Origin of the sequence: Rheinheimera sp. A13L, assembly GCF_000217935.1 — a bacterium.
Lineage (GTDB): Bacteria > Pseudomonadota > Gammaproteobacteria > Enterobacterales > Alteromonadaceae > Pararheinheimera.
The window spans coordinates 1-57,671 of sequence record NZ_AFHI01000001.1 but is presented as its reverse complement, the minus strand read 5'-3'; the positions used below and the strand labels follow the sequence as shown (position 1 = coordinate 57,671).

Annotated in this window: 45 protein-coding genes (1 of these 45 running past the window's edge); 26 read left to right on the top strand and 19 right to left on the bottom strand. The window is 45.4% G+C overall.

Going from position 1 to position 57,671, the window contains the following annotated elements; translation table 11 throughout:
- The 6 genes in view from cysG to cysQ are tightly spaced (at most 35 nt apart) and all read left to right on the top strand, a layout consistent with a single transcriptional unit that may run on beyond the window.
- Positions 1-859, top strand: partial view of a siroheme synthase CysG gene (gene cysG, locus RHEIN_RS00240; protein ID WP_040554203.1) — the 3' portion only. The gene continues 560 nt to the left of window position 1, outside the view; the window shows 859 of its 1,419 coding nt (coding positions 561-1,419); the start codon falls outside the window, past its left edge; the stop codon is at positions 857-859.
- Positions 860-894: 35 nt separating this feature from the next.
- Positions 895-1,809: a sulfate adenylyltransferase subunit CysD gene (gene cysD / locus RHEIN_RS00235; RefSeq protein WP_008896947.1), complete on the top strand. Its 915-nt coding sequence runs from the start codon at positions 895-897 to the stop codon at positions 1,807-1,809.
- On the top strand, positions 1,809-3,227 hold the full coding sequence (cysN, locus tag RHEIN_RS00230) for a sulfate adenylyltransferase subunit CysN (protein ID WP_008896946.1): 1,419 nt from the start codon (positions 1,809-1,811) through the stop codon (positions 3,225-3,227). Before cysD ends, cysN begins: the two co-directional genes overlap by 1 nt.
- Before the next feature lie 2 nt (positions 3,228-3,229).
- The gene (locus tag RHEIN_RS00225; RefSeq protein WP_008896945.1) at positions 3,230-4,966 is read left to right on the top strand and encodes an SLC13 family permease; all 1,737 of its coding nucleotides are present in this window, start codon (positions 3,230-3,232) and stop codon (positions 4,964-4,966) included.
- Positions 4,967-4,975: 9 nt separating this feature from the next.
- Positions 4,976-5,569: an adenylyl-sulfate kinase gene (gene cysC, locus RHEIN_RS00220; protein WP_008896944.1), complete on the top strand. Its 594-nt coding sequence runs from the start codon at positions 4,976-4,978 to the stop codon at positions 5,567-5,569.
- Positions 5,569-6,336 (top strand): 3'(2'),5'-bisphosphate nucleotidase CysQ, encoded by a 768-nt coding sequence (cysQ, locus tag RHEIN_RS00215; RefSeq protein WP_008896943.1) that lies wholly within the window; start codon positions 5,569-5,571, stop codon positions 6,334-6,336. The genes cysC and cysQ overlap by 1 nt, the downstream gene beginning before the upstream one ends.
- 75 nt (positions 6,337-6,411) lie before the next feature.
- On the opposite strand, the gene RHEIN_RS00210 is transcribed toward cysQ, so the two are convergent.
- The 6 genes from RHEIN_RS00210 to RHEIN_RS00170 all read right to left on the bottom strand — a co-directional run bounded on the left by RHEIN_RS00210 (position 6,412) and on the right by RHEIN_RS00170 (position 16,675).
- Positions 6,412-7,512 carry an energy transducer TonB gene (locus RHEIN_RS00210; protein ID WP_008896942.1) on the bottom strand — a complete coding sequence of 367 codons (1,101 nt, stop codon included), beginning with the start codon at positions 7,510-7,512 and terminating at the stop codon, positions 6,412-6,414.
- A gap of 838 nt (positions 7,513-8,350) precedes the next feature.
- Positions 8,351-9,448: an RHS repeat domain-containing protein gene (locus tag RHEIN_RS00200; RefSeq protein WP_008896940.1), complete on the bottom strand. Its 1,098-nt coding sequence runs from the start codon at positions 9,446-9,448 to the stop codon at positions 8,351-8,353.
- A gap of 908 nt (positions 9,449-10,356) precedes the next feature.
- Complete coding sequence (locus tag RHEIN_RS00185; protein ID WP_008896939.1) at positions 10,357-10,761, bottom strand: DUF4279 domain-containing protein; 405 nt, start codon at positions 10,759-10,761, stop codon at positions 10,357-10,359.
- On the bottom strand, positions 10,761-12,092 hold the full coding sequence (locus RHEIN_RS00180) for an RHS repeat domain-containing protein (protein WP_008896938.1): 1,332 nt from the start codon (positions 12,090-12,092) through the stop codon (positions 10,761-10,763). Before RHEIN_RS00180 ends, RHEIN_RS00185 begins: the two co-directional genes overlap by 1 nt.
- A gap of 88 nt (positions 12,093-12,180) precedes the next feature.
- On the bottom strand, positions 12,181-12,558 hold the full coding sequence (locus tag RHEIN_RS00175; RefSeq protein WP_040554151.1) for a hypothetical protein: 378 nt from the start codon (positions 12,556-12,558) through the stop codon (positions 12,181-12,183).
- 4 nt (positions 12,559-12,562) lie between these two features.
- Entirely contained in the window at positions 12,563-16,675 is a 4,113-nt protein-coding gene (locus tag RHEIN_RS00170; RefSeq protein WP_008896937.1) for an RHS repeat-associated core domain-containing protein, read from the bottom strand.
- Between the two features lie 272 nt (positions 16,676-16,947).
- Between RHEIN_RS00170 and RHEIN_RS00165 the strand changes: the two genes are divergently transcribed.
- Positions 16,948-17,322: a hypothetical protein gene (locus RHEIN_RS00165; protein ID WP_008896936.1), complete on the top strand. Its 375-nt coding sequence runs from the start codon at positions 16,948-16,950 to the stop codon at positions 17,320-17,322.
- Here the strand turns inward: RHEIN_RS00165 and RHEIN_RS00160 are convergent.
- The 3 genes from RHEIN_RS00160 to RHEIN_RS00150 form a co-directional block, all read right to left on the bottom strand.
- Positions 17,319-18,719 (bottom strand): hypothetical protein, encoded by a 1,401-nt coding sequence (locus RHEIN_RS00160; RefSeq protein ID WP_008896935.1) that lies wholly within the window; start codon positions 18,717-18,719, stop codon positions 17,319-17,321. The two genes, RHEIN_RS00165 and RHEIN_RS00160, sit on opposite strands and share 4 nt — an antisense overlap.
- 44 nt (positions 18,720-18,763) lie before the next feature.
- Positions 18,764-19,714: a lysylphosphatidylglycerol synthase domain-containing protein gene (locus RHEIN_RS00155; RefSeq protein WP_008896934.1), complete on the bottom strand. Its 951-nt coding sequence runs from the start codon at positions 19,712-19,714 to the stop codon at positions 18,764-18,766.
- A gap of 132 nt (positions 19,715-19,846) precedes the next feature.
- A complete protein-coding gene (locus RHEIN_RS00150; protein ID WP_008896933.1) occupies positions 19,847-21,193 on the bottom strand; it encodes a sodium-dependent transporter in 1,347 nt (448 codons plus the stop codon).
- A 274-nt stretch (positions 21,194-21,467) separates the two neighbouring features.
- Here RHEIN_RS00150 and RHEIN_RS00145 point away from each other — a divergent pair, with 274 nt between their 5' ends.
- Positions 21,468-22,964 carry a thioredoxin-like domain-containing protein gene (locus RHEIN_RS00145; RefSeq protein ID WP_008896932.1) on the top strand — a complete coding sequence of 499 codons (1,497 nt, stop codon included), beginning with the start codon at positions 21,468-21,470 and terminating at the stop codon, positions 22,962-22,964.
- 59 nt (positions 22,965-23,023) lie between these two features.
- The gene (rsuA, locus tag RHEIN_RS00140) at positions 23,024-23,716 is read left to right on the top strand and encodes a 16S rRNA pseudouridine(516) synthase RsuA (RefSeq protein ID WP_008896931.1); all 693 of its coding nucleotides are present in this window, start codon (positions 23,024-23,026) and stop codon (positions 23,714-23,716) included.
- Between the two features lie 77 nt (positions 23,717-23,793).
- Here the strand turns inward: rsuA and RHEIN_RS00135 are convergent, their stop codons facing one another.
- The gene (locus RHEIN_RS00135; RefSeq protein WP_040554148.1) at positions 23,794-26,721 is read right to left on the bottom strand and encodes a TonB-dependent receptor; all 2,928 of its coding nucleotides are present in this window, start codon (positions 26,719-26,721) and stop codon (positions 23,794-23,796) included.
- Between the two features lie 517 nt (positions 26,722-27,238).
- Here RHEIN_RS00135 and RHEIN_RS00130 point away from each other — a divergent pair.
- The 3 genes from RHEIN_RS00130 to RHEIN_RS00120 all read left to right on the top strand — a co-directional run bounded on the left by RHEIN_RS00130 (position 27,239) and on the right by RHEIN_RS00120 (position 31,058).
- Positions 27,239-27,967 carry a complement resistance protein TraT gene (locus RHEIN_RS00130; RefSeq protein WP_008896929.1) on the top strand — a complete coding sequence of 243 codons (729 nt, stop codon included), beginning with the start codon at positions 27,239-27,241 and terminating at the stop codon, positions 27,965-27,967.
- Positions 27,968-28,278: 311 nt separating this feature from the next.
- The gene (locus tag RHEIN_RS00125) at positions 28,279-29,250 is read left to right on the top strand and encodes a catalase family peroxidase (protein WP_008896928.1); all 972 of its coding nucleotides are present in this window, start codon (positions 28,279-28,281) and stop codon (positions 29,248-29,250) included.
- A gap of 110 nt (positions 29,251-29,360) precedes the next feature.
- A complete protein-coding gene (locus tag RHEIN_RS00120) occupies positions 29,361-31,058 on the top strand; it encodes an alpha-amylase family glycosyl hydrolase (RefSeq protein WP_008896927.1) in 1,698 nt (565 codons plus the stop codon).
- A gap of 3 nt (positions 31,059-31,061) precedes the next feature.
- On the opposite strand, the gene RHEIN_RS20175 is transcribed toward RHEIN_RS00120, so the two are convergent.
- On the bottom strand, positions 31,062-32,699 hold the full coding sequence (locus tag RHEIN_RS20175) for a PAS domain-containing sensor histidine kinase (protein ID WP_008896926.1): 1,638 nt from the start codon (positions 32,697-32,699) through the stop codon (positions 31,062-31,064).
- A 128-nt stretch (positions 32,700-32,827) separates the two neighbouring features.
- A complete protein-coding gene (locus RHEIN_RS00110) occupies positions 32,828-33,586 on the bottom strand; it encodes an SDR family NAD(P)-dependent oxidoreductase (RefSeq protein WP_008896925.1) in 759 nt (252 codons plus the stop codon).
- A gap of 140 nt (positions 33,587-33,726) precedes the next feature.
- On the opposite strand from RHEIN_RS00110, the gene RHEIN_RS00105 reads away from it, so the two are divergent.
- A complete protein-coding gene (locus tag RHEIN_RS00105; RefSeq protein WP_008896924.1) occupies positions 33,727-34,626 on the top strand; it encodes a LysR family transcriptional regulator in 900 nt (299 codons plus the stop codon).
- Positions 34,627-34,705: 79 nt separating this feature from the next.
- Complete coding sequence (locus tag RHEIN_RS00100; protein WP_008896923.1) at positions 34,706-35,254, top strand: hypothetical protein; 549 nt, start codon at positions 34,706-34,708, stop codon at positions 35,252-35,254.
- A gap of 13 nt (positions 35,255-35,267) precedes the next feature.
- Here RHEIN_RS00100 and RHEIN_RS00095 read toward each other — a convergent pair whose 3' ends face one another.
- Entirely contained in the window at positions 35,268-35,528 is a 261-nt protein-coding gene (locus tag RHEIN_RS00095) for a DUF1289 domain-containing protein (protein WP_008896922.1), read from the bottom strand.
- 566 nt (positions 35,529-36,094) lie between these two features.
- Here RHEIN_RS00095 and ilvG point away from each other — a divergent pair.
- The 4 genes from ilvG to ilvA all read left to right on the top strand — a co-directional run bounded on the left by ilvG (position 36,095) and on the right by ilvA (position 41,689).
- Complete coding sequence (gene ilvG, locus RHEIN_RS00090) at positions 36,095-37,753, top strand: acetolactate synthase 2 catalytic subunit (RefSeq protein WP_008896921.1); 1,659 nt, start codon at positions 36,095-36,097, stop codon at positions 37,751-37,753.
- The gene (gene ilvM / locus RHEIN_RS00085; RefSeq protein ID WP_008896920.1) at positions 37,750-38,034 is read left to right on the top strand and encodes an acetolactate synthase 2 small subunit; all 285 of its coding nucleotides are present in this window, start codon (positions 37,750-37,752) and stop codon (positions 38,032-38,034) included. The genes ilvG and ilvM overlap by 4 nt, the downstream gene beginning before the upstream one ends.
- A 227-nt stretch (positions 38,035-38,261) precedes the next feature.
- Complete coding sequence (gene ilvD, locus RHEIN_RS00080) at positions 38,262-40,115, top strand: dihydroxy-acid dehydratase (RefSeq protein WP_008896919.1); 1,854 nt, start codon at positions 38,262-38,264, stop codon at positions 40,113-40,115.
- A 65-nt stretch (positions 40,116-40,180) separates the two neighbouring features.
- Positions 40,181-41,689, top strand: coding sequence for a threonine ammonia-lyase, biosynthetic (ilvA, locus tag RHEIN_RS00075; RefSeq protein ID WP_202797757.1), 1,509 nt, complete (start codon positions 40,181-40,183; stop codon positions 41,687-41,689).
- 15 nt (positions 41,690-41,704) lie between these two features.
- On the opposite strand, the gene RHEIN_RS00070 is transcribed toward ilvA, so the two are convergent.
- From RHEIN_RS00070 to RHEIN_RS00060, 3 genes are all read right to left on the bottom strand, one after another.
- Positions 41,705-44,413 carry an NACHT domain-containing protein gene (locus RHEIN_RS00070; protein ID WP_008896917.1) on the bottom strand — a complete coding sequence of 903 codons (2,709 nt, stop codon included), beginning with the start codon at positions 44,411-44,413 and terminating at the stop codon, positions 41,705-41,707.
- 550 nt (positions 44,414-44,963) lie between these two features.
- Positions 44,964-46,475 (bottom strand): dGTPase, encoded by a 1,512-nt coding sequence (gene dgt / locus RHEIN_RS00065; RefSeq protein ID WP_008896916.1) that lies wholly within the window; start codon positions 46,473-46,475, stop codon positions 44,964-44,966.
- A 214-nt stretch (positions 46,476-46,689) separates the two neighbouring features.
- Positions 46,690-47,079, bottom strand: coding sequence for a DUF3037 domain-containing protein (locus RHEIN_RS00060; protein ID WP_008896915.1), 390 nt, complete (start codon positions 47,077-47,079; stop codon positions 46,690-46,692).
- A gap of 224 nt (positions 47,080-47,303) precedes the next feature.
- Here RHEIN_RS00060 and RHEIN_RS00055 point away from each other — a divergent pair, with 224 nt between their 5' ends.
- From RHEIN_RS00055 to RHEIN_RS20170, 3 genes are all read left to right on the top strand, one after another.
- Positions 47,304-47,915 carry a nucleotidyltransferase domain-containing protein gene (locus tag RHEIN_RS00055; RefSeq protein ID WP_008896914.1) on the top strand — a complete coding sequence of 204 codons (612 nt, stop codon included), beginning with the start codon at positions 47,304-47,306 and terminating at the stop codon, positions 47,913-47,915.
- A complete protein-coding gene (locus RHEIN_RS00050) occupies positions 47,872-48,294 on the top strand; it encodes a HEPN domain-containing protein (RefSeq protein WP_008896913.1) in 423 nt (140 codons plus the stop codon). The genes RHEIN_RS00055 and RHEIN_RS00050 overlap by 44 nt, the downstream gene beginning before the upstream one ends.
- Positions 48,295-48,628: 334 nt before the next feature.
- Positions 48,629-50,515: an endonuclease/exonuclease/phosphatase family protein gene (locus tag RHEIN_RS20170; protein ID WP_008896912.1), complete on the top strand. Its 1,887-nt coding sequence runs from the start codon at positions 48,629-48,631 to the stop codon at positions 50,513-50,515.
- A gap of 106 nt (positions 50,516-50,621) precedes the next feature.
- Here the strand turns inward: RHEIN_RS20170 and RHEIN_RS21170 are convergent, their stop codons facing one another.
- Together RHEIN_RS21170 and RHEIN_RS00035 are read right to left on the bottom strand one after the other, a co-directional pair.
- Positions 50,622-50,870, bottom strand: a complete 249-nt coding sequence (locus tag RHEIN_RS21170; RefSeq protein WP_040554147.1) for a hypothetical protein — start codon at positions 50,868-50,870, stop codon at positions 50,622-50,624.
- A gap of 188 nt (positions 50,871-51,058) precedes the next feature.
- Positions 51,059-52,051: a branched-chain amino acid aminotransferase gene (locus RHEIN_RS00035; protein ID WP_008896911.1), complete on the bottom strand. Its 993-nt coding sequence runs from the start codon at positions 52,049-52,051 to the stop codon at positions 51,059-51,061.
- 371 nt (positions 52,052-52,422) lie between these two features.
- Here RHEIN_RS00035 and RHEIN_RS00030 point away from each other — a divergent pair, with 371 nt between their 5' ends.
- From RHEIN_RS00030 to RHEIN_RS00015, 4 genes are all read left to right on the top strand, one after another.
- Positions 52,423-52,836: a hypothetical protein gene (locus RHEIN_RS00030; RefSeq protein WP_008896910.1), complete on the top strand. Its 414-nt coding sequence runs from the start codon at positions 52,423-52,425 to the stop codon at positions 52,834-52,836.
- Between the two features lie 47 nt (positions 52,837-52,883).
- Positions 52,884-53,843, top strand: a complete 960-nt coding sequence (locus tag RHEIN_RS20165; RefSeq protein WP_008896909.1) for a S41 family peptidase — start codon at positions 52,884-52,886, stop codon at positions 53,841-53,843.
- A 128-nt stretch (positions 53,844-53,971) separates the two neighbouring features.
- Positions 53,972-54,463, top strand: coding sequence for a hypothetical protein (locus tag RHEIN_RS00020; RefSeq protein ID WP_040554146.1), 492 nt, complete (start codon positions 53,972-53,974; stop codon positions 54,461-54,463).
- Positions 54,463-54,678, top strand: a complete 216-nt coding sequence (locus RHEIN_RS00015) for a helix-turn-helix transcriptional regulator (protein ID WP_008896907.1) — start codon at positions 54,463-54,465, stop codon at positions 54,676-54,678. The genes RHEIN_RS00020 and RHEIN_RS00015 overlap by 1 nt, the downstream gene beginning before the upstream one ends.
- Positions 54,679-54,703: 25 nt before the next feature.
- On the opposite strand, the gene RHEIN_RS00010 is transcribed toward RHEIN_RS00015, so the two are convergent.
- Positions 54,704-55,183 (bottom strand): hypothetical protein, encoded by a 480-nt coding sequence (locus tag RHEIN_RS00010; protein WP_008896906.1) that lies wholly within the window; start codon positions 55,181-55,183, stop codon positions 54,704-54,706.
- Positions 55,184-55,678: 495 nt separating this feature from the next.
- Between RHEIN_RS00010 and RHEIN_RS00005 the strand changes: the two genes are divergently transcribed.
- Positions 55,679-57,532 (top strand): hypothetical protein, encoded by a 1,854-nt coding sequence (locus RHEIN_RS00005; RefSeq protein WP_008896905.1) that lies wholly within the window; start codon positions 55,679-55,681, stop codon positions 57,530-57,532.
- The last annotated feature ends 139 nt before the right edge of the window (positions 57,533-57,671 follow it).

Genomic DNA, 57,671 nt, shown 5'->3' with positions numbered 1-57,671 from the left:
AGTGCGTGAAGTGCAGGCCAACAGATTGGATCTGGCGCAGCAGCACTTAGAAGATTTATTAGAGCGGGAAATTCCTACTCAGGGTGAAGTGTATTTAGTCGGTTCTGGCCCTGGTGATCCAGAGCTTCTGACCTTAAAAGCTTTGCAACTGATGCAGCAAGCTGATGTGGTGGTGTACGACTATTTAGTTTCAGACCCTATTATGCAGCTGGTGCGCCGTGATGCTGAGCTGGTCTGTGTAGGGAAAAAAGCCGGTGCTCATTCGGTAGCGCAGGAAGAAACAAATAACTTGTTGGTTTCTTTAGCTTTATCAGGTAAAAAAGTATGCAGACTCAAAGGCGGCGACCCTTTTATTTTTGGCCGTGGTGCTGAAGAAATTGAAGTCTTGTTACCTCATGGCATTCCGTTTCAGGTGGTGCCAGGTATTACCGCTGCCGCAGGTTGCGCCGCTTATGCAGGTATAGCTTTAACTCATAGGGATTATGCGCAGGCTGTGCAGTTTGTCACAGGGCATTGCCGTAAAGACGGTGTGGAGCCGGACTGGCAAAGTTTAAGCCGCCCAAACCAGACGCTGGTGATTTATATGGGCCTGATGAAAGTAGAGCACATTCAGCAGCAGCTATTAGCCGCTGGCCGCTCTGCCGATATTCCTGTGGCTGTGATTGAAAACGGCACCAGACCAGAACAGCGGGTTTTTACCGGGCAACTCAACCAACTGGCCAATTTAGTCGCAGAGCATAAGGTGCAATCACCCGCTTTGCTGATTATTGGTGAAGTAGTGGCCTTGCAGCAAAAATTAAACTGGTTTGGCGATACGCCTGGCCAGCAGGTTCAGCAGCCTTTAACGAACAGAATTTAAATACTTTTTTTACGGACTTAATGGGAGCAGACCCTATGGGCCAGCCAGTCAAACCTCTGACACATTTACAACAACTGGAAGCTGAAAGTATCCAGATCTTCCGCGAAGTAGCGGCCGAATTTGATAATCCGGTGATGTTGTATTCCATAGGTAAAGATTCTTCTGTGTTGCTGCATTTAGCACGCAAAGCTTTTTATCCGGGCAAAATTCCATTCCCGCTGTTGCATGTGGATACCCGCTGGAAATTCCGCGAGATGATCGAATTCCGTGACAAAGTGGCGAAACAATACGGCTTTGATTTGCTGGTGCATATCAATCCGGAAGGCATAGCTATGGATATGAATCCATTCACCTACGGCAGCTCGAAACACACTGACGTGATGAAAACTCAGGGTTTAAAACAAGCCTTGGATCACTACGGTTTTGATGCCGCTTTTGGTGGTGCACGTCGTGATGAAGAAAAATCCCGTGCCAAAGAGCGGGTTTATTCCTTCCGTGACCAACACCACAGATGGGACCCAAAAAATCAGCGCCCTGAACTGTGGCATACCTACAACGGTCAGGTGAATAAAGGCGAAAGTATCCGTGTATTCCCGCTGTCGAACTGGACTGAGCTGGATATCTGGCAATACATCTATCAGGAACAAATTGACATAGTGCCGCTGTATTTTGCTGCTGTGCGTCCTGTGGTCGAGCGCAACGGTACCCTGATTATGGTGGACGACGAACGTATGCCACTGGAACCAGGTGAAGTACCAGAGCAAAAGCTGGTGCGTTTCCGTACTTTAGGTTGTTACCCGCTGACCGGCGCTATCGAGTCTTCTGCCGACAGCCTGACAGGTATTATTGAAGAGATGCTGTTGTCGACCTCGAGCGAGCGACAAGGCCGGGTGATTGACCACGATTCCAGTGGTTCTATGGAAAAGAAAAAACGTGAGGGGTATTTCTGATGTCGGTCGCCAATGAATTAGCAGAAATCGGTATTGAGCAGTACTTAGAGCAGCAACAGCACAAATCGCTGCTGAAGTTTTTAACCTGCGGCTCAGTCGACGACGGTAAAAGTACGCTGATCGGTCGTTTATTGCATGACAGTCAGCAGATCTATGAAGATCAGCTGGCCGCTTTGCACAAAGACAGCAAAACCCATGGCACCACAGGGGAAACCATAGATTTAGCTTTGTTGGTCGATGGTTTACAGGCGGAGCGCGAGCAGGGCATTACCATAGATGTGGCTTACCGCTATTTCTCCACCGATAAACGTAAGTTTATTATTGCTGACACGCCGGGCCATGAGCAGTACACCCGCAATATGGCAACAGGCGCGTCGAACTGTGACCTGGCTATTATTCTGGTCGACGCCCGTTATGGTGTACAAACCCAGACTCGCCGCCATAGTTTTATTTGTTCTTTGCTGGGCATAAAGCAGTTTGTCGTCGCTATCAATAAAATGGACTTAATGGGTTTTGACGAGCAGCGTTTTGAGCAGATTAAGCAGGATTACCTGCAGTTTGCCGCTCAGCTGAATGTGCCTTCTATTCAGTTTGTACCGCTGTCGGCGTTAAATGGCGACAATGTGGTGCATAGCTCAACCCAAACGCCCTGGTACAAAGACGGTACTTTATTAAGCCTGCTGGAAAAAGCCCCTGTCACAGGCTTTAACTGGCAAGCCGAAGCCCGTTTACCTGTGCAGTATGTCAGCCGGCCTAACCTGAACTTCCGTGGTTTTGCCGGTACTATCGCCAGCGGCAACTTTAAAGTGGGTGATGCCATAGTGGCTTTACCTTCAGGCAAAGGCTCGACTATTAAGTCTATTGTGACTTTTGATGGTGAATGGCAGGAAGCCATTGCAGGTCAGGCGGTGACGCTAACGCTGAAGGATGAAATAGATATCAGCCGTGGTGATGTGATAGTGCCAGCCACTCATCATGCTGCAGTGTCGAACCGTATTCTGGCCAAAGTCGTCTGGATGCATGAAGAGCCGCTGCTGATTGGCAAAAGTTACAACATTAAACTGGCGACAAAAAAAGTCAGCGGTAAAGTTACTGCCATAGCGCACAGCATTGATGTGAATACCCTGGCAGAGCATCAGGCCGACAAGTTAGAGCTCAACAGCATAGCGCTGGTTGAGCTGGAACTGACCGAAGCTGTGGTGTTTGACCCTTATGCGCAAAACCGCGACACAGGCGGCTTTATCTTTATCGACCGTATCAGCAATATTACGGTTGGTGCAGGTATGGTTGACAGCGCTTTAGCCAGCGTCAGCAGCAAAGCAGAGTTCTCAGAATTTGAGCTGGAACTGAATGCGTTAGTACGGAAACATTTTCCACACTGGCAGGCACTGGATTTAAGCCAGTTGAATAAAGGCTAAGTATGAGTCTGGAGCAGTACGGCGTATTCGCTATTTTAGCAGGGCTTATTGCCCTGCTGACGCTGACCCGGCTCTCTGCTGCCTGGGTTTTTGGCGCAGTGGCCGTTCTGACCTACCTGACAGATTTGTTGAATGTGCAGCAGTTCGCCGCCAGTTTTACCGACTCCTCATTGTTAACACTGGTGTTGTTACTGCTGGTGTCTATAGCGCTGGAGAAAACCCGCTTAATCAGTTGGGTCGGGCAGCAATTAAACAATGGCGGCTTACGCACTGTGCTTGGCCGCTTGTGGATTTCGACTGCAGTGTTATCGTCTTTTACTGCCAATACGGCCGTAGTAGCGAGTTTAATAGGTGCTATTAAACGCAGCCAAAAGTTTGCCCCCAGTAAACTGATGTTGCCTATGGCCTTTGCCGCCACTTTTGGTGGCACTCTTACCCTGATCGGAACTTCTACCAACTTAGTAGTGAACAGCTTTTTAGACAAAGCTGAATTGCCGTTGTTACAGTTTTTCACCACCACAGCTGTAGGGGCTGGTGTAGTGCTGTCTGGCATGTTGATGATGTGGCTGATTGCCGATCGCTTGCCTGTGACCGAAAAAGCTGTGGAAGAAGCCGACCTGCCGTATTTCCTTGAAGCGCGTTTAAGTGAAGATTCAGTGCTGATTGGTAAAACCGTGGGTGAAGCTGGCCTGCGGCATTTACGGAAGTTGTTTTTAGCTGAAATAGTGCGGGGAGAGCAGAACATTGCACCTGTGCGTCCTGATGAAGTGTTGCGTTCTGGTGATGTATTGCTCTTTGCCGGTGATATGGAATCCGTAGCTTTATTGCAGGAAATCCAGGGCCTGACCTTGTATGGTCACCACAGTATGAATGGCCAGGCTTTGGTTGAGGCCATTATCAGCCATTCATCCAGCCTCAACGGTGTGTCATTAAAAGACGCGAAGTTCCGGGAAGAGTTTGATGCTGTAGTAGTTGCTGTCAAACGTGGTCAGGAGCGACTGCAAGGTGGCTTAGGCTCTATAGTGTTGCAAACCGGCGATACCTTATTGCTGGTGCCGGGCAAGACGTTTCATCAGAACAGTAAACTCAGTAAAGAATTTTTATTGGTCAACGGTGTTGATTCCGCTACCCGTTTATCTTTGCGCCGCAGCTGGGGCGTGTTGTCCGCTTTTGTTGCAGTAGTCGGCTTGTCGATGACAGGTGAATTGCCCTTACTCAAAGGCTTAGTGCTGCTTTTGATCGGCTTAATGGCGACAGGCATTATCAGTATGCAGGAAATCCGGCGACGTTTTCCTTTGGATATAGTACTGATAGTAGGTGGGGCTTTGGTCTTGTCGCAAGCCATGGAAAATACCGGTGTATCAGAACTGTTGGGGCAAGGTTTGCTCCAGGTGTTCAGCGGTTATCATTTATTCTGGGCTTTAGCGGCTTTGTATTTTTTCACCTTGATATTAACCGAACTGATGTCGAATAATGCGGCCGCTGCTTTGGCCTGCCCTTTGGCTATCAGTCTGGCGAAAGCCTTTGGCATAGACCCTATGCCGCTGATTATGGCGGTATTGTTTGGTGCCAGCGCCAGCTTTATCTCGCCCTGGGGTTATCAGACCAACTTGCTGGTGTTTACTGTAGGTAACTACAAACTCAGTCAGTATATTAAAGTGGGTTTACCTATGGCATTGGCGTATTCAATAGCTGTGCTGGCGTTAATTCCATTATTTTTCCCATTTCAGTCGCTGTAAGGAATTTTTATGAGTCAGGTGGTTTGGCAAAACTATCAAATCAGCCGTGCAGATCGTGAGCAACAAAACGGTCATCAAGGCGTTGTATTGTGGTTTACCGGCTTAAGCGGCGCAGGAAAATCCACAGTGGCTAATGCCTTAGAGCAAGAACTGGTAAAACGTAAGGTGCACAGCTATTTGCTGGACGGCGATAATGTGCGTCATGGTTTATGTGCTGATTTAGGCTTCAGCGAAGCGGATCGGACCGAAAATATCCGCCGGGTAGGTGCAGTGGCAGGTTTAATGCTGGACGCCGGCCTGGTGGTGCTCAGCGCCTTTATTTCTCCTTACCGTGCTCAGCGTCAGGCCATTAAAAACAGCTTACCTGATACTAAATTTTTAGAGATTTATATCGCCACTTCGTTAGATGTGTGTGAGCAACGTGACGTGAAAGGTTTGTATCAAAAAGCCAGACGTGGTGAAATCAGTCACTTCACCGGGATTTCCGATCCTTATGAAGCACCGGAACACCCGGATCTGACCATAGACACAGCAGAGCAAAGTCTGGAGCAAAGTGTCGAACAGTTGATTGCCTTATTGACTGAAAAAGGAGTGCTGAGCTAATGCTGCAACTGACGCAGGACTTATTGGATCAAATACAAGGCATTGCCATAGCTGCGGGCGAAGCCATTTTAACTGTGTACCAACGTGATTTTGTGGTTGAACAAAAAGACGATGAATCGCCTTTAACCGAAGCAGATCTAGCCGCCCATCATTTGATTCTGGCCGAACTGAATAAGTTAACGCCCCATGTGCCAGTGTTGTCCGAAGAAGCAGCTGATATTCCCTGGTCAGAACGCCAGCAGTGGACTGAATACTGGCTGGTTGACCCCTTAGATGGCACCAAAGAATTTATTAAACGCAACGGCGAATTTACCGTCAACATAGCTCTTATTCAACAAGGCGAACCTGTGCTTGGCGTTATTCATGCCCCGGTGCTGGATAAAACCTATGCCGCAGCTGAAGGTTTAGGGGCGACCCGGCAACAGCATGGCTTAACTGAAACTATTCGTGTTGCTTTAACGCCAGCTTCAGGTGAAGTGGTGAAAGTAGTGGGCAGCCGCAGTCATTACAGCGCTGATATTGAAGATTACTTAAGCCGTTTCCCGCACCATGAACTGATAGCGGTAGGCAGTTCACTGAAGTTCTGTTTAGTGGCCGAAGGCAGCGCACATTTATACCCTCGGTTTGGCCCTACCATGTTGTGGGATACTGGCGCAGGCCATGTTATTGCGAAAGTAGCTGGTGCTGTGGTGGAGTATCAGGGCATAGCGAATCCGGCTTATCACAGAGAAAACCTGAAAAACCCGAATTTTTTAGTCGGAACCTGAACAGCTTGCCGAACCATTAAAAAACGACAGCGGCCTTGGAATACAAAGCCGCTGTTGTGTTGACTGAAGCCAGAATTACATCTCGAAATTCATATGTACCTTTGTGCGTGTGGTCACTGGCTTGCCATTTTCAAATTTTGGCGCGTACCGCCAGTTTTTTACGGCGTTTAGGGTTGCAGTTTCAAAGCTCTTACCTCCTTTGGAGGACACCACTTTTGTGTCAACGACCATGCCTTGCTCATTCACCGCAAAATCAATGATGGCATAACCTTCCACTCCTCTTGTGCCGGACAAGGTTGGATAATGGGGTTCAGAACGATACAAAGGTATCTGCTCCTGGCTGTCGCTCCAGGGACGCATTTGTCCTATAACAACACAATGTTCAGTCGCTTTATCTGCTTCACCCATCTCTTGATACAAAGAAACCAGCCGGGCGTGTGAGCCTAAAGCGTAAGGATGAGAGTAGTTTAAGCTTTTAAACTGTTTAATCACTTCAAAGAATAATTCTTCCGCTTCGTCTTCGTGTTTATTTCCTGCATGCAGGTTAGCCATCAAAAAGGTCGCTTCTAATCGTTCAATAGAGTCTGCTGGTGAATGCTTGACATAATATTCATAGGCATCTCTTAAGTGAGAAATCATTTTAGTTGTATAAAATTTGGTGTTCACTAACCGCACAAAAGCCTGAATTTGAGTTTGCGCCAACATCAGTGGGTCATTGCTGGCCTCAGCGATTTTCAGCGCTCGCAGACTCAGCTCATTCGCTTTTTTGTCGTCTTTGGTACTGTCCGCAGCGCTGAGCAAAGGTGACATCAATTCGGCCGCTTTGGCACCATACTCTTGTTCATAAATGCTCAAAGCACTCAGATATAAAGCATGTGCTTCTTTATGTTTTTTTGCGTTGCGAGTTCCTTTTGCTTGTCTGGCGCTAATCAGCGCATCCGCAAGGTTAATACCCAAATTGGCATAATTAAGGCTATTTTTTCCATATTTTGTTGCGCCAAGCTGATAAGCATTTCTGGCATGGGACAGTGCCGCTTTTGTATCATCTTTTTCAATGGCAGCTTTGTAAGCCTTGTACTCCTGCATAAAATCAGCCGCCTGCACGGGAGCTGTAAGGCCAAGAGCTAAGGTGAACAGTAAAATAGAAGAGGTGTGGGCAGTGAATCGTGCAGGCACAAATAACTCCATGTAGTGATTTTCAAATGCGGAATTAGTAAATCAGTTTTTCAGATCTGTGACAATTGGTTTACATAATAAAATCGGTAAATTTTTTCACGGCAATGCAATAACAATAAAACTGCGAATACAGAGCAGATATTGTATTTAAAGAACATTCATTAAATTTCAGCAAAGCGAGCAAAAATAAAGCCTGTCAGGCGCTTTGTTTAGAATGAAAAATAGGGACAAGATACGAGGGTTGACCAAGCATTCCCCAGCCATTGTATCCATACTGAGTGGAACCGCTGTCGTCGTTGAAGCTGCTTAGTTTGCCCTGAGCGTAGCTGCCGGAATCATAAGTCCAGAACGTTTACTCAATCATCTTAGTTTTTTATAATACATAAGCTGGTATTGTTTATTTTTGCTCTCTGTATTGGTTTAAACTCGGGGCAGGACGCGATGGTCGCTTACCCCGTGTTGATCTTGCGTTGTTTATACCTCGTGGTCTTGGTCTTGCTTAGTGATCTTCCCTCGCTTACGCTCGAAGATGATTCCTACAATGGTGGTGATACAAATGCAAATAAATAACCCGGTATTTCCACTTCCTTTAATTATCAACCCTAACAGGGCGCCGATTAGTGGCCAGTAAACGATTGGACGCAGACTTGGTAGATATTTATTTTTTTGTAGAAAAAAACCCAGCAAGGCACCTAGAGAGACACAAACTGAAATAATGAAAATCAATACAACGGCACTCGTGTTTTCAGAGATAAATAGACTGAGATTATTCAGTGTGTGAATAATAAATATTGATAAAATTATAGAAATAATTATGCAATATGCTAACGGGTTCATTTTACTTTTCTCCTGAAGAAAAGATACTGTTGCTCCAGGGATCAAGCGTTATTACAGGGTCTTTCAAATTGTCCGACGTTGCTTGTATCCACCAATGAGGTCCAAGATTTAATCCTTCACCAGGTTGAATGTGAGGTAAGTTCGATCCTTTTAGCTGAAAACTCCATTGGTCGTTAAATTTCTGAAAGCCCAATATACTTTGTAATTGAATTGCTTGTTCATAACAGCCTTTGTATTTATTTCCTACTTTACCTCCACTTACGTCATGAAGCGATCGTTGCATATTGTTCCATACCCCTGGTGAAGTTCTCTGTCCATTCCTTGTCATATTTGCAGCTGTCATCTGGAACTGGCTGATAATTGCTGAAACATCTTCAGGACTTAAACCAAAACTATCGACAAGACGAGCTGGATTATTAAATACATACCCATAAGTATTCAACCCACCCGCCAAACCAATAGGGTCACTCTGCAAATAGCGCCCTAAAGTCGCATCATAATCCCTGAAATAGTTATACCAGCTTTGTTTTTCAGAGTCCCAGTACTGTCCTGGAAAGCCGATATTAAACTCACCTATGCTGGTCGTCAGTACAGAGCGGTCAAAGGCCTCCAGCTTAGCCCGCCAGACTATCGCTTTGCTGGCATTGGTAATGACTTCCGGCCTGCCTAAATGGTCGTTGTGCACAAAATACAATTGGTTGTTCAGAATATAACCTACCACCTGGCCATTAAAATAAATGTACTGTTTGGTGGTGCCTTCGGCCAGTAACTGACCTTGTGGGCTGTAAACAAAGCGGGTTTCAGTGCTGCCGACTTTTTTATACACCCGCTGGCCCAGCGCGTTGTATTTATACTGGGTGGTGCCCGCAGTCACCATTCGGTTATCGTCGTTATAACTATAAGTAATGGTACTGCCATTGAAGCGTTTTTCACTGATGACATTACCGTTAGCGTCATAACCAAAAACTCGTGTTTGGCTGCCTTTAGTGACGTTGGATAAACGGTTTGAGTTTGTCGCCAGAGTGTAAGTTTCAGCGATAGCACCAGTGCGGCTGGTTCTGTTGCCCAACGCATCATACCCAAAACTATGGTTGCCCAAGCCAGAGCTGGTGATGCCTGTTAAACGTTAAAAGCGAAAAACAGGGGGTAGGTATAAGACCAACCCCGTTTATGGCAGTCGATATTTTAAGTTACTTTTTTCTTAGTATTTCAGATAACGGCTTAATAACAACAAGGCCTAAAGTTACACCAAACACAATGATCATCTCCGTAACCTTTATTTATGTCATTCAGTAGGTATACAGCTACCGCTTCATCTTGACACCAAACATGTTAAGCAGAGGTTTGATTACTAATGGAATTAGTAACAAGATAAATATGGATATAAGCACCTTTTGCAACCAAAAATCATGCTCCGGATAACGCTCTAAAAAGGAAAGCTCTAACCATTTGAACAGAGAACTTAATAGGGCGGTGACAATTAGCAACCAACAATAAAACATGATTGATTTAGTTTTATTTTGCACAGCCACAGTCCCCGTATTCTTTATTTAATTGATCCATAGTCCACTCTGGTAATCCTCCCCTATGCGTAGTTCAGCTAGCTGTGAGGTCCGATATTCTAAAATGCCAATAAATGGCCGCAAAAATGACAAAAATAATTATTAGAGTATATGAAGAAGTTGCAGCTATTCTTGTAAAGAAAAACAAATTTATAAGAAATCGGCTGCTCTTTCCTTCAGAACGCGAAAGGATTACAAAGGATTGCTCTCTCGTGCAATCATACTTTTTTCTTACGCATTGAATTATTTTCTCTTTGAGATAAAAAAATAAAATAATGCAGAAAAATAGAAATCCAAAAATCAAAGGGAAATATTTTCCGTTGTGAAAGTAATCCACCATCATCTGAACGCCCCCTTCATACCCATCCGGTACGAAACAGTTGTGCAAGCCAACATAGCTGTAGGATATGATGCCCATGTAAATATATGCACGTGTGTCGCTGTCTTACTTATATATTTCTACAGATAATTCTAATGATAAGTTTGCTAATGCAATCATATCTTTAGTTGTAAGAGTAAAACCTACAGTCTCGTCAGAAAAAATACCAACAAAGATCTCAACTCTGCCACCTTCCGCCGTTAAATTTGCAAAATAGCTAGTGAGTCCACTCAATTGTGTGACAATTTGTTCAATATCATCAGTGAAATCCCCTGTTTTTGTTGGGATAACATCGAAACAACAATATGTTTCTTTATAAAACCCCTCAAGTGTGTCGCCGCGAGGTGTTCTTCGCGGCTCACCAACTGAATAGCTAAACTTAGGATACAATCCTATGGTTTCGGTTATTTCATTGCACGTTAGTGATGGGTGCTCAATACGTAATGAAATTGTATATTCACTTTCATTCATTAATTTCCTCCAGGCAGATAGCCGTCAAATGGACCATGATTTTCTCCCACACCACGAGGCCCTCCTGTCCAAACATCTCCATTTGGTGCGATACCTGTCCATGTCTTGGGTCCTGCTTTCACACCTTTTTTGATTTCATGTAACTTTTTTCTATCTATATCAAACTTTCCTTTAGCCTTATCAATTGGCAAAGTCCCTGATGGGCAGTTATCAGGTTTAGATTCGGAACCATCTTTATTAAAAACCGCCCAGAACCCAATTCCTGTAGCTCCAATTGCAGTTATACCGTTACCCACAGCAGTAGCACCGGCCACGCACGCACCAGTCATAGGAGGAATAAGGCAGACTGCGGCAGGGGTTAAACCGTATGGGTCAATATAAATCAAGGGATTAGCGTATACATATCCATAAGTATTCAACCCACCCGCCAAACCGATTGGGTCACTCTGCAAATAGCGCCCTAAAGTCGCATCGTAATCCCTGAAATAGTTATACCAGCTTTGTTTTTCAGAGTCCCAGTACTGCCCTGGAAAGCCAATATTAAAGTCACCAATAGACGAACTTAGTACACTTCTGTCAAAAGCCTCCAGCTTAGCCCGCCAGACTATCGCTTTGCTTGCATTGGTAATGACTTCTGGTCTGCCTAAATGGTCGTTGTGCACAAAATACAATTGGTTGTTCAGAATATAACCTACCACCTGCCCAGCAAAATAAATGTACTGTTTGGTGGTGCCTTCGGCCAGTAACTGACCTTGTGGGCTGTAAATAAAGAGGGTTTCAGTGCTGCCGACTTTTTTATACACCCGCTGGCCCAGCGCGTTGTATTTATACTGGGTGGTGCCCGCAGTCACCATTCGGTTATCGTCGTTATAACTATAAGTAATGGTACTGCCATTGAAGCGTTTTTCACTGATGACATTACCGTTAGCGTCATAACCAAAAACTCGTGTTTGGCTGCCTTTAGTGACGTTGGATAAACGGTTTGAGTTTGTCGCCAGAGTGTAAGTTTCAGCGATAGCACCACTGCGGCTGGTTCTGTTGCCCAATGCATCATAGCCAAAACTATGGTTGCCCAAGCCAGAGCTGGTGATGCCTGTTAAGCGGTTTGGTTTGTCATAACTAAAGCTTTGGCTGTAGCTGCTGGTGATGTGATGGGTGATGCCGCTGATATTGTTATTGGCATCGTAACTAAAACCTAAACCTTGTACAGCGGCAGTACTAATTCCAGTCAGACGCATAGAGCCGTCGTAGCTTTGATGACGTTTTAACGCATTGCCATAAGTCCACTCTTTTACAGCGTCAAAGGGCGTATATTTAATGCCGCTTAACAACCGTAATCCCGTTCGTCTGATTTAAAAAAGGGCTAGGTGCAAAGACCTAGACCTGTCCTCATTCTCCAGACTAAATACCAAATGACCTTCAATCCGCAAAATACCTAACGACCTGTTTATTCTTAAAGAGATAAAGGGCTAGCACAAATAAGATTGCAAGTACCATGCAAGCCATAACCACGACCCCTTCTAAGCCATATTTGTATTCTTCAAATAAAGTAGGTAAACAGCTCAGTAAAAATGCAATTAAAAAACATAGTCGAGAGAGTTTAGATTTTAAAAGCACCATAACAGAAGAAATAATCACGAAAATCGAACTCGAGAGATAAAAAAGAACCAAGCTACCATCGTACTCTGAAAAAGACGATATCAAGCCTATAACTGAAAAAAGGGAAGCAGTAAACCCAGCTCCAATAATTAGCAACAGCAAATTTGGCGCGTTTTTAAACCGTTCAAAAATACTCATATTATCAAAACCATCCTATTACTTCGAAAGTTGCATAAGCTCCAAACTTCAAACCCAAAGAACGATTGGGATTGGTGAGTGCTTTAACAACGCTTGGCGTATTTGAAAAGGTATTACCACTTGATGTTATACCTCCACTTGCAGACATGCCTGGGTTGTATGGACCAAATACCGCACTGGCTGAAATGTTTGTGCCGAAACTAGTTCCTGTGGTTTCACTACATTGATTCTCAGTTGATTTAGCCGCATTCAAACTAGGTCTCTGCTGTGCCGCATCATAACTAACACCTCCCCCCATGCCAATTCCAAGCCGTCCTCCAAAAAACCATTTGCCATCCAATCCTTTGCCGATTGTAATTCCTCCACCAACTCCGTAATAAGCGTCGAAATTGAGCGCAGCTAAACCCAATGGGTCACCATAAATAATCGGATTACCCTCAACGTAGGTATAAGTATTCAACCCACCCGCCAAACCAATAGGGTCACTCTGCAAATAGCGCCCTAAAGTCGCATCGTAATCCCTGAAATAGTTATACCAGCTTTGTTTTTCAGAGTCCCAGTACTGTCCTGGAAAGCCGATATTAAACTCACCTATGCTGGTCGTCAGTACAGAGCGGTCAAAAGCCTCCAGCTTAGCCCGCCACACTATTGCTTTGCTGGCATTGGTAATGACTTCCGGCCTGCCTAAATGGTCGTTGTGCACAAAATACAATTGGTTGTTCAGAATATAACCTACCACCTGCCCAGCAAAATAAATGTACTGTTTGGTGGTGCCTTCGGCCAGTAACTGACCTTGTGGGCTGTAAATAAAGAGGCTTTCAGTGCTACCGACTTTTTTATACACCCGCTGGCCCAGCGCGTTGTATTTATACTGGGTGGTGCCCGCAGTCACCATTCGGTTATCGTCGTTATAACTATAAGTAATGGTACTGCCATTGAAGCGTTTTTCACTGATGACATTACCGTTAGCGTCATAGCCAAAAACTCGTGTTTGGCTGCCTTTAGTGACGTTGGATAAACGGTTTGAGTTTGTCGCCAGAGTGTAAGTTTCAGCGATAGCACCACTGCGGCTGGTTCTGTTGCCCAATGCATCATAGCCAAAACTATGGTTGCCCAAGCCAGAGCTGGTGATGCCTGTTAAGCGGTTTAGTTTGTCATAACTAAAGCTTTGGCTGTAGCTGCTGGTGATGTGATGGGTGATGCCGCTGATATTGTTATTGGCATCGTAACTAAAACCTAAACCCTGTACAGCGGCAGTACTAATTCCAGTCAGACGCATAGAGCCGTCGTAGCTTTGATGACGTTTTAACGCATTGCCATAAGTCCACTCTTTTACAGCGCCAAAGGGCGTATATTTAATGCCGCTTAACAAACTGCGGTTACTGCCAGCAATAGTCACCGTTAGCCCTGTCACATCGCCATAACTGTCGTAGCTGTAGGTAACCTTATTGCCACCAGGGTATGTCATGCTACTTAAGCGGCCTAAGCTGTCGTAACCCCAGTTCGTCTGATAGCTCAGGCCCTGAATTACAGAAGTTTGTTGACCAAGCATTCCCCAGCCATTGTATCCATACTGAGTGGAACCGCTGTCGTCGTTGAAGCTGCTTAGTTTGCCCTGAGCGTAGCTGCCGGAATCATAATACCAGTTGTGGGTGGTCGCATTTTGTTTCTTGCTAATTCGCCCTGTGCCATCGTAGGTAAAGCTTGTGGTTTTTTGTCTGGCGTCAGTGCGTTGCTCCGTAAGACCTATGTCATTAAATTCAAAGCTTGATTGCCCTGAATCCGGGCTTTGTAAGCTTTCAACCCAGGACAAATCGTTTCTGCCGTAGCTGGTGGTGTTGTTTCTGGCATCTTTTACAGTGTTGAGTCCTTTAGCCTGATGCGTAAATACCGTGACTTTGCCGTCTGCGTTGGTTTGGTTTTGTAATCTGTTTAATGCGTCGTAACTGTATTTGGTGATATAGCCTTTTCCATCTGTCATCGTCAACCGGTTACCATTTGGGTCGTAGGTGAAACTGGCAACGCGTTGGTTTAAATGGTTTTTTATTTCACGAACCTGGCCCAGCTCGGTGTAGTTGTAGTAGGTGCTACTTATTTTTTCTTCAGACCAATCGCAAAGAGGAGGGAGGCCTGGTTCTTCTAAACAAAATTGCACCAGGGAGTTAGGGTCAAAAATTTGCTGCTCAAGCAGGTTGCCAGCCTTATCGTAGATAAATTGTTTGCGGTAGGCTTTGTCTCCTTTCAGGTCAACAACAGAAGTTAAGCGCCCTGCTGGATCATAGTTGTAGGTCAGGTCTTTTCCATCGCTGCTTTGAATACGAAACACATTGCCAAAGCGGTCATAGCTCATGGTTTGACTGAAACTTTGTCCTGTGGCCGCTATGGTGGTTTTTTGGATCACCCGGCTTAATTTATCAAACACAAAACTCTGTTTAGAACCGTCATGATTAGTGACGGTTTTGGCGTTACCCAAAGCATCAAAATCAGTAAATGTGGTGATTAACCCATCGTGCGTGGTTATGGTGGTTAAGTCTCCATAACTGTTGTAGTTCATCAGCAGGGTTTTGTTATCAGGATCTGTGATGAGTAAGCTTTCGGGCATGTGATTGCTATGGTAACTGTAATCAAAGCTGCTGGTCAGTTGTCTACCTGCTGCAGTTACAGTAGTGGCTATCACATTTTGTTTATCGTCATAACCGAATTCCTGAACCTGAGTTGGAGAGGTTTGTTTGCTTATTTTATTTAATGTTGGATGCCATTCGTAGCTGGTCGTTTGCGCATGAGCTGTGCCGTAAGCTACTGTTGAGGAAGACAGCTGACCGTTAGGTTGATACTCAAAACGGGTAACACTGTTGTTCCAGTCTGTTTTCTCCAGCTCATAACCCGCAGCATCGTATTTCGTTGATTTTGCTGCGGCTGGGCAATAGGCCGTGCCTTCGCGGTCCACCCGTTTCAGTTTCGTCTTGTAGCCATCTTCATAAACATAAGTAGAAACATGGCCTAAAGGATTGGTTACTTTGGTGTAGTCGCCACCATATTCAAACTGAAACTTATCATTGTGATCTGCATGCCGGCTCATGGTGGCCCGGCCTAAAGCGTCGTAGCTGAACCATGAATATCGGATACCATTAAAAGACACGCCAGTAAGCCCGCTTGGATAACGGCTGTCTTCATAAAAATAGGTTCTGCTGCTATTTTCTGGTCGTAGCACACTCTGTAATACACCAGCTGTGTCGTAGCTGTATTTGAAAGCTGAACCGGCATTATTGGTGATTTGACTGATTCTGTTGCCATTCCAGCTAATACTTAGTTTTCTGCCATTCGAATGCGTGACAGAACTTAGTTTACCGTTGCTGTACTGATAGTGGTGGTAAATGCCATAAGAGGTGATAGTTGGGGTTGCGCCACCCGAAATAGTGTCAGGTTTCGCAGAGTAAGACTTACGTATTATTTTCCCTGTGCTGTCATAAATAATATTGCTATTGTCCTCACCCCGAAACACCCAATAACCAGAGCTATGTTGGTACACATAATTTTTACCTGCAAAGCTGGCATGAGTATAAACACTGCCTACATCGGGAAAGTTTCTGTAACCAGAAGATACAAATTTAATGATGTTGCCTTCACTGGTAAAGCTCTCCGCTTTAGGGATATCCAGTCGCTGATCAAAAGGGCTGTGCCAGCCAGGTCCAAAAACACCTTGATGCTGATTCACGCTGCTATAGCGGCGCTTGATGCTTAAAGGGAAGTCTTCGGTTCCGGTAAAATCTGTTGCATTTTCAACCTTCATACCTGATGAAATAGTAATGGGATTACCTGCAGTGCTGTCGCAGTCTTCATCTACAGGTTTGCCATCGGGGTCTCTTTCTTCAGATTTATAGATGGGTTTATAAAAATACTGCAATCTGTTTAAGAAGGCTGTAGCGGCCGCTACTCCTTCATGCTGCTGATAGTATTTGAATACTTTTGTAGTAATATTAATAACTTCTGTTTTCTCGTCATCTCCTTCGCCCCCGCCCCCGCCTGAGTCTCCGCTTGCATAAGCATTTACAGCCAGGCCACAAAAAAGCAGAGTGCAGGCCGCTATCGCAGATAATTTTGTGCACAACCCTTTCATAACGATCAATAATCCTTTCCATAATCAATATTGGGAACAAATTATACTATTAGGTTAAATAATCAATGGAGTTTAATGTTTTTTGTTGCTAAAACGATCTTATTGGTTATTTTTTATCCAGACCTTTCCTGGAAGTGATCCGCTGAGTGGCTGACGTGTTGCTAGTTGCGGGCGACGTTCAATAACGGGTAAGAAAGACGGCAGGACAAAATAACACTGTCTTGTCACACCAAAGCAGCCGATAATGCGTGGAGCAGGCAGTTGAGGTGGTTATGAATTTGTTAAGTCGGTTGCATAAGGCACCGATCCGGGTGATGCGGTTACAACGGCGTAAAAGTATGTCGCGTATTCGCTTTAGCATGATTCGGCTCAGAATGGCTTTGTCGCAAGAAACCGAAGAAACCAAACGTATGCTGCAAATCTATCAACGCTCTTTGCAAGGCAAAGCCACTCAGGCTGAAATGCGTTTTGCTAACCACCAATTGGTCGACGTTTTAAGAGCCACAGGCTTAGGGATTTTTGCTGTGTTGCCTTTTGCCCCTTTAACTATTCCGGTTTTAATTAAAGTAGGCCGCAAACTGGGCATCGAAGTCTTGCCCAGCTCTTTCCAGCCCAAAGCCGAACGTCCTAAACGAATTAATGATTAATTAAGCGTCAGCACTAACTCTTCGATCACTGCAGTCCCTGCTTCAGAATTAAACACCGCAACCAGAGTTTTATCGTCCAGATACAGCTGTATTTCATAACCTGAATCAAAAGCATCCGGGTACTTTGTCATAAACTCAGCTTTGGTGAGCGGGTAGCCTGCGGCAACAATCAGCTGATGCAGCTCTTTGGTATTGTGCTGGCCAAACATGGATTCACCCAAACGCAGCTTAGCCAGTCGGTCATGACTGTACTGCAATGACAGATAGTTGCCTGCGACCAGCCAACTGCCGTCTACGCCTCTGTGCAACTGATGAACAGGAACCTGCGATTGCAGACTCTTTAGATCAGAGCCTGGATCAGAGCTGCCTTTTAGTTGTTGTAACCAGTTTTGAATAGGCTCTGATGAGTAAGTTGCTGTAGTAGCCGCTGTTTTTTCTGCTCCGGATAAAGTAAAACCTGTCAGTAGCTGTTCTGTTGTATTGGAATTGTTGTTCTTAAAGCTTTCGAACTGCAGAGCCAATTTAACTTGGTTTTGCTGTTGTACCCAGTATCCGGCTTGCTTTTTGAACTGGCCCGGTAGTGTGGCCAGTACGACGGATTCCTGGCTTTTCAGCGGAACTTTGCCTTCAATGCTCCAGCTGGAATTGTCGTAGGCGTCGCGCAGATCAATACGATTCAGAGCGTAGTTTGACAGCAAATCTGAGTCTGTTGAAATCCAAAGCAAGGTGTCAGCAAAGGTCAGCCAGAGTTTACGGCCATAACCCCACATTTGCTGTTGATTATTCAGTTGGATTTGTACAGAAGGTTGTCCTAATAACGCCATCACCTGAGCTTTGCTCTGGCCCGGTAATACCCCGGCAACACCCTGCTGAACTGACACTATGTAATTGGTCGGATCTTTATAAAGATCCGCCGGAGCCTCGCGTTGTATCACTATTTGTTTTGCTGCTATTGAAATGAGTTTGGTGCTTTTTATAATTTTTTGGCCCGTGGAGTTATAGGGCGGCTGGCGCTCACTCAGGGTTTTATTGTCAGCACAATAATTAAGCAACTTTGCACTGATTTTTACCGTTGCAGTGTGATCATCATTATGGCGATTTTGGAATTGAACAGGAGCACTTTGTTCTATTTTTTCAATGGTAAGAGCTTCAGCGCCTGAGGTTGCAGCCTTTTGCTGAAGCTGTTGCAATAGCTGTTGGAAACGTGGTGCTGCGCTCAACTCTGCCATTGGATCATCCGTTTTAAGCCTGGCACTGGCTACGGCTAACTCAGTTTGCCCGGAAAAACATTCAGGGTAGTAATCCAGAATCTCAGGTAAAGGAGCCGCAGCTAAAGTTGCAGAGAACAATCCGCTGAGCACAGCGCAAAGTGCTGCAGGGAACACAATGATCTTCATAAAACATCCTTATTTGTACGCTGGCTTTGCAACTATGAGTCTGCTCAGCCGGCGGCTTTTTTTCCTTTCAACTTTTGCAGCAGTTGATCATGTTCAAACCAGACTACAAAAATCAGTGAAATAGCAAAAGGGATTAACAGATAAAACAAACGGAAAACCAGTAAAGCCGCTATCACATCAGCTGGGTCTACATTGGGTAAGGCCAATAAAAACATCACTTCCAGCACACCTAAACCACCAGGGGCATGAGACAGCAAGGCAGCTGAAAAAGAGGCCAGGAAAATCCCCAACACCATAAAATAACCCGGGTTGCTTTGTTCTGGTAAGGCGTAATAAATAATGGCCGCTGCTGCTAATAACTCCAGCGGTGCTACCACCAATTGTTTACAGATCAGCGAAAAACGTGGGTACTCCAGCTTGATGGTCCATAAATTGATGCAGCGTTTTTTCATAAAGCTGCCCCACAAATACAGGACCACCAGAAGTAACATAGCCCCGCCAAGCAATAAGGCAACCCACTCTGGCAAGGCACTGTGAAACACGGCAGGTAAACCTGGCTCAATCAACAATACAATACCAGCTAAAACTATGGTGCCCAAAGCAAAAGTAAAAGAGCAAAATGCGACCAGAATACCTACTTCTGCTGCTGTCAGGCCTTGCGATCGATAAGCTCTGTAGCGCACTACTGCACCAGAAAATACTGAGGCACCCAGATTGTGCCCTATGGCATAAGCAGTAAAAGAGGCTACGGAAATAAAGGTCCAGGATACTTTTTTACGCAGATGGGATAACGCCAGCCGGTCGTAACCCGCTAAGGCGACATAAGCAAATACAGTAGCTAATGCGGCCATCAGCCAGCCATGCAAAGAAATAGCTTCTAAACTGCGGACTACATCTTCGTACGAAATACCTTTGAGCTGTTCTATCAGCACATAGACAGAAAACGCTACAGCGGCCAATCCTATCAATGGCCATACGTAGTCTTTTTTTATCATGGTCTCAATCCTTGCCTGGTTACTGCTTAAGCCAGAATAGGCCGGGCAACAACATGACGGGTCTGCTGGTTGTCCGGAGTTTCGTCAGCCGAACTCCGGACTTTATAGTGATCACTCAGGCTTTGATTGTATTTAACTGCCTTTAATGGTCATGATGGCTACTATAGCAATCAGCACCGGAGAAACCACAGCGGCCAGTAACCAGTAAATTTTCTGCACAGCTGCAGGTACTTCACCCGCCAGAATAGCTTTAATTTGTGGCCATACCCGCCAGCCAACAAAAGTCGCAGCAAACATACCACCTAAAGGCATCAGCACATTAGAGGCCATAAAGTCCATGGCATCAAATGGGGTTTTTCCGAAAATAGTAAAACTCTCCATGCCACCACCAAAGGACAAAGCCGCAGGAATACCCAGCACTGTATAGTTCACTACAGCAACCAGAATAGTGGCTTTTTTGCGCTGCATTCCATATTCGTCAATCAGGAAGGCGACTACAGGTTCCAGAATAGAAATGGACGAAGTGACAGCGGCAAATAACAATAAGCTGAAGAAAATTAACGCCAGAACCTGACCTCCGGCCATTTGTGCGAATAGCGCTGGCATGGTGATAAAGGTTAAGCCTGGGCCTGCTGCAGGGTCGACATTAAAGGCGAATACAGCGGGTAAAATCATTAAACCAGCCATGACTGAAGCCAAAGTTGCCAGGCCAGCAATCCATAAACCAGCATTCACTACCTTAGTTTCAGGGCTTAAATAAGAGCCATAAGCCACCATTAAACCAGCACCTACAGACAATGAAAATACGGCTAATCCTAAAGCATCCAGCACCATTTTAATGCTCAGTTTGCTCCAGTCCGGAGTAATAAAATAAATCACCCCTTCAATGGCACCTGGCAAAGTCAGGCTGCGCCATACCATCACCAGCATCAAGGCAAAAAGGGCTGGCATCAGAATTTTACAAATACGCTCAATACCAGATTGTACCCCTGCAATCACGATCACAGCTGTGATGATCATAAACAAGGCGGTATAAATTAACGAAGAAGTGGGGTTAGCAATAAAGTGGGTGAAGGTATCACTCAATACTTTAGCGTCTGTGGTCAACACTGTGCCCTGGATACTTTGTACTATATAGGCAATAGTCCAGCCTCCTACCACACAGTAGAAGCCCAGAATTAAAAAGACCCCAAGGACGGACAGCCAGCCTGCTATATGCCAGTAGCCTTTGCCTAAAGCACGATAGGCTGAAGTGGCGGATTTTTTGGCGGTACGGCCAATCATCATTTCTGCCAGCAGCATCACCACACCGACAGAAAATACGCAGGCCAGGTAAACCAATAAGAAAACGCCGCCGCCATTGGCACCAGCAACATAAGGGAATTTCCAGATCGCGCCAAGGCCCACTGCAGAGCCTGCCGCCGCTAAAATAAATCCTATACGCGAACCCCAGCTGCCGCGTGTTGTCGAGTTAGTCATGCTTATCTCTTATATTAGTTATAGTTTTTTTGGACCTTATCTATCTGCTGACTCATGGGTAAGACAAGAATGAGCCTGGAAGTCGCAGAAGTTACACCTTGGTGCAGCAGCAAGATAGAGGAAATCCGTGGCAAAAAGCAACCAAAAATCCGTCGCTGTCATCAATCTATCGTTAAACTCAGGTTAATCAGCGCCTGTTTAATTAAAACAATGAACGAAATTCATGTTAAGAACGTTCTATATAGTGGATGAGTTGTTTGACCAGGAGTCACGAATGCGTTTTAAACTAATAATCTGGATTTTCGTCATGACCTGTAGTTTAACCTTTGGCCTGGCCAAAGCTTCGGCCCGCACCAACAGTGTTGAGTTTCCAGTTGGCTTACCCTGGCTGAATGTGACCGAACCTTTAACTATGCAACAACTAAAAGGCAAGGTGGTGTTGCTGGATTTCTGGACCTATGGCTGTGTCAACTGTATTCATGTGATCCCTGATTTACACAAGCTGGAACAAAAATATGGCAATCAGCTGGCTGTGATTTCTGTGCATTCGCCGAAATTCGAAAACGAAAAACAACTCAGCACTTTAACCTCCATAGTTCGCCGTTACGGTATGCAACATGCGGTGGTAAATGATGTGGAGTTTCAGTTATGGCGCTCTTATGCAGTGCGCGCCTGGCCTACTTTTGTCCTGATCGGGCCTGACGGCAAGTATGTAGGGCAAACCTCAGGTGAAGGCCGCTATGATGTATTGGATCAAGCCATTAAACAGTTGCTGGCTGAGTTTAAAGGTGAGCCTAACCTCACACCTTTGCCGATTAAATTACTGGACCCGTTAAACACTATATTGGCAGCGCCCGGTGCTGTCACTGTGGATGAGCGTTATATCGCCATCAGCGATACCTTACACCATCAAATAGTGCTGATGGATCATCAGGGCAAGCTGGTGAAACGTTTGGGCTCTGGCATAGCAGAATTAAAAGATGGTCATAGCGACAGCAGTGCTTTTTCTTCGCCTCAGGGCTTAGTACTGACGGACAAAGCTCTGTATGTTGCAGATACAGGCAACCATGCCATTCGTCGTATCGACTTAAGTACCTTTCAGGTCAATACTATTGCGGGCAATGGTGAGCTGGCACAGGGCCGTTTAATCTCAGGCTCAACGCCTGCTCAGGTCTCTTTACGTTCGCCCTGGGATTTAGCGCTTGATAACAATACTTTGTATATCGCTATGGCTGGCAGTCACCAAATCTGGACTCTGGATTTAAAAAGCTCAGAGCTGAACCTGTTTGCAGGCACAGGGCAGGAAGCTTTGCTGGATGGCAAACGCCGTGACGCTGCTTTTAATCAGCCAAGCGGTTTAGCCTTAAGAGGCAATAAATTATGGGTCGCTGACGCCGAAGCCAGTGCAGTGCGGCAAATCGATTTAAGTTCAGGTAAAGTTGATACCTTAGTCGGGCAGGGCTTGTTTGAATTTGGTTTAAAGGATGGTGGTTTTAAACGGGCTTTGCTGCAACACAACAAAGATGTGGTGGCGCTGGATAAAAACACTTTGGCAGTGGCTGATACCTACAACCATAAAATCAGACTGTTGGATTTAGACAAGCAGCAGGTGATGACACTTAGTTTAGGTACTGAGCTGAATGAGCCAGGCGGTTTGGCAGTCTTTAATGATGAGCTTTATATTGCCGACACCAATAACAACAGAATTCTGCGCTGGCATTTAAAACAGCAAAAACTAACTGAGCTGCAGGTGCCTGCTTCTAAACCTTAAACTGGTATCCACAGGACGAACTGGTTACACTGAACCCATAACAGTTGGGAAACTCAAAGATGCGTTTAGATAAGTTTATATGTGATTGCACCGGTTTGACCCGTAGTCAGGCCGGTAAAGTAGTGCGTCAAAAGCTGGTGAAAGTGAATGGCGAAATTGCCAAACAACCGGCTTTACAGCTCAAAGCCTCCGATCTGGTGTTTTTAGAAGACGAGCAACTGCAGCTGATAGGCTTGCGTTATATAGTGATGCACAAACCTGCTGGTTATATCTGCTCGACTGAAGATCCGGACCACAATACTGTATTTACCTTAATGGACGAACCTTTGATGGAGCGTTTACATACAGTGGGCCGGCTGGATTTGGATACCACTGGTATGGTACTGATCACTGACGATGGTCAATGGTCACATAAAATCAGTTCGCCTAAACACCACTGCCCTAAAACCTATCGTGTATGGCTGGCCGACCCTGTGTCTGAAGCCGTGATTGCTGAATTTGCAGCAGGTATTATGTTACGTGGTGAAAAAGACTTAACTAAGCCGGCGAAACTGGAAATCATTGATCCACACCAGGTCTTGCTGACGATCTGCGAAGGTCGTTATCACCAGGTGAAACGTATGTTTGGGGCTATAGGCAATAAAGTCGAAAAGCTGCACCGCGAACAAATTGGCGCTTTGCCACTGGACCCGGATTTAGCCGAAGGCGAATACCGTTACTTAACAGCTGAAGAAGTGGCGTTGTTTCGCTGAAATTGCTCTGTTGAAATTGTTGCGCTGAAATAAAACAGGTCAGGTGATGGCGTTGCTCCACCACTCTGACCTTTCTGCTAGAAGCTCCAGCCTGCGGACAGTTTCAACTGACGTTTGCCTCCGTTGGTGGCGTTAATGGGGTTAGGCGAACCAAACTGATCAGAGTCAGGATTTAAGTTAAAGTTACTGTAATTATTCTGATTAAACAGGTTCTGTATGTCGAAACGAATACGGAACTTAGAACCATGGCTCAGATAATCACTGCCAAACTCCTTGCTGAGTGCCAGATCAAAACGCTGATAATCACTTTTCTTTGGTTCAGCACGGTCAAAGAAGCAGTCATTAGCACCCTGAGTACAGTCCAGATACTCCAGAGTGGTCGCAGACGACCAGGTGTATTTCATCGAAGCAAAGATATCCCATGGCAAGTCATAACTACCGGTAAGCACAATACGGTGATCAGGTACGCCAACTGACTTGTTCCAGCCATAATCAGAAACACTTTCATAATCCAAAGCAAAGACGTCACTGAAAATGCGGTTTTCTTCCGCATCACTGAAGGTGTAGGCCAGGTTCATGCCCCAGAAATCTTTATGTGGCCGGTCGACTTTTATATAGAGGTTATTGTTGCGGGTTTGTCCGTCGTTCGACGACAGGATCAGGTTACCCCAGCCTGGTACGCCAAAAGCCCATGGCTGACCCCAACTGGTACCGTCGGCCAGGAAAGAGCCATTTTCACGTCTGTTACCCAGCCGCCAGTTAAAACCGTCTTTGGACTGAGTATGAGCAATACTGATGTCCGTATTCCAGCCCCCCCAGTGGCTGCGCACGCCCACACTCAGTTGATCGGAGTAAGGCATTTTTAAATCGTTATGCAGCAGGAAACGTTCGCCTTTGACATTGATGCTGGACAGCAGGTTGTTCAGGCCTGCCTGAGTCAGGTAAGCCGGATCCCAGGGGGTACAGTTGTTGGCATTTGCATCACAAGGGTTGGCCGGGTCGCCACTGAACAGGTAACTCACCTGAGCAAAGGAGCCCTTGCTTTCTTCCAGTTGCACAAAGTCGAATTGCTGACGGTCGTAAGAGCGGCCATAACCACCAAAGAGTGTATGGTCACGGCTTTCACCCATCACGTAACTAAAACCAAGCCTGGGTTGCCATGCGCCTTTGAAATAGCTGCGCTCCTCGCCAGTGCTGATGTAGTTTTCGATATCGTAGTTGGCATTATTCAGATTCGACCAGCCGCGTAATGCGGTAACCAGTTCTGCAGGAGTCTGATAGTTTTTATAGCTTGGTGTTTTTTCATAGTCCCAGCGAATGCCCGGATTCAGGGTCAGGCGCTCTGTGACTTCCCAGTCGTCCTGGATAAACAGGCCCAACTGGGTATTGTTGGTCTCAACATTGCCACCTACCGAATCTGTCGCAGGTACCCCCCATTCGACCATGTAAGGTTGGTCATAATCAAACTGGCCAGAACCATTAATTTCTACGTTATAGAAATACTGTGGGTTATAAGGCTGTTGTTGCAGGGTATTCAGCTTGATTCTTTTGTATTTGATACCGGCTTTCACCACATGATTGCCGTTCCAGTCTAAATCCAGCCAGGTGTAGTCATTTTGTACTGCCCAGCCTTTTTGTCCTTTGTCCTGAAAGTTACGACCCCCGCCCATATTCAGGATCGGCTGCCGTGTTGCTGTCTGCAACACAATACCCGGGCCATCGGTATAGGGTTTAGGATTCCAGGCCGCGTCTTCATAGGTCAGACGGAATTCATTCTGACCACTGTCCATGTAATACAGATGCTTGATATTCAGGCGGTGATCATGCACCTCACGATTTACACCATAACTTAAGGTATTGATGCCGCCAAAATCGGCGACATCAGTTTCGTCCCTTAACTTAATGGATGCTTCCAGCGAATGGTCCTGGTTAATAGCCCAGTCCAGTTTGCCAAACACTAAGTCTTCTTCAAAACCTGAAGTCTCACGGCCTAACAATGGCTGTAAATCAGCAGGTAAAGTCAGTAAATTAACGCCAGCGCCGCCGGTAATATCTACAGGTTCCTGAATTTGTTTACGCTCATACGACACTAAAAAGTGCAGCTCGTCTGTCAGGAGTGGGCCAGATAGCAACAGTCCGGCATGTTTAGTCAGCGATTCGGTTTTACCCTTTTGTTCGTTAGGTTCTGCTTCTCTTAAACCCTGATCGGTGTAATCCACAAAAACATCGCCTTCGAACTCGTTGGTACCAGAGCGGGTGACAGCGGTAATGGCTGTGCTGCCTACCTGATCAAATTCGGCTTTGTAATTTTGGGTAATCACTTTGTATTCGCCAATGGCGTTTTGTGGGAAAGGGTTACCACGGCTGGAGTCCTGACCTGTAATACCGCCTTTGAGCACATAGTCTTTTTGGCTGACACCATCTAAGAAGACGTTAACGTTGCGTTGGTGCTGAGCGCCGCCACGGATACTGATATTGCCACCGCTGTCGGTATTCATCTGAACACCGGGCGCCATATCGGCGAAGGCTAAAAAGTTTCTGTTGTTCTGTGGTAAGCGGGCAATCATTTCAGGCGTAATGTTAGTGCCCACTTCACCTCCGGCAAAGCTTTCAATGCGTACGCCGCTGATAGCAATACGTTCAATGTTGTCGTCGCTGCTGTCTTCCAACGAAATATCCACCATCACTTTTTGGCCTAAACGCAGCTCTACGGGTTCTGTGCTGTTATCACCTACTTTGATTAACCAAATACCAGGTTTTAAACCAACAAAGATGTAGGAGCCATCTTCACGGGTAGTTGTGGTTTTGCTGTTGCCTCGTTCTTTGTCTGTGGCAGTGACTGTTATGCCTGCAGTTGATAGTGCTGCTGTTTGCTGAATGATTTTTCCCGCTATGGTCGCGCCTGCAATTTGTGCTGTTACCGGCGCAACTACAGCACCTGACAAAATGGTGGCTATCGCTAATGACAGCATATTGCGCCTGAACCAATCTGTATTTTTTTTCATTGTCTTCCCCTGAAAATTAGGTATCCGTAGTGTCTTTATTTCTTGAAATTCAATGAATTTCTATTAAATACAGGTGCTTATATCTGGCTTGTGTGGTCAATAAGCACAAGCTGTTGCTACTACTTAGGCATAGGTCAATGCCAAAGTCAGTCTGATAGCCAACTATCGGAGAGTACGGAGAGTGCCGAAACTTCATCTATCCTCAGTAGCCAGCAAAGAAGAAAGGCTGCAAAGCGTCATTGCGGCAGGCAGGTGCGCGCTTTAAAGTCCGGAGATTATTTCTGCGAATCTGGTGTTGCTGGCGTCAGAGCCGTCATGCAATTCAAAGATCGACTTCCAGAGTTCATCTGCAATTCATTCTGTCGTCTTATACTTCCTGTTAACACGGCAGCAAGCGCAAAAACGGCATAATCTGTTACATCTTTTCACATGATGGATGAACACTTCGCTTAAGTCTGTAACGCGCTGTCCGTTAAACTATGCAGGTCTAATCTCATTGAGTGTTATGGAGTTTTATATGTCGAAAATGAAAATCGCTGTTGCCGCTTTAGCTCTGGGCGCTTTGGTGTTGTCAGGCTGTTCTGCCACTCATACGGCAATCAGCAAACGTCATCTGGAAGTTCAGACCAAGATGAGTGACACCATATTTTTAGACCCGGTAGCAGATGATAAGCGTACTGTATTTATCCAGGTGCGTAACACTTCGGACCAACAGGGTTTATCGATAGAACCTCAGATTATCGAAGCGGTTCAGGCCAAAGGCTACCGTGTAGTACGTGATCCGGAACAGGCCAATTTCTTATTACAAGCCAATGTGTTACAGGCTGGTAAAACTGATTTACGCGCTCAGAATGAAGCCTTTGGCGGCGGTTTTGGTGGTGCTTTGGTTGGTGGTGCTATAGGTAACCAGTTTGGCAGTGGCAGTGGCCGTGCCGGTGCTACTGTAGCTGGTGCTTTGATTGGTTTAGCAGCTGACGCTATGGTGAAAGACGTGCATTACAGCATAGTCACCGACCTGCAAATTTCTGAGCGGGCGAAAAAAGGTGTAGTGGTGCTGGAAGAAAACAGAGCCAGCTTAAAACAAGGCAACAGCGGCTATAAAAATGTTTCGTCCACAGAAGAAACAGAGTGGAAACGTTACCAGACCCGCATTATGTCGTCAGCTAACCAGGTGAATATGGAATACGCTGAAGCTGAACCAGAATTAGTAAAAGGTTTGATGCGTTCTATTTCAGGCATTTTATAACCCGTCGTCCTTGCAGCCGCAGCCGCGTTGACTGCGTCTGCTTTTAAGGCAAGAGTATCGCCCCAGTCACATAGGCAACTATGCTCCTGGGGTCTCGAAGCCTTGCCGCCTTGCTGCAACAGCAATGACTTAGGGTTTGGGTAAGGCGTTTTTAGTGCAAGTCTTGATTTCCCAGTGGCTGCCGTTTTGTTGTCTTCGGCGGCCATTTTTTAAATTTGCTTTTAGTCGTCTGTCGCCCCCTCTGAAAGTTTTTCACTGATCGTCCTGTCTCTGTTGGCTGTATGTATTGCAGAGATTCAAGAGGATGTTCGATGAACAAAGTGACTTTATCTTTATTGCTGGTGTTAAGCCCTGCTTTGCAAGCCGCTGAGCAGGCTACTCCTGACCAGTTTATTGATGTTTTTGCCAAAATTTTTGGTGAACATAAAGGCGAGCGTAAAGGTCATGCGAAAGGCTTTTGTGCTGTAGGCAGTTTTCAGGCTTTACCTGAAGCTAAAAACTTCAGCTCAGTGTTTTGGTTATCTGGCGAAAAAGTACCTGTGACTGCGCGTTTTTCTATGGCAGGGGGCAACCCCAACGCGCCTGAAAATGCCCGTTCTCCGCGTGGTTTAGGTGTGCAGTTGAAAGGCTCAAAGGGTGAACTTCAGCATTTTGCCATGTTAACTACTCCGGTTTTTGGCGCTAAAGATCCGGAAAACTTTTTAGGCTTACTGCAAACTCTCATTCCAGACCCTGCGACTGGCAAAGCTGATATGACCAAAGTTCAGGCTTTTCGTGCAGCTCATCCGGACACCCAGCCTCAGGCTGAGTATTTAGCAAAAAACTCGCCGCCGTGGAGTTACGCCACCACGCCTTATTTTGGCATTCACACCTTTTTTATCAAAGACAACAATGGCGTGGAGCATAAAGTGCGTTGGCATTTTGTGCCTGAAGATGGCGTCAAAGGTTTAACTGAAGCTGAAATCAAAGCACCACCGACAGACTTTCTGCAAAAGCGGCTCTCTGAACGTTTAGCTAAAGGCCCAACCCACTGGACTATGCAGCTGGTGCTGGGAGACGCGGCCGATACTGAAACCGATCCTTCAGTTTTATGGCCAACACAGCGTACAACTCTGGATATAGCACGCTTGTCTATTGAGGAACAAGGCGGTGAAGCCTGCACTACAATCAACTTTGACCCCAATGTACTTAGCCCTGGCGTAAGAGCAAGTGCAGACAGAGTATTACAAATGCGGTCTCCGGCTTATGCTATTTCCTTTGGCAAGAGATTAACCAACCAGTAGCTGATTTAACGCTAAATCGAATGCCCCGGTCGGGTGCATTCGTATGCAGTCTGGCCCTGTGGCCTGAATTTGACTAAGCTGGGTCAAACTCAAAAAACAGGGATCTTCGAATGCTGAATAAATCATTGCTGGCGCTGGCTTTAGCCGTCGCTTTAACGGGCTGCGGCAAAGCGCCTGAACAAACCAGCTCTGCTGCTGTTGAAACTCCGGTCGCAGTGACCCAAACCGCAGAAGCAACAACCCCCTGGTGGCAGGACGCAGTGTTTTACCAAATCTGGCCCCGCAGTTTTTACGATACAGATGGCGATGGCACTGGTGACTTTAAAGGCATAGAAGCCAAGCTGCCCTACCTGCAGGATTTGGGCATCAACGCCATCTGGTTAACCCCTATCTTTGAAGCGCCTTCTTACCACGGTTACGACTTCACCGAATTTTATGAAGTAGAACAAGACTATGGCTCTATGTTGGATTTTGAGCAGTTGGTACAAGCCGCCAAAGCGAAAAACATTAATATTATCCTCGATTTAGTCATCAACCATATCTCCGATAAACATGATTGGTTTCAGCGCTCAGCCAAAGGTGAAGCGCCTTATGCTGACTATTTTGTCTGGCGTGAAGACATGCCAACAGATGGCTGGGGTCCGGCCTGGAACACTGAAGTCAAACCAGAAACAGTCTGGCACTACAACGAAGAGCGCAAAGCGTATTACTACGCCGCTTTTGGTGCATCGCAGCCTGATCTGAATTTAAAGCACCCTGATGTGGTTGCCGAAATGAAAAAGATGGCCAAATTCTGGCTGGATAAAGGTGTGGCAGGTTTCCGTTTAGATGCAGTGCGTTATGTACACGAAGATGGCCCACAACAAAGAGCTGATACCCAAGGTACTATAGATTATTGGGTCGACTTTACTCAGTACGTCAAAAGTGTCAGACCTGATGCCTATCTGGTAGCTGAAGCCTGGGTCGATTTACCTATAGCAGCCAAATATTGGGGCGATGGCAAAGGTCTGGACGCTGGTTTTGATTTTGAGTTTGGCTACAAAGTGCTGGAGCTTCTGAACGCTGGCAAACAAAATGCCGAATTTGGCACTATGAAGCAGGAAAACACCACGCAAGCAGACAACCTGCTGATGGCAAACTTACAGCAACGTAAAACCACTGCAGCACCTATGGAGTTTTTCAGTCCTTTCCTGACCAACCACGATCAGCCACGCTTGAGCTGGCAGTTAGAGCAGGACTTTAACAAAGCCAAGCTGGCAGCAGCTGTCTTATTCAGCTCTCCTGGCACCACTTATATCTATTACGGTGAAGAAATTGCGCTCACTCAGGCGTCCGACAAAGAGCATATACACCGCCGCTCGCCAATGTTCTGGGATAACAGCCCTCAGGCAGGTTTTAGTACAGCAGAAAAAATCTGGGTGCAACGCGATGATTTATTCCCGCCTCAGGCTGAAAGCAGCTGGTGGACGCCATTTCTGACGGCTCAGCAACAAGGCCCAAACAATGTGGCTGCACAGCAGGCTGATGAGAAATCTGTCTGGTCTTTGTATAAATTCCTGATCAAACAAAAAGCCGAACGTGCCGAGTTTGGCATAGCAGGAGATTACAAAGCAGAGTTTTTAGCTGATGGTAAGTTGCTGAAAATTGTCCGGTCTTTAGGTGATAAACAAAGCCTGATGCTGCTGAACTTATCCACTGAAACTATGGCTGTACCGGCTGACTTAGTACCAGCAGGTATGAAGGTCAGCTGGCAGGAAGATGAAACACCAGAGCTGAACGCTCACCAACTACAAATCTGGCAAAACTAAAGGTTAAGAAACAGGGGCGGAGTTAAGTTCTGCCCCTGCTTTCAAATCTATATAAAAGCTGCTGCCCTGGCCTGTGGTGCTTTCAAAGGACAGAGTGCCGCCATGTTGTTCAATAATAGATTTACTGATACTTAAGCCTAAACCTGTACCACCGAAGTTACGTACATCTGAGGTATCAGACTGGCTGAACGGCCTGAAAATCAGACTTTTAAACTCTTCATCTATGCCTGCGCCCTGGTCGATGATGGCAATACGGACTTGTCCGTCCTGTTGCTGCACCTGAACTTTTACTGTCGTATTGGCAAAAGAAAACTTCGCGGCATTAGATAACAAATTCGCCAACACCTGCATCAAACGATTGCTGTCAGCCCATAACCATAAATCATCAGGCACAGCGCCTAATTCTATAGTGACCTGATGTTGTTCAGCATAACCGGCCATTTGATCGACAGCGCAGTGTAATAACGGCTGCAACTGCACCTTGGCGAAATGGAAATTCATCTGGCCTGCTTCAATTTTTTGCATATCCAGAATGTCATTAATCAGCCGGATCAGCCGCTGACTGTTTTGTTCGGCCAGTTCCAGCATGGCGCGGATCTTAGGGTCTGGCTCACCCAGCGCATTGCCCAAAATTAAACCCAAAGCGCCATGAATTGAAGTTAAAGGCGTGCGAAGTTCATGGCTGACGGTAGAAACAAAACGGTTTTTGAGTAAATCCAGTTGTTTGCGGGCGCTGATATCTTCATACACAGCTATACCAAAGGTCAGTTCACCATGTTCGTTGTAACCAGGCCGGCCCCAGGCCTGCATATGACGACGAATACCGTCCTGCTCAATTTCCATATCTTCTGTCTGACTGACTTCGCCCGCTAAAGCTTTGGCGGCGGGCATTTGATCGGCCGGATAAAGTTTGTTGGTGCCCGCCATAAAAGCCAGAGGCTGTTCAGGTTTTGGGCCTAATAGTTCTTTAGCCGCTCTGTTGTTGTAATAAGGTTGTTGGTCTTTGCCCTGCACTACTATGCCCATAGGCAAATCATCAATCCACTGCCGGAACTGATGCTGAGTGGTGGCCTGTAATGATTGTGTATAGCTGACAAAGGTGCGAACCACGACAAAAAATACAATGCAGTTCACTATGATGTAAGTGGCCCATGAAGCGGGATCGGCTACATAACGGCTGATACTGATCGGAATAGACAAATAACCTGACATAAAGCCCAAAGCCGTGCCCAGCATACTGAAAAAAGTAGCAACAGCTAAGATCAAGGCCACTCTGGCCTGATACAACACATGAGCGACCAGACAACTTAATACCAGCCACCAGACACCGGGTGAAGCAAAACCAAAAGTTAAAGCACCGGGTAATCCAACAGCCCAAAAAACCAGAATCAGTAAGCCACCTTTTAAACGCAACGACATTTTATGGCACAGCCAGGCACCACAAACCAGCAGAATGCCGACAGCAACATGCACTGAATACACAGGCAACCAACCGGTATTAAAGGAACGCAATATCGAAAGAGGTACAGCAACCATTGCAATCAGCGCAAAGCTACGCCATAAAGAGTTCGTAAACTGATGGCGAATTTCGCTGAGCTTTTGGTGCAGCTCTGTAGTCGAAGCGCTTGGGGACTGACTCAAGAATCCATTTCTCTGCAGGTATAATTGCTTCACTCTAACCAGCAGTGCAACAAGGTGCAATCTATCCTTTTGTCTTCAGCTGAAATAAAAGCAGGGCCTTTGAGGATAAGGCCCTGCAACAGAGCATTTTACAGGTGAATACCGCCTGATACTTCAATACGCTGGCCGTTAATCCAGCCACTTTGTTCTGATAATAACATTTGCACCACACCACCAATATCATCAGGCAAACCTACCCGGCCTAACGCAGTTTGCGACGCAATATAGTGATTAATATCCGCATTATCCCGTACAGCGCCGCCGCCAAAATCAGTTTCAATAGCACCAGGCGCCAGTGTATTGACTCTGATACCACGCGCACCTGATTCCAGCGCCAGATAACGGCTTAGTACTTCAACTGCACCTTTCATCGCGGCATAAGCGCCATAACCTGGCAAAGCAAAGCGGGTTAAGCCAGATGAATAGTTCAGAATACGGCCCTCATCTGCAATCTGAGGTAACAGCTGCTGAGTTAAGAAAAATACACCTTTGAGATGCACATTCATCAAAGCGTCAAACTGCTGCTCTGTGGTCTCATTCAGTGCGGCATAAATGCCAAAACCTGCGTTATTGACTAAAAAATCAAACTGGTCGCGTTGCCATATTTGTTGTAAATGAGTGGCTAATTGTGCTGAAAACTCAGCAAAAGATGACACATTGCTGGTATCCAGTTGTATGGCAACGGCTTTGCGGCCTAAGGCCTGAACTTCTGCCACTACAGCTGCAGCTTCGTCGGCTTTGCTGTGGTAGGTCAGCACTAAATCCACACCTGCTTTGGCTAAAGCTAAAGCGGCATTTTTTCCTAAACCGCGGCTGGCACCTGTAATTAAAGCAATTTTCTGACTCATGTTATTTCCTCTGTGGTTAAGCGTGGCTAATTCAACAACTGCAGTGTATTGTTTGATTTAATCCGGATAAATAATGAATAATCGGAATCACTGTTCGTTATTTGCGGATAGTTTGTGGCAAAGAAAAAGGCAGGGTGGGAATGGACAGAATTCAGCAGATGCAAATTTTCCAGCGGGTGGCACAACTGGGTAGCTTTATCCGCACCGCTGAGCAGTTGGGTTTGCCAAAAACTTCAGTGTCAGAAGCTGTACAGCAGCTGGAAACTCAACTGAATGTGCGGTTGTTAAATCGCACCACCAGAAGAGTAGAGCTCACGCAGGACGGCACCAATTATTACCAGCGTTGTGTTGAATTTCTGGCTGATTTTGATGATTTGCAGCAATTGTTTCAGCAACAACCTGAACAGCTCAAAGGTGTATTACGCATTGATATGCCGACAAACTTAGCGCGGGAAGCCGTGATCCCAGCCCTGCCAGAGTTTTTAGCCCAGCATCCGCAGCTGCATATTCAATTGAGCAGCACAGACCGGCGGGTGGATTTAATAGCCGAAGGTTTTGATGCGGTGATCCGTATTGGGCAACTCACCAGCAGTAGCCTGATCGCCAGACCTTTGGCGTTATTACCACAGGTGAATTGTGTCAGCCCGGCTTATTTGCAGAAATTTGGTATGCCTGAAACTCTGGACGATTTAAACAGTCACAACTTAGTGTTTTACAGCCAGCAACTTGCAGGTAAGCCTGATGGTTTTGAATATCGTCAGGATGGCAAAGTCAGGTTCTGGCCTATGTCAGGCGCCATCACTGTGAATAACGCTGAAGCTTACACAGCGGCTTGTCTGGCAGGTTTAGGCATTATTCAGTTACCGGAAGTGGCTGTGCGCCAGTTGGTGTCGCAAGGCAAGCTGGTGCAGGTGTTACCAGAGTATCAGGCCGCTGCTATGCCCATTTCTGTATTGTATGCACACCGAAAGCAGCTCAGCCGCAGGCTAAAAGTTTTTATCGATTGGTTGCAAGGACTGATTAATTCGGGCTACAACTAAAGAGTGGTCACTGTCGAAACAAAAGGTGTTAACCTGCTGATCCGGCGCAATCTTCACTAACCATAACTAAGGAGCTTCAATGCGCTATTTTTGCATCAGTTTATTGTTGTGGTTCAGCACTGTTACTTTTGCGGCTATCCCTGTGACTGATCAATTTATTGTGGATGGTGTGCCCCATGAGGTGGACAGCAGCCCGCTGGATAAGCTGCATCAGTCCGATGAAATCCGGCTGAAATTGCAAAACCAGCTGGCCTGTGCCGCAGATCAGCGGGGTTATAAGGGCGTTTGGGAATTAAAAGGTCAGCAGTTGTTTTTAAATACCTTGCAGCAAAATGACTGCAAAAGCGCAGCAGTGGTCAATATAGATCCGCAACTGTTGTTTGACGAAACACAGTACCCGCTGAAAGCGAACTGGTTTAGCGGCGCTATCAAAGTGCCGTTAACCGACAAAGACTACAAACATTGCCTGACCGACGAAGGCTCGGACGAAACTATAGGTTATGCCTACCTTGCTATGGTGTATGAGTTTATTGCCGGTGAATTGGTAAAACAGTCGGAGCAGATTGTCACTGAAAACTGGCAAAGACCACGCAGCAACTGCGCCAACGTGCCCACAGCCAGGGTTTGAACCGCGCTTTTTTTTAGAAGCCAAACATATCCGGCGTAGAGCCTATATCTGCTTCCAGGCTCTGATCCGGCTTACCAGCAAGCCGGGCTGCATCTCGCCTTGCCCTGCGGTTTTCCAATAATTTTAGAATGCGGGAGCGTTCTTCCACGGGTTTGTTATGCCAGTTAAAGCGTTCGTCACGCGAGCGCAAGCAGCCGAGGCAATAACCTCTGCTGTTGTTTTCGCATACCCCAATACAAGGATTGGGTAAGTCAAACAGCTCTAATTGATCCATTACACCAACAATGAACGACTCTCTGCTTAAGATTCTGGCTTATTCTGCCTAAAAATGCAGCTTTTGTAATTTTTTTACAAAAATCAGCCAAAAGCAAAAATATCTGTTGACTTAAGATGGTTAGACGGCTATTTCTATAGGCATAAATTTTCGGCACCTAACGTAAAAACACCGCCGAAACTAAAAGTTAACCAACTAGAGTTAAAATTAAAAAATGCGTTTAGCTTCTATTCTGAACATTATTGTGGTCCTCGTAATCGTGGTGATTAGTCACTGCGGGGGCTCGCGTTTGGAATTTTAAGCAGCAAAAAAATTCTCAACAAAACCCCCGCACCGAAAGGTCCGGGGGTTTTGTGTTTTAAGGTCCCCGGAAATTTCGAAAAAGGTTTTGTTGGTTACTGGTATCAACAACAAAGAAAATTTAGAGCTCAACCTAATTAAGGTTGCAGGGTAGATGAAAACGTAGGGGCGGGGTTTACCCCCGCCCGTCCAGCGTCCAAAGCGGTGCCGGATTAGTATTCATAAACCGCTGCAGCTTCAAGTACGAAGAGCAAAGGGGAAAGAAAATGAAAGGCGCAGAACTGGTAATCAAGCTGCTGGAGCAAAAGGGAGTCGAACATATCTTCGGCTATCCGGGCGGAGCTATTATGCCAATCTACGACGCGCTGTATCAGAGCAAAGTGAAACACTACCTGTGTCGTCATGAACAGGGTGGTGCTTTTTCTGCCATAGGTTATGCCCGCAGTTCAGGCAAAGTGGGGGTTTGTATGGCCACCTCAGGCCCTGGTGCGACCAACCTGATCACTTCCTTAGCCGACGCTTTATTAGATTCAGTGCCTTTAGTGGCCATCACAGGGCAAGTGTCGCAAGCCGTGATGGGCACAGATGCTTTTCAGGAAGTTGACGTTTTAGGTTTAAGCCTGGCTGTGACCAAACACAGTTTTATGGTGACAGACGTCACCGAACTGGAACACACCTTAAACGAAGCTTTTGAATTGGCGATGTCAGGCCGCCCGGGCCCGGTTCTGGTGGATATTCCAAAAGACGTGCAACTGGCTGAAGTGCAGTTTAAACCTCGTTTAGTTGAAGATGCCGAAACTTCTCAGCAGCAATTTTTACCAGCAGCAGCTTTAGAGCAGGCACGTTTATTAATTCAAAATGCCAAGCGCCCAATAGCTTATATAGGCGGTGGTGTGCATATGGCCGATGCAGTGGCGCAGCTGCAAGACTTTTTAGCCCAAAGCCCTATGCCTTCGGTCACTACCTTAAAAGCCATGGGTACAGTGCCGCCTTCTAATGCCTATTACTTAGGCATGTTAGGTATGCACGGCACTCAGGCCGCCAATCATGCGGTGCAGCAATGCGATTTATTAATCTGTTTAGGTGCCCGTTTTGATGACAGGGTGACTGGCAAACTGGCTGCTTTTGCGTCGGACGCCAAGGTTATTCATATCGATATAGACCCGGCCGAGCTACACAAATTACGCCGTGCCGAATGCGCCATGATAGGTGATTTACGCGAGCTTTTGCCTGCGATGTCAGTACCCACTCACTGCGAAGACTGGTTAAAACATTGCCTGAACATGAAACAGCACCACGGCTGGCGTTATGACCATCCGGGTGAGCGTATTTTTGCGCCTTTAATGCTGAAACAGTTAAGCGAACGTATGCCGGACAACGCCGTAGTGTGCTGCGACGTAGGCCAACATCAAATGTGGGTGGCGCAGCATATGAGCTTTAGTCATCCACGTAATCATTTAAGCAGTGGCGGTTTAGGCACTATGGGGTTTGGTTTACCAGCGGCTATAGGCGCGCAGTTAGCCCGGCCAAAAGATACGGTAGTGACGGTCAGCGGCGACGGCTCTTTTATGATGAATGTGCAGGAACTGGGCACCATCAAACGATTCCGCCTGCCGGTAAAGATTGTGATAGTCGATAACCAGCGTTTAGGCATGGTGAAGCAATGGCAGGAGCTGTTTTTTAACGAGCGTTACAGCGAAACCGATTTATCCGATAACCCGGATTTTGTCTCTTTAGCCGCTGCTTTTGCCATACCAGGCCACAGCATCAGCCGTAAAGACGAAGTTTTACCAGCGCTGGAAGCCATGTTTACCTGGCCAGGCCCTTACTTATTACACGTTCGAATAGATGAAACAGACAACGTCTGGCCATTAGTACCGCCAGGAGCAGCCAATCAGGATATGTTAACGGAGAAAGCACAATGAACACTGCATGCGTAAATCACGTTTTAACCATCCAGACTAAAAACCAACCTGTGGTGTTAGAGCGGTTATTGCAGGTTACCCGTTACCGTGGCTTTGAAGTGGCAGGCATGGAAATGAAACCTATGGCCGATTTCAGCGGCTTGCTGGTGACTTTGTCTATCGTTAGCGACAAACCCATAAGCCTGCTGACCAATCAGTTAAACAAGTTATACGATATCGACTGTCTGGATTGTGTAGAGTCACAACTAACACAAAGTCAAACAAGCTCAATGCGGGCTTAAGCCGCTAAACTTAAGACAAATTTATAAGCTCTGCGTCTAACATCAAGTAGCAGAGCTAAACATTAAACAAGCTAGAGATACCCCAAAGTAATTGGGATTGCAGCCAGGCGACAAGCGAGCGAGACCCCAGGAGCATAGTTCACTATGTGACTGGGGCGAGGAGCGAAGTCAACAACGCTGCGGTTCCAAGTACGAAGGGGAACTAAATAAACCGGAGCAACAAGACCATGCCAAAGTTAAGATCAGCCACTACCACCGAAGGCCGCAATATGGCGGGAGCCCGTGCTTTATGGCGTGCCACAGGGGTAAAAGATACCGACTTTGGTAAACCTATTATTGCCGTAGTGAACTCCTTCACCCAGTTTGTGCCCGGCCATGTGCATTTACGCGATTTAGGCAAACTGGTGGCTGAAGCTATTGAAGAAGCTGGCGGTATAGCCAAAGAATTTAATACCATCGCCATAGACGACGGTATTGCCATGGGCCACGGCGGTATGTTGTACAGCCTGCCGTCACGCGAAATCATCGCCGACTCGGTGGAATATATGGTCAACGGCCACTGCGCTGACGCTATGGTTTGTATTTCCAACTGCGACAAAATCACCCCTGGCATGTTAATGGCGGCACTTCGCTTAAATATTCCGGCCATTTTTGTCTCAGGTGGCCCTATGGAAGCAGGCAAAACCAAGCTATCGGACCAAATTATCAAACTGGATTTAGTAGACGCTATGGTGTCGGCTGCCGATCCAAAAGTATCGGATGCCGACAGCGAACAAATTGAACGCAGTGCCTGCCCAACCTGTGGCTCTTGCTCTGGTATGTTTACCGCCAACTCAATGAACTGCTTAGTCGAAGCTTTGGGTTTAGGCCAACCGGGCAATGGCTCTATGTTGGCGACCCATAGCGACCGTAAAGCGCTGTTTATCAGTGCCGGTGCGCGCATTATGGACTTATGCAACCGCTGGTATAAACAAGACGACGCCAGCGCTTTACCTCGTAATATCGCCAATAAAACCGCTTTCGAAAACGCCATGATGCTGGATATCGCCATGGGCGGTTCTACCAATACAGTGCTGCATTTATTGGCCGCTGCTATTGAAGCCGAAGTCGATTTTGGCATGAATGATATCGACAGGTTATCGCGTATGGTGCCGCATTTATCCAAAGTGGCGCCGAGCACGCAAAAATACCATATGGAAGACGTACACCGCGCCGGTGGTGTTATTGCGATATTAGGCGAACTGCTGCGCGCAGGTTTACTCAACCCGGACACACCTCATGTGGCAGGCAGCTCTTTGGGTGATGTGATCAACCGCTTTGATATCACCTTAACCAAAGATCAGCAGGTGCTGGATTTCTTCCGCGCTGGCCCCGCCGGTATTCGTACCACTAAGGCTTTTTCACAAAGTTGCCGTTACCCAACATTGGACGACGACCGGGCTGAAGGTTGTATCCGCAGCAAAGAAAATGCCTATTCACAAGACGGCGGTTTAGCTGTGCTGTACGGCAACATAGCGCCAAACGGCTGTATTGTGAAAACCGCTGGTGTGGAAAAAGAAAACCTGGTGTTTAACGGCCGCGCCCGTATTTTTGAAAGCCAGGACAGCTCAGTGGAAGCTATTCTGGCCGGCAAAATTGTCGCAGGCGACGTAGTGATTATCCGCTACGAAGGGCCAAAAGGCGGCCCTGGTATGCAGGAAATGTTGTATCCAACCAGTTATTTAAAATCGATGGGCTTAGGCAAAGCCTGCGCTTTGATCACTGATGGCCGTTTCTCTGGTGGTACTTCGGGTTTATCTATAGGCCATGTATCGCCAGAAGCTGCCAGCGGCGGCGCTATTGGCCTGGTTGAAGAAGGCGACGCCATCGCCATTGATATTCCAAACCGCAGCATCGCCATTGGTGTCAGCGACGAAGTATTGGCAGAGCGCCGCGCTGCTATGGAAGCCAAAGGTAAACTGGCCTGGAAACCTGTAGATCGCGTGCGTTCAGTCAGCCCGGCCTTAAAAGCCTACGCCATGCTGGCAAGCAGTGCCGATAAAGGCGCAGTGCGTGATCTGAGTAAATTGGAAGACCTATGAGTGCGGTAGAGAAATCTTTTAAAACTGCATCCGACTGGCAGCGCCCTGCGCCTAATCCAGCCTTGATGCAGCAGTATTTGCGGGAAATTTTATTGTCGCCTGTGTATCAGGCGGCAATAGAAACCCCGCTGCAGGCTATGCCAAAACTCAGCCAGCGTATTGGTCAGCATGTGCTGTTAAAACGTGAAGATATGCAGCCTGTGTATTCCTTTAAGCTGCGTGGCGCTTTTCATAAATTGCATAAAGTGCGTGAGCAAAACCCGGGTGGAAATGTGGTGTGTGCATCTGCAGGCAATCATGCTCAGGGCGTGGCTTTATCGGCCAGCAAACTGGGCCTGCACGCCACTATAGTCATGCCTATCACTACGCCAGAAATTAAAGTAGCAGCAGTCAAAGCCCTTGGCGGCAAAGTGCTGCTGCACGGCACTGCTTTTGACGAAGCCAACCGCTTTGCCATCGAGTTATCCACTACCCAGGGCGCCACTTATATTCCACCTTTTGACGACGCCGATGTCATTGCAGGTCAGGGCACTGTAGCCAAAGAGCTGTTAAGCCAACATAACAAACTGGATGCGGTATTTATTCCGGTTGGCGGCGGTGGCTTATTGGCTGGCATGGCGGTGTATATCAAAGCCGTAATGCCGGGCGTGAAAGTGATAGGCGTAGAGCCTGACGACGCCGCCTGCTTAAAAGCTGCGATGGACGCGGGCGAGCCTGTCACTTTAGACAGAGTAGGGCTATTTGCCGACGGTGTGGCGGTAAAACGCATAGGCACCGAAAACTTCAAACTGGCGCATTTATACTGCGACGATGTGATCACAGTCTCCAGCGACGAAATTTGTGCGGCTATCAAAGATATCTTCGACGACTTACGAGCAGTTGCAGAACCTGCTGGTGCTTTGGCTTTAGCTGGCCTGAAAAAATATGCAGCAACTGCGGATCAGACGCAAAATTTAAGTGCAGTACTAAGTGGCGCTAACCTGAACTTCGACACTTTGCGTTACGTGTCGGAGCGCTGCGAACTGGGCGAGAAAAAGGAAGCGGTATTTGCCGTTACTATTCCGGAAGAAAAAGGCAGCTTCCGCCGTTTTTGCCAAACCTTAGGCGGCCGCGCCATCACCGAATTTAATTACCGCTACGCCAGCGACAACAAAGCCCATATTTTTGTTGGCATCAAACTGCGCCATGGCGCAGAAGAACTGCAACAGGTCAATCAGGCCTTATCAGCAGCAGGCTACGACTATCAGGATTTATCCGACGACGAACTGGCCAAACTACACGTACGCCATATGGTCGGCGGCATGCCACCACGTTTAGTGCAAGAGCAGGTCTACCAGTTCAACTTCCCGGAATATCCAGGCGCGCTAATGAACTTCCTGAACACTCTGGGCGAGAAATGGAATATCACTCTGTTTCATTATCGTAATCACGGCGCAGCTACTGGGGATGTGTTGGCTGGCTTTGAGATTGCTGATCATGCAGAGATAGCAGAGCATTTGGATACATTGGGGTATGAGTATCGGCTGGTGACCAGCAATGGGGCTTATAAGGTGTTTTTGACGGCGGCCGGTTAGGCCGCTGGTGTAAATTTAATAGTAACTATCTGAGCCGTATCTATCTAATTCATCAGGTATATAAATACCGAATTCGCTCATATCCAAATTTGAGTGTTCACCATAATCTATTATTCTATAAACACTTTTAGTTTTTTCTGTCAGTTTAAATAAATCGTAAAGTCCAGTCCTTTTTTCTTTTGGTGAAGATTTTATCATTTGCCTTAGTATGTTATTAGATCTTTCAACCTCTCCGTCTTCTTGAATTATTTGCTCGAAGATAAACGTTATATCAGTTTTTTGTGAAAATAAGCAAAGAGCTCCAGCCCACCAAGTCTGGCTAATTAAATCGATTATATCTATATTTCTATCAAGTGATATCTGTTCAGAAACCAAGTACTCTTGGAATCTAAAATGGCCAAATGAATATTTTTTGGATAAGTTATCAAAATATATTATGTTGCTTGGTGATATCATTTCGTTAAATAGTTTTATGGCATCTGAGTGCCTATCTTCTAACTTTAGTTTTCTAGATATTATTTGTACGCAATCTATCTGGCTTAATTCTCTAACTTTTCTTGTGTGCATTTCGTAAGCTAAGGCCATTGCCGTTTGCATCAAAATTTTTCTGGAAAATTTTTGTCGTGTAATTCCCTTAGATTTATCGTATTCTCCAGTGAGTAGAGAAAATCTTTGTTCATAAATCTCATGTTCGCATGCAGGAATGCTAAATCCTTTTTCGACCAAATCACATGCAATAGTTGCTAGCAAAGGAGAACTGATTTCTCTAAATAGATCAGTGTTCTCTACGCGATTTAATAATAGGTTTTTTGCATCATTATCACCAAACCATTTATTAACGAACTGCAGAAGCTGCTCCTTTGTGAAGGGAAGAAGTGTTATGCCAAGAAAGTCTATATCGTCTAAGTATTTAACGCAGTCTCTAGATGATATTATAATTTGGCATTTATGTGATCTTTTAAAGTTGTTTATTGATTGTAGTATTCCCTTAATTGAATCATATGCTTCGTCCAAGCCATCTATTATTACTGTTTTGTCTTTGGTTATTTCTTTCTTTAGTAAATCAAGAGTTTGTGAGTTGAATGCAATTCCTTTTGATAACAGAATGCATATAAATATTGCATTATTTGGATCGGCTATCAATCGCTCGTCATGATTCATTTTGTCCGGGTCTTTACCGATTATGCTTCTATATATTTTATTGTGTTTCTCTACGACTCTGTTTAATGGGACATAAATAACGCTATTCTTCTCTATCTTAGACTTTGATATAGCGAAATTGCTTAACGTCGTCGTTTTTCCTGCGCCTGCTGCACCATAAACTGCAATATCATAGCCTGAGCCAAGAATATCTTCAGGTTTGACTTCGATCCGCTCTTTTGAATAACCGCTAAGAGATATTTCAATGATTTCATGAAAAATAGATGACTCATTGGTTATTTCATGTAGAAATGAAAGGCTTTCTTCAGTGGTAAGTAGGAATGTTTGAATGTTGTTTTTTATGTTCTTTGATAATTTTGTATATTTATCTTTATAGGTTTTTATTCTGTCAATTATTTCATCGGTTGATATTCTTATTTCCATTTCTGGTCTGGATATTATCTGGCTTTTAATGTTTTTAAGCCTTTGGGCTAGGTTTTTATTTTCTTCTAGTTTTGTTTTTATGTTGTCTACTATTCTATTGTTAACCGATATCTTTGGCAGGTTGTGTGGGTCCGTTTCATGTCCATTCATTTCTAAAAATGTGATTACGCTAGCAATTTCATTTTTATCATTTATGCTATCAAACTTGAACTGATTTAATTGTTTTTTTAACGTTGACTGTAGTTCTGATATGTTTTCTTTTATTATTGTTATTTCTTTTTGAATGCTCTCAGCATACTTCATGTTCTCTTTGTTTTTATCTGTTTCAAATAACTCTTTATATTCCTTAAATTCAGACTCAATTTCCTCGGGGGATTTTAATGATATTTTGATGCCAAATTTTTTATTTATTTCGTAGTATTTTTTCCTGAAAGTAGCCCATATGCTTTGGTTGAAATTTAACTCGTCTTTTCTGAAAGATATCTTTGATGTTAGTAAGAAGTTGCTATTTATTGAGCCGACGAAAAAATCGAGGCTCATGTAGATATCTTGTATTCTTTTCTTTGAACATGAATTAACAGCTATAGATAACTCTTCATTTGAATCTTCTGCATCGCTAGTGTCATATATTTTTGTGCTTTTCTGAATAATTGAATCAAGTATCTCTGGGGCGTATGTTTTTATCGAGTCAAGAACTTTTGGTCCATCGTATATCAGTGTTTTTATATTCATCTTTTCAGATATGTTCATTAGTGGTTTTATCTGATCCATAAATCTATCGGAAGCCTGTTCTGGAAAGGCTAGTATGATGGTGTTTGGTTTAATCTTTTTACCATCTATATTTATAGAGCCGGCATCAATTGCTTCATATAACTGATGTGTTAATTTTGTGATCGTGCTGGCATCTTCTATAGTCTGTTTTTTCTTTATTTTCTTGACTTGAATCAAAGTTGTATGAGGTTCGGGCTCTAGAGGCATAATTTTTTGTAAGATAATATCTCTTCCTTTCTCTAGTATCCCTCCATTAAAGTCAACCCTGTCATATCCCATCTTTGTAAACAATTTCACGAGAATATTTTCAGAGAAATCATTTTCTTTCATACTCGACAAAGCTGTTAAATATTCAAAATTTTCATTCATAGATAATACAGATCCTTTAACAGCAAAACCGGTGTCAGGTCTTACGCTGTGCCTCAAACTACAAAGCAACGCCATCCGTCACTTTGACTAGTTCTTTAAAAAACTTAATCGCCTTTTCCACTTCGTCTCTTTTGACTAAATGCGGGACTTTGGGGTCGGCGTTATTACGGCCCTGATGCACTACCTCACCGAAAATCGGTGTCAGGTCTTGCCCTTTGCCCCAGTTAATTCTGAAGTTGCATAAGAAAAGCAGAAGGTATGAAGCGGGAGATCTAAAGGCTAAAAGGCCAAAAAGAACTGAACTGCCAAACTTCCTTTTCCGGCAACTTCGTTACAGTTGTAACTTGTTTAGAACCAAGTTAGTGCAGCTTTAGTCAAACAGCAAGCTCTTTTTCGGGACTTGCTGCTAATATCATATGCTGTATGTGATTGGCTATCTCAAACAACCGCTATGGTAGTGTTTGATATTTCTTGTGCGCTTTCATTTTTTATTTTTTCGGCGAATTTTCAGGTTCGCCAGAAGCCTCAAATATTTAGATTGCTTGTGGTCTCAACGGCAAAGCACCAAAGATTCGTATTCATCCAGCGCATAGTGATCTGTCATACCGCTGATATGGTCCTGAATTAACCGGCAGCGCAGATAGCGCTCGTAAACTTCGCCATCGTGCGGCAGGTTGGATGGCGGGGTTTGTAATGCTTTTTGGTAGCTGAATTTATATTTACCTGGCAGGCGGCCAGCTAATCTATTTTCTAAAGGCAGCGTTTTATTAGCCTTGCCAGCAAGCACATTGGCAAAGTCATCTTTACTCAGGCGCATTATGGGCAGATACGAATCCAGCAAGCCCCCTATGATCTTAAAGCCTTGAATTTCCAACAATTCAACTTCCCGAGCATTAAACACATAACTGCGCGCTACAGATTTAAAGGTTTCGGTCACAGCGTGGTATTGGCTATCGTCCTCTAACAAAGCCCTGTTAAAACTGCCGTTATAAATTTGCTCAATGTTGGATAAAAACTGCTCTGCTGCATATTTAACCAAAGGATGAAGAATGCCTACACGTAGACTGATAAAAAATTCGTAGACCCTGTTATCTTCCAGATTTTCAGCTTTTCTCCACGCCGCATTAACTATGTCTTCGAATGTAACGGATGTATCTCTTAACCCTTTTAACTTGCTGTCACAAGGCACCTTGCAGTTGGTTTTAAAATGTTCCAGTAGCGCTACTTTCAACTCTTCCAGGCTTAAAAGTTCTTTTTCAACCGCATCTTCAATATCTGCAATGCAGTAGGAGATATCGTCTGCCGCTTCCATGATGTAACTCAGTGGATGGCGGTGAAATTCGGCAATACCTAAAACTTCGTTTTGCTGTCTGACAAACCCGGCTTCGGTGTAAAAGTAACCAGGTTTTTTCATCAGGTAGCTATAGGGTTTGTGTTCGTCTTCTCTTACTAACCAGGCTGGTCTGGTGTACTTCATAATGCAGGCCGACTGGGAGTACGTCAGGTTCATTGTTTGTAGTGAGGTAACAATCCGAATACCTTGGGCGTTGCCTTCATAATTTTGCAGTTCAAGCGCGAGCTTCTGCCACAACAATGCTGCAGTTTCAGATTTCCTGATGGCGTCTTTGGGCTTGATCCGAAACAGGTTAGCTGAAAACCATTTATTGATAGCAGCTTCGCCTGAATGGCCAAAAGGCGGGTTGCCGATATCGTGCATCAGACAAGCCATTTCTATCAGACTTTCTATTGGCCGTTCCAGCTCGGTGAAATAGTAGGGATCAGTCTTATTTACTTCGGGTACCTGATATTTTTCACTTAACAGGCGGCAAATGGATTGCACAATAAAACGGCCAACCTGCTGCACCTCCATCGAATGGGTTAATCGGCTACGAACTGCTGCATTTCGTTCTAACGGAAACACCTGAGTTTTTTGCTGTAAGCGCCTGATGGCTGCCGAATTAATAATACGGCCTCTGTCACTTTCAAAGGCAAAGTCTAAAGCGGATTTTGAAGAGCGATTAGGGCGATCGGCTTTGATTTTTTTATGAAAATCTATATCCATCAGGACAACTCCTTGAACTGCAGCCAAAGTGGCTTAGTTCAAATTAAAACAGGTACATGGAAAGCTCAAGCAGATTTTTATTGCAGCTATGTCAGAGGGTTTTTAAGTCAGATTCAAACTCAATAGTAAATTTAGTGGGCAGCAAAAGACTGATATGTTCGGGTCTGTGATGACCTGTGTGCATTTCATCTGGTGTGTGGTTCAAAGACTTGAATTATAACTGCACCAATTGCTTAATTAACTGCGCTAGAAGTTCAGCAGGTTTAGCCGCACTCAACACAGAGCGTTGCCCGGAATAACGGATCAGCTGTTCACGTGGGCGGATCAATTCCTGAAAGGTGGCGAATAGTTGAGTTGAGCTGTGTTGCTCTGCCAATTGCTGTATCCGATTTAATTCATCAGTTAACAGCTTAAGAGTGTTCGGTAGTAAGTCGTTATTCAGCCGAGGAAAAAACAGCTGCACCCGCTCTGATGGCGTGGGGATAAGCTGAAAAGCAAAAACACCAACATCAGGCGCACATAACACTATACCCACATTGGCAAACTCACCTGTCTCGGCGAAAGGTAAAAACCTTACTATGGCGTATTGGTAGATAGTTTTCATTGGGGTTTTGACTGTTCTGGTTGCCTGGCTCAGTCAAACTAAAACAGCTTTGGTGCAAGCACAAGTGCATTGGTGGTCGATTTTTATAGGCCACAACCAATCTGGTGGTAAGTTATACCTGCCATTCTTAGCTGGATCTCATTTCACAGCCTGAAAGTCACTAATTGACGAATGAAGCCTAAAAGGCTACATTCGTAGCTTTATTGGCTTCACTTGGTGCTGTTGTGTCTGCTCTTACTGATTTGCTTTTTACCGGTTACCGCCGTCAGGTGTTGGGTTTGCTGTTGCTTAAACCCGACGAGGCCTGGCATGTGCGTGAAATTGCCCGTTTAACTCATACCCAGCCTGGTACCTTGCATAAAGAGCTGACCAAACTGGCTCAGGCAGGTATTTTGAAGAAAACACAGCAGGGTAATCAGCTGTGTTATCAGGCAGATACCAGCTGTGTAGTCTATGAAGAGTTGGCCAGTATTCTGCGCAAAACCACAGGTTTGGCTGATGTATTGCGACAGGCTTTGTTACCTGTATCCGATCAGCTGCAGTTTGCGGCTGTGTTTGGTTCTGTCGCCAGTGGCAAGGCTACAGCCAATAGCGATATCGATCTGCTGCTGGTGGGAGAACTGAGTTTTGCTGATGCAGTAAAAAACCTTTATCCGGCGCAGCAACAGCTTGGCCGCGAGATCAATCCTAAACTATATTCATTGTCCGAATGGCAGAAAGCACTGGCAAAGCAATCAGGTTTTATCCGTGAACTGCTTGCCAACCCGCTACTGATGATAGTAGGAGACAAGGATGACCTTAGACAATCTGATTGGCAAACTACTGGAACGCATTAACCCCGATCGCGCCGCAATTCAGCGTTTGCTTGAAGCTGCACAACGCAATATTAAAGATGCAGAGTTGATTGAGCTGAGTAATGAAAACCGCTTTGATGCTGCGTACAAAGCCATTATGCAGTTGTCGAATGCCGCATTGCAGGCAGTTGGATTTAGAACTCTCACCAGTAAACCTGGCCACCACCAAACCATGTTACAGTCGCTAGTGAAAACTGTTGGCATAGATACAGACAGGCTTATCGTTCTGGACGCTTTGCGTAAACAGCGTAATGTTGCTGATTATTCTGGTGATCTGGTTGAGGATGCTGCCGTTGCTGAATGCATCAAACAGGCAAAAGAACTGTTGGTTTTGACACAAGATTGGTTAAAGCGGGATTGATGGATTTCAAACAAAGCAGAATTCGTATGCTTTGTTTCTCTTGTGCAGGTTTTTGACCTAAAGCCTTAGGTACAACGCTGTAAATGCTCAATCACGCGTTTTAACGGGAAAGAATCTTAAAAATCTGACTCTGGTCTTTTCAGTTCGTCTATACGACTCTGCAAAAATTGCTGTCCCAACCAAGGTTAAAACCTGCGCCACCCGCTGATTTGCCCTGCATTCTGTAACCCTGACTATACTGATAAAGATATATTGTATAAAAAATACATAATGTCATATTGTGTAAATATTGTTGATTTATTGTGTCTGCCTTCCCATCACGTGAGGCTTACTTATGCGTTTACACTCTGTTGTTCATACCTTGTTGCTGTACGGAATGGCATTGCTGCTGATGTTAGCTGCTGCTATTACCAATGCCAGTCAGGTACAGTCAAATAGCTCTGCACAATTCTCATTAACAAAAAGTGTTGTTTATACCACTGAAACTATTGAGGTTGTTTTTACCGGCGGCTCTGGCAATGTCTCGGATTGGTTTGGTATTTATCCACAAAATGTGCAGCCGGGATCGCGTGCAGCCACGGATTGGAAATATATTAATAACAGTCGTTTGGCTTCAGCTGTGGGTATCAATGGCCGGGTGAGCTTTGCGGCAACAGCTTTGTCGCCCGGGCGTTACAGCCTTTGGTTTTTAGCTAACAATGGCTATAGCCCTTTAGCTCAGGCGGTGAATTTTGAGGTGTTAAGTTCAGCCGATCAGCCAGGCTTAGTGATTAAGAATCCACAGCCAGGAATTGCTGAGCAGTTAGTGGTGGAATTCAATAATCCCAGGGCGTCAAAAACCGACTGGCTGGGTGTTTATGCTAAGGGCACCACACCTGGACCCGGCTCTGCTGCCTGGCTGTATTTAAATGGTACTAAAACAGCCACAAGTGCTATTGGCAGTGGTTTGCTGAATATTGCGCCACCTGTAGCAGCAGGCCAGTACGAATTATGGCTGCTTGCTAACGACGGCTATACAGTGAAAGCTGGCCCCGTCAGTTTTACTGTGAAAGATGCCAGGCCAATGGCATGGATAAATTCTAAATTCCGGCTTTATCAGGCGGTTGCAGAGCAGAACTATCAATTAAAACTCTCGGCATACCTGCGGAAAAACTCAGCCGCCTTCACCTTTCAATTAATCTCAGGACCGGGCTGGTTAACCTTATCGCCGGACGGCATTTTGCAGGGCATGCCCGCATTATCCGATGCCGGGTTGCAACAACTGGTGGTGCGCGCGCTGGATTCAGAGCAACAAGTTTCAGTGGATGCTGTAGTGACATTGCCAGTGCTGACGCCTTTGCAGCAGGAGCAATCTGCAATCAAAGTGATGACTTACAATGTCTGGCGCTCTTTTGGCCGGGTAAATGATGGCTTTCAGAAAGGCCTCGAATCTATAGTGAGGTCAGAAGCCGATATTATTGCGTTACAGGAAGTGAATCAGGCTTTAGCAGCGCAGCTTGCCGATGAGCTTGGCTGGTATCACGCTGTTGGCTCCTATGCTGGTATTCAGATTATCAGCCGCTTCCCTGTGCTTGATAGTACTAATATTGATTTTTCGCTGGTGGCCAAAATCAAACTCCCTTATGCCAATAATCTTTCTGTATGGCTGGCGAATACTCATTTGGATCCGCATTATTATGGTCCTTATGCGGCTGAATTATCCGGTGCTACGCCTCAGTCTGTATTGCACGAAGAGCATCGTTCTGAGCGCTTGCCGCAAATCAGATATTTGCTCAACGGGCTGCAGTCGCTGATTGCACAATCTGCAGAAACTCCTGTGTTACTCGCAGGCGATTTTAACGTGCCTTCCCATTTGGACTGGACAGCCGCTACTGCCGGGAAACGCAATGGTGTTGGCAAGCTGATCTGGCCAACCAGTGATGCTGTGGTAAAAGCGGGTTTTACTGATACTTACCGTTATATTCACCCTGATCCTGTGCTGTCGCCTGGCAATACCTGGTCGCCTGTGTTTAAAGCCACTGAACCTCAGGACCGTATCGACCGGATTTATTGGCAAGGTGCTTTATTAAAACCAACAGCGTCCAGAGCTTTTACCACTGAAGTTGAAACTACAGTGGGGCGCGAAGGCAGTTCAACGGCACCTGTGCTGAATAATACCTGGCCTTCTGATCATGCTGCCGTTATTACGGAGCTGACTTTGCAACACAGTCCTTCACATTGATACTGTACGGGCAGAGTTTGTCTCTGCCCGTTTAACCTTTAATACGATACTGGCTTTAAAAAAGTTTCTTAACCCAAAACACTGAGATCCCGGCTGGTTTCCGGGGCTATTTATTATCCGGATTGTTGATGTCCTCATTAGCCGCCAGTTGTGTAATCAGTAGTTCAATTTGTTGGCGTTGCTGTTGTAAGTCTGCCACTTGCTGGTCTATGTCGGTCAGTTTTTTCTGTCTTCGCTGTAGTATCTGTAGCCGCTGTTTTGCCGCGATGGGCTTATTAAACCTTGTTCTTCCAGAAAGCGCAGTTTTGATATCAGAGATATTTAATACTTTGGCTAGTTGACCAATTCGATACATGCTGTGGGCTTCGCAGCTGCAGAAAACTATCGACGGATACTTGCATAGAATCTCTTGACTCTCAACTGGGGTTGAAGCTTTACACTTGCGTTGTACTTGAGGTTAGACGGCCTTTATTGAGATTGGATTGGAATTTTAGACGGGCGGGTGCAAGACCCGCCCCTACTTGTTGTTGGTTATATCGCGGATTAAACCTTAGTCAACCAGCCATGTTTATCTTCGGCTTTGCCCCACTGAATATCGTTCAGGGTTTGGCGTAATTTGGCGGTGGTGCTGCCCGGTTCGCCGTTGCCTACTTTGTATTCTTTGCCTTGGTGGATCAGGGTGCCAACAGGTGCTAATACAGCAGCTGTGCCAGATAAAGCGGCTTCTGTGCCTGGTTTGGCGGCGCGTTCCAGCAGTTCTTCTACTGTCAGTTCGCGTTCTGATACTTTCATGCCTAAGTCACGGGCCAGCGTCAGGATAGTGTCGCGGGTGATGCCGTGCAGGAAGGATGCGTCCAGCGCTTTGGTGATAATTTCGTTGCCGTCGATCAGCAGGAAGTTGGCTGCGCCTGTTTCCTGTACGTCGCCATTCGGGCAGAACAGCACCTGATCGGCCTGATATTTGGCTTTGGCTTGCATTGTTGGTTGCAGAGCGCTGGCGTAGTTACCACCACTTTTGATCATGCCCATATGAGGTGCACAGCGGGCGTTGTCTTCCATCAACAAACGTAAAGCGCGGCTGCCACCGGCAAAATAATCGCCAACCGGAGATAACAATACGTATAACAAAGAGGTTAGGGTTGGAGTAGCTGCTTTACCAATGGCCGGTTCAGTGCCGATATGAGTAGGGCGGATATACATAGAACCTGGTGGTGTTGGTACGTCGGCGGCATAATGGCGCACTACGTCGACAATCATCTGGCTTAGCAGTTCTGCGTCAAAGCCTGGTAAAGACAATAATTCGGAGCTTTGTTGCATACGGGCCACGTTTTTGTCCATGCGGAAAATAACCACAGAACCATCTTCATGACGGAAGGCTTTTAAGCCTTCAAAACAAGTGCTGGCGTAATGCAGCACATGAGCGCCCGGGTGCAGACTGATGTTATCGGACGGAACTATTGCGGATTGACTCCAGGCTGTACCATCAAAACGGGCCATCGCCATTTCAGGCATAAATACACTACCAAAAGCTGCCATTTTTTCTTTTCCTGCTGATGTTCAAGGGCCAGTGTAGGCTGGCCTGATTAAAGTTGGATGCGTTTTGTTATATGGGTTGGGCTTTATAGCGGCTTCTAGCTTGATGCTGTGCCACGGCCTTGGTGAAAAACTTAACCCTGAGAATTATCAACGCTTAGCCATTGTACTCAGGCTTGCCCGGTTAGGCATCAACTAATTGCTTTCAGGCAGGCAGGAATTGAGGATTGACGGGGTTTTCTGTTGGGAAAATTGCAGGATGATCAGTAGTTGCAAAAAAGTAAAACCAGTATGGGGGCAGATTGTTCCTGTTAAGCCTTGTTTTTGAGCTGGGCAATCCTTATCCTCCGGTTATGTTATACAGGAAGCTTGTCATGCCACTTCAACCCAACACCAAACTAGTGCGAACAGCGGCTTTGCTGCTGGCAGGCGTAGCTTTGGTATGGCTGCTGGCCTTTTTGCATACCACTTCTATAGTTGAACGGCACGGACCAGACTATCAGCAGCTTTGGACTGTTGCTGCGGATACGGGCGAAGCGCCTTTGTTACAACAACTTCAGCGCAGTCCTGCCTTGTTATTTTTACATCAGAAACAACAGGCGGATTACCAGTTGGTGCTGGAATTTGGCAAGCTGGTGTTAGCTTTAATTCCCTTGATACTGCCTTTGAGTTTTTTGCTATTGCTCTGGTTTATTCGCGCTGGGCCTGGCCGTCGTTTCAGGCTGGCGTTATGGCACGACGCTAACCTGCATAAAAAACGGCTTTATTATCAGCCTTCACTCAAATAACTGAATTTATAGGTTTACAGAACTTTTATCAGTAATTTGAGGTATTTATGATTTCTTTATTAAAAAGACAGTGCCTTGCTCTGGCGCTGCTTGTTATTGTTTTTCCATTTTTTGTTCACGCCAACACCCCTCTTACCCCAGCTGAACGGCAGGCCAGTATTGAGGGCATCAACACCATTCTGAATCAGCAGTATGTATTTCCCGAAACTGCGCTAAAAGTCAGTGCGCTTTTACTGCAACAAGAGCAAAGCGGCGCTTTGGCTGATATCACTACTCAGGAGCAGTTTGCTGACAAAGTAGGGGATTTAATGCGTCAATACAGCGGTGATGGTCATCTGAGTCTGGCTTTAATAGCTGAGCAAGGTGGTGTATCGCATCGTTTGAAAGAGACAGAAGAGCGTAAAATCAATAACTTTGCCTTCGAGCAGGCGCGTATTTTGCCTGGCAATGTGGGTTATCTGAAACTGCATAAATTCTGGCAAACCGAAGAAGCGCATAAAATTGGTCATGCCGCTTTAGTGTTTTTAAGCCACAGCGATCATATAGTCATCGACCTGCGTGACAGCGCTGGTGGTTCACCCCAGTTGGTGCAGTATTTAATCAGCCATTTTGTGCCAGAAGGTACGCTGCTGTGGGAAGTCTTGGATCGCAATGGTAAAAGTACTGAGCAAGTACTAAGTCTGGCCGTGCCTGATGCTGAACTATTAAAAACCAAGCCGCTATATATTCTGCAAAGCAAACAATTGGCCAGTGCTGGCGAGTTTTTTACTTATACCTTGCAGCAACTTAGCCGCGCTGTGCTGATTGGCGAAACCAGTGCTGGCCTGGCGCATTACACTGGTGCTGCCCAGGTCAACGACTGGCTTTTTGTGCGTATTCCGATGTTCAGGCCTATAAGCCCAGTCACAGGTACTAACTTTGAAGGCGTTGGTGTGGAGCCGAATATCAGGGTAAGCGCAGAAATGGCGCTTTATACCGCCTTGAGGGTGGTGAATAAGGGGAGTTAGAAGTAAGGACTAAGATTACTCCAGTTGGTTTTAGATTAGATGTAACCTTAAGGTGTCGAAAAAGCCTGACTTTGATACCTTAAGGTTTCATATTGATACCTAAGGGTATCGGTGGTGGGGTAAATAAAATGTCGAAATGGTCAGTGCAAGATCAAGAGAATTCAGTAAAGGCAGCGGTATTTAGTTCAGCCTTTATCAGCTTAATCAGTTTTGTGTATTTTTTAGATGAAATTAGTTTGTTGTGGTTTAAATCAGAAGCCGCCAACGATCTGCTGACTTTTGGTTACCTTATTGCTGTGTTTTATTTCTTTCGCACCTTATCTTGTCAGCCAGGTTTGTTGAATTACGGCTGGCGTTTACGTGAATTGCATGGTGATTATGCAGATGAATATCTGCGCAGCCGCTATCAGCGCGCCACGGCCCTGGCCTTTCAGTTGATGATTATCACGTCTTTTCTCTGCATAGTTCTGACAGACTTGCTAGTGAAGTTTGGCTGGGCAGATTTTTTGTCCTTTAAACTGTTTTCAATACTGACGGTGTTGGTGGGCAGCCTGAGTTTTTATCTGAAGCTCAGAACAGTATTTAACGAGCAAGACGATATAGAGCAGGAAACTAACTGATGGATGAACAGCAACTTTATAACCGTATTGCTGAACTGCGCGCGGCCAGAGCTTTGTCGCAACAGCAACTTGCTGACACTATAGGCGTTTCACGCAAAACCATCAGTACTGAAGAAACCAGCCGTTTTACGCCGTCAGTGCTGATTGCTTTGCAACTGGCACACTATCTTGACGTGCCGGTAGAGCAGATTTTCAGCCTTAGCTCCTTTCGCTAACAATTGTTGAAACCCGGGCTGATGTTTATTCGTTAACGATTTCAATCTGAGGCGCATGCTGACGGAAAAAATGCCGTACTTGTTGCAGCTCATCCAGTTGAAATATCCACTGATGCCCCTGATTCCATGCCAGTTGTAAAAAAGCAGGCCCTTGAATATCAATACGGCCAATCACTACTTTACGTACTGTATCCGGTAGTGGGTAGTCAGCTATGAAAATCCGGTTGTTTTCTGTTTTAAGCACTTCCATCAGACTGCCCACTGATTCTCTGGGAAAGCCTTTGGCTTGCAAAAGAAATATAGTGAATAGCAGTGGAGGGTAGAGACCAGAAACTAACATGAATTCACTGCCCCTCGCGCTGTAGTTGTACAACACTAAACTTAACCAGAGCAAGTTAGCCAGGATCAGCCATAGTTTTCCCTTTTGGCTGAGGTTTTTCCAGCCGAGTGTTATCGATGCACGGGATGGGGTTTGATATTTCCACAGGATTTGGGGTTTTTGCATAACTCTTCCTTGAAACATGCCGTTTTCGCGGGCTATTTTTTGCCAATTCGTCAGATATATAAAACCATTAAACTCATTTTTTACCTTTTCAACAATAAGAATTACCTGAATTTTTATTACAACTTAAATTTCAGCCATTGTATTAACCCGGTGATGTTCTGTACCAATTCAACACAACAGTCCCTGAATTTATCGGCAAAGTTTATCGTCGTTCTTTGCTCAACATCGAAAGATAAGCCAATAGTCAGGGCAAAAAATTAAAGATGATTATTTGATTTTTGAGTTTAAAACCTGCCTGAATGAACAATATCACTTAACACCTTAGTACATTAAAAATGTGTGGAGAAGCTTGTTGCAGGTCCTCCCCAAATAGTACTTGAAGCTAACTCATTGATTTGAAAATGACCCAAAAATTACGGTCATAATTTGATAGTAATCTTCCGCTTTGCTCAGTAGAATCGCGCTCAATTTTGTAATGTGAACTGAGGGTTTCTAATGAATAAGGGAATGTTAATTTTCGCATGCTGTCTGTTGTTGGCAGGATGTGGTGGTTCAGGCGGAGGTAGTTCAGATTCTGGCTCTGGGTCAACTAATACAGCGCCTGTGATCAGTGGTGCTTTGAGTTTTGATGTCACTGTTCTGGAAAGCCGGGTATTGACTTATGCAGTTACTGATGCTGAACAGGATGCAGTGACTGTGAGTTTTGCCAATAAACCAGAGTGGATTGAAGGTGCTTTGCAAAACAATCAACTTACACTTTCAATGAAGCCTGGCTTTTTTGACATTAAAAACCATACATTTAGCATAACGTTATCCGATGGGAAGGCTAAAAGTACCTATGACTTCTCTGTTAATGTAACGGATGATTCGCAGCGTTGGGTACAAATTAATAAAGCTGAATCAGAGTTTGTTGGGCAATGGAGTTTCGACAACAATAGCAAATTAGTTTTATACCCAAATAATGAAGGCGTATATGTTCAGCAGGACGATAACATTTCTAAACTATCATGGCAGTATCGGAATGGTTATGTTGAACTTCACACTGAGAAACTAATTTGTTTAGAAGAATGCCATGAATCTATTGAACTTTATATGGTTGCAGAAAAAGATCATCTGCGTCGCTTGATTCTTGAATCAGATATCGCAGCTTTGGCAGTGACAGCAACTAAAGCTCAACAGCAAAATATGGCTGAGGGTATCTACGTTACACCTCAATTTTCTAACGGTAAGGCTCAACAAGTACTGGCGAATAGCATAGAGTTTGAGCTGCCTATTCATTTCGAATTTGGTTACGGATCTTCAACTTCATTTATGGCAGCTATTGAACTGGCTACTGTGAAAAATGACAAGAATAAAACAGTGCAGCTTCCGGCTGAACCTATATATAGCTTTCCGATCTGGCTACATAACTTCAACGCCAATGAATCCACTTCAGTTGATGTTGATATTCAGCTGGTTGATGCTGAATTTTTGCCATCAGAATCGGATATTCTGGTGTTTAGTTATGGCGTGAAAGTGACGCTGAAAGATGCAACTATTAATCCAGAAAACTACATAGGCTTGTCTGAACTTCTGGATACTGAACTCAGGTTTTTTGCAACCCTGCTCAAAGCACAATCTTTGCCGGTGCCCGAGTTTGATCTGAATGTATCTTATTTTTCTGGTTTCAGACTGAAACATGATTTTACTGAATCGGATTTTGTGTTTGGTGGCTCTGAAGTTATTTTTACCAGCAATACAGAGGGCAAAGCTATCTTCACTTTAGCTGCGACCCAACAAAAATCAGAGCAAGCCTTTACATGGCGTGTTGCCAACGAACAACTGATAATTACCTTAGACGGCAAGAATTATACATACGGCTTTATTAAGACGCCTATGGGCGACATTTCTATTGTTGCAGGGCAGGACTGGTATTCTCCCTTTGTACAACAAAGTATAGAAAGTAAAACAGATGATTTGATTGGTTCTTTTTTTTATGGAAACAGTATTACAGGTAGCGATAAGTACTACATGAATATTTTCCCTAACTATACAGCATCACTGTTCTCTTTTTATCCTGAAACTGAGTCTACTTCTCACTATAACAAATGGCGTGCTGAGACTGACGGCGCCATGACCATCCTCTATAGCTTCGCTTGTGCGAGAGAGGATAGTTTTAGTCGCTGTGAAACGGATCTGGAACAGCGATATGAGAATAATGAACCAGTAACACTGGAACACCAATCGTTAAAAGTAGTAGCAAAGGATGATAAGCATACCTGGATACACAGGAGCATAACTTACAAAAACAGAAGTATAAACCGTAGTTATGAGCACTTTGAAAAGGTATTCAATGTGCCGATGAACTAACATAAGGTTAGTGGATGTATAGAGCCTCTGATTGTGGTCAATAATCAGAGGCTTTTTTGTAGTTCTGACCTATCCCCCATTTTTAGAACCACTCGTAGAATGAATTGAGCTATTCTGCCAAGCTGGCGCAAGGTTCTGT

Excerpts from the sequence above, each read along its gene's own strand:
- cysD (WP_008896947.1), top strand. The coding sequence starts at position 895 with ATGGGCCAGCCAGTCAAACCTCTGACACATTTACAACAACTGGAAGCT.
- cysN (WP_008896946.1), top strand. The coding sequence starts at position 1,809 with ATGTCGGTCGCCAATGAATTAGCAGAAATCGGTATTGAGCAGTACTTA.
- RHEIN_RS00225 (WP_008896945.1), top strand. The coding sequence starts at position 3,230 with ATGAGTCTGGAGCAGTACGGCGTATTCGCTATTTTAGCAGGGCTTATT.
- cysC (WP_008896944.1), top strand. The coding sequence starts at position 4,976 with ATGAGTCAGGTGGTTTGGCAAAACTATCAAATCAGCCGTGCAGATCGT.
- cysQ (WP_008896943.1), top strand. The coding sequence starts at position 5,569 with ATGCTGCAACTGACGCAGGACTTATTGGATCAAATACAAGGCATTGCC.
- RHEIN_RS00185 (WP_008896939.1), bottom strand. The coding sequence starts at position 10,761 with ATGAATGAAAGTGAATATACAATTTCATTACGTATTGAGCACCCATCA.
- RHEIN_RS00175 (WP_040554151.1), bottom strand. The coding sequence starts at position 12,558 with ATGAGTATTTTTGAACGGTTTAAAAACGCGCCAAATTTGCTGTTGCTA.
- RHEIN_RS00170 (WP_008896937.1), bottom strand. The coding sequence starts at position 16,675 with ATGAAAGGGTTGTGCACAAAATTATCTGCGATAGCGGCCTGCACTCTG.
- RHEIN_RS00165 (WP_008896936.1), top strand. The coding sequence starts at position 16,948 with ATGAATTTGTTAAGTCGGTTGCATAAGGCACCGATCCGGGTGATGCGG.
- RHEIN_RS00160 (WP_008896935.1), bottom strand. The coding sequence starts at position 18,719 with ATGAAGATCATTGTGTTCCCTGCAGCACTTTGCGCTGTGCTCAGCGGA.
- RHEIN_RS00155 (WP_008896934.1), bottom strand. The coding sequence starts at position 19,714 with ATGATAAAAAAAGACTACGTATGGCCATTGATAGGATTGGCCGCTGTA.
- RHEIN_RS00150 (WP_008896933.1), bottom strand. The coding sequence starts at position 21,193 with ATGACTAACTCGACAACACGCGGCAGCTGGGGTTCGCGTATAGGATTT.
- RHEIN_RS00145 (WP_008896932.1), top strand. The coding sequence starts at position 21,468 with ATGCGTTTTAAACTAATAATCTGGATTTTCGTCATGACCTGTAGTTTA.
- rsuA (WP_008896931.1), top strand. The coding sequence starts at position 23,024 with ATGCGTTTAGATAAGTTTATATGTGATTGCACCGGTTTGACCCGTAGT.
- RHEIN_RS00135 (WP_040554148.1), bottom strand. The coding sequence starts at position 26,721 with ATGAAAAAAAATACAGATTGGTTCAGGCGCAATATGCTGTCATTAGCG.
- RHEIN_RS00130 (WP_008896929.1), top strand. The coding sequence starts at position 27,239 with ATGTCGAAAATGAAAATCGCTGTTGCCGCTTTAGCTCTGGGCGCTTTG.
- RHEIN_RS00125 (WP_008896928.1), top strand. The coding sequence starts at position 28,279 with ATGAACAAAGTGACTTTATCTTTATTGCTGGTGTTAAGCCCTGCTTTG.
- RHEIN_RS00120 (WP_008896927.1), top strand. The coding sequence starts at position 29,361 with ATGCTGAATAAATCATTGCTGGCGCTGGCTTTAGCCGTCGCTTTAACG.
- RHEIN_RS00110 (WP_008896925.1), bottom strand. The coding sequence starts at position 33,586 with ATGAGTCAGAAAATTGCTTTAATTACAGGTGCCAGCCGCGGTTTAGGA.
- RHEIN_RS00105 (WP_008896924.1), top strand. The coding sequence starts at position 33,727 with ATGGACAGAATTCAGCAGATGCAAATTTTCCAGCGGGTGGCACAACTG.
- RHEIN_RS00100 (WP_008896923.1), top strand. The coding sequence starts at position 34,706 with ATGCGCTATTTTTGCATCAGTTTATTGTTGTGGTTCAGCACTGTTACT.
- RHEIN_RS00095 (WP_008896922.1), bottom strand. The coding sequence starts at position 35,528 with ATGGATCAATTAGAGCTGTTTGACTTACCCAATCCTTGTATTGGGGTA.
- ilvG (WP_008896921.1), top strand. The coding sequence starts at position 36,095 with ATGAAAGGCGCAGAACTGGTAATCAAGCTGCTGGAGCAAAAGGGAGTC.
- ilvM (WP_008896920.1), top strand. The coding sequence starts at position 37,750 with ATGAACACTGCATGCGTAAATCACGTTTTAACCATCCAGACTAAAAAC.
- ilvD (WP_008896919.1), top strand. The coding sequence starts at position 38,262 with ATGCCAAAGTTAAGATCAGCCACTACCACCGAAGGCCGCAATATGGCG.
- ilvA (WP_202797757.1), top strand. The coding sequence starts at position 40,181 with ATGCAGCAGTATTTGCGGGAAATTTTATTGTCGCCTGTGTATCAGGCG.
- RHEIN_RS00070 (WP_008896917.1), bottom strand. The coding sequence starts at position 44,413 with ATGAATGAAAATTTTGAATATTTAACAGCTTTGTCGAGTATGAAAGAA.
- dgt (WP_008896916.1), bottom strand. The coding sequence starts at position 46,475 with ATGGATATAGATTTTCATAAAAAAATCAAAGCCGATCGCCCTAATCGC.
- RHEIN_RS00060 (WP_008896915.1), bottom strand. The coding sequence starts at position 47,079 with ATGAAAACTATCTACCAATACGCCATAGTAAGGTTTTTACCTTTCGCC.
- RHEIN_RS00050 (WP_008896913.1), top strand. The coding sequence starts at position 47,872 with ATGACCTTAGACAATCTGATTGGCAAACTACTGGAACGCATTAACCCC.
- RHEIN_RS20170 (WP_008896912.1), top strand. The coding sequence starts at position 48,629 with ATGCGTTTACACTCTGTTGTTCATACCTTGTTGCTGTACGGAATGGCA.
- RHEIN_RS21170 (WP_040554147.1), bottom strand. The coding sequence starts at position 50,870 with ATGTATCGAATTGGTCAACTAGCCAAAGTATTAAATATCTCTGATATC.
- RHEIN_RS00035 (WP_008896911.1), bottom strand. The coding sequence starts at position 52,051 with ATGGCAGCTTTTGGTAGTGTATTTATGCCTGAAATGGCGATGGCCCGT.
- RHEIN_RS00030 (WP_008896910.1), top strand. The coding sequence starts at position 52,423 with ATGCCACTTCAACCCAACACCAAACTAGTGCGAACAGCGGCTTTGCTG.
- RHEIN_RS20165 (WP_008896909.1), top strand. The coding sequence starts at position 52,884 with ATGATTTCTTTATTAAAAAGACAGTGCCTTGCTCTGGCGCTGCTTGTT.
- RHEIN_RS00020 (WP_040554146.1), top strand. The coding sequence starts at position 53,972 with ATGTCGAAATGGTCAGTGCAAGATCAAGAGAATTCAGTAAAGGCAGCG.
- RHEIN_RS00015 (WP_008896907.1), top strand. The coding sequence starts at position 54,463 with ATGGATGAACAGCAACTTTATAACCGTATTGCTGAACTGCGCGCGGCC.
- RHEIN_RS00010 (WP_008896906.1), bottom strand. The coding sequence starts at position 55,183 with ATGCAAAAACCCCAAATCCTGTGGAAATATCAAACCCCATCCCGTGCA.
- RHEIN_RS00005 (WP_008896905.1), top strand. The coding sequence starts at position 55,679 with ATGAATAAGGGAATGTTAATTTTCGCATGCTGTCTGTTGTTGGCAGGA.